Genomic DNA, 57671 nt, shown 5'->3' on the forward strand with positions numbered 1-57671 from the left:
TGCACAGATTCATCAACAATTAAATTCAGTAAATAACCAGCTCTCATGAACATCATCATGCCTTCACCGCTGCCAATCCTTGAGGTCCAAGGTAGAAAAATCGGAACTCACTACCCCGCTTATTTTATCGCCGATATTGCTGCCAATCATGATGGAGACCTTGAACGTGCAAAAGACTTAATTTATTTAGCGGCAGAAGCTGGTGCAGATGCGGCTAAGTTCCAGCACTTTCAAGCAGAAACCATCGTTAGCGATCATGGCTTCAAGAGCCTAAAAGAGCAAAACAGTCATCAAGCAAAGTGGAAAGAATCGGTTTTCAATGTATACAAAGCAGCCAGTGTCAATCTGGATTGGACATCAACGCTGAAGGAGACATGTGATGATGCTGGGATTCCTTTCTTCACTACACCGTATGCGTTGGACGTAGTCGACTACATGGATGCCTATGTACCTGCTTATAAGATCGGCTCGGGTGATATCACTTGGATGCAAATGATTGAGTCCGTTGCCAGTAAGCAAAAACCATACTTCTTGGCGACGGGAGCATCAACGACAGATGAAGTGCATCGAGCAGTATGCGCCGCATTGGCCATCAATCCTCAACTCGCTCTGATGCAATGCAATACTAACTACACAGCTAGATTAGAAAACTTTCAGTACATTCAACTCAATGTACTGAAGACCTACCGTGCCATGTATCCAGATATGGTTTTGGGCCTCTCTGATCATACGCCGGGCCATGCCACCGTGCTGGGAGCAGTGGCCCTAGGTGCTCGAATGATCGAAAAACACTTCACCGATGACGTCAACAGGGTAGGCCCTGACCATGCATTCTCGATGGATCCATGCACCTGGCGTGAGATGGTCGATCGCACTCGCGAACTCGAAAATGCGCTTGGCGATGGCGTTAAAAAAGTAGAGGACAATGAAAAGGAAACAGTTGTGGTGCAGCGGCGTTCGCTGCGCGCAAGTGCAGACCTACCAAAATCTTATGCGATTAAGGAAGGTGATTTTATCGCCTTGCGTCCTTGCCCAACTGATGCCTTGTCTCCTGTCAAAATTCAAGCAATTGTTGGTCGAACTCTAAGACGCGATATTGCTGCAGGCGACTATCTACGAGCCTCGGACCTGGAGTAGAGTAGAATGGATGTTTCAATTGTCATTACGGCATATAACTATGATCGGTTTATTGATGAGTGTTTAGATTCATGCCTTGGGCAGCAAAGCACGTCACTCAATCATGAGGTAATCGTGGTCGATGACGGTAGCACTGACAATACATCAGCTCTGTTGGCTCAGCGCAGTGACCCTCGCTTACGTGTGATAAGGATTAAGAATAGCGGCATTGAGTTTGCGTCTAATTTGGGATTTGCTGCTGCAAGTGGTCGCTTTATTGTTCGAGTTGATGCCGACGATTCTTTGGCACCCAATTATTTGGCTCGAATGGAGCCGATGCTTGGGAAGGATTTTGGGTTTTACTATACTAATTATAGTATTATTAATGCCAGCAGTGAAACATTGGCTGAAGTTCGCTTGCCGGAGTTTGACGTGGCTGAGATTATGACGCGTGGCGATTTTCTCGCCACAGGCACCTTGTATCGAGCTGCGCTTCTGCACTCTCTCGGTGGCTATGCCACCCAAACCCGAAATAGTGGCTTGGAAAACTACGAGTTGATTCTTAGGCTAATTGATTTGGGTGTCAAAGGTGTTCATTTGGCAGAGTCTCTCTTTCAATACCGCCGCCACAGTACCAACATATCAGCCAGTCGTAAGAAAAGAATTATAGAGTATGGTCGTGCACTTTTTGAACGTAATGGATTAGGCGTCTTCTGCACCAATCAGTACCATCCTTATAAGCTAGACTTGTCTAAAGATCTATCATGAAGCGTGTGTTGATCATTGCAGCTCATCCTGATGACGAAGTGCTCGGTTGTGGCGCAACAATTGCTAAGTATTCACGCATTGGCGCTGAGTTCATGGTGCTATTTATTGCTGAAGGTTCATCCTGCCGCTTCGTCAATCCGTCCTGTTCAGCAAGCATCGATGCGATCGCGGATCGCACTCGAATGGCCACAGATGCACTATCGAGGCTGGGTGTAAAACACTATTGCTTTAATGACCTGCCATGCGGACGTCTTGACCAAGAGCCGATTATCAATATTAACAAGATGATTGAAAGAGCTATCCATAAGTTCGAGCCGGATACGGTTCTTACACATTCGGCTCTCGATGCTAATAATGACCACAGGATTGTGTTTCGTGCCACCATAATGGCGACTCGACCTAATTCTTTTTATGGGGTAGAGCGTCTACTTTCCTACGAAGTATTGTCATCGAGCGAGTGGTCTTTTGGCGAGGCTTTTTCACCGACCGTCTTCGAACAGATTGATGAGCTGGACTTGGTCCTCAAATGGAGAGCTCTGGCTGCTTATGAGACGGAAGTAAAAACTTTCCCCTTTCCTCGTTCCGAAGAGGGGATTCGTGCAACTGCGATGAGCCGCGGAATGCAAGCCGGTGTTCCATTGGCAGAGGCTTTTTGCCTAATTAGGGAATTTAGACCATGAGAATTGCTTGCGTTGGCTACCGTAATTGGGCCCTAAATATTTATGACAGACTGGCTGCAAGCACAGACCATACTTTCTTGATATTTCGCTCTAAAGCGCAGTTTAATAAAGAGGCATTATCAGATTTTAAACCAGACTTGGTTTTATTCTATGGTTGGAGCTGGCTTGTGCCAACTGATCTATTGGAGCGCCATACTTGCTTGATGCTTCATCCATCACCATTGCCGCGCTATCGAGGCGGTAGCCCCATTCAAAATCAAATTATTGCAGGCGAAACTTATTCAAAAGTTACACTCTTTATCATGACAGATGCGCTCGACGCGGGTGACATAGTGGGTCAGAGCGATCTTAGTTTGATTGGCACGATAGATGAAATATTTAAACGCATAGAAGATGAAGGCGTTAAGCTGACTCGACACATCCTTGAGGATGGATTGCAGCGCGAACAGCAAGATCATTCAGCAGCAACTTTCTGCAAGCGGCGCAAGCCCAGCGAAAGCGAAATAACGGCTGAGGAGCTCGCGACAAAGCCAGCCGAGTATTTGTACAATAAAATCCGAATGTTGGCGGATCCTTATCCAAATGCATATATTATTGCCGCTGATGGCAAAAAACTCATAATCACAGCAGCGCATATCGAGAGAGTCATTTAAAATTTGGCTTTTATGATCAAAGTTTTAGTCACCGGTGCAACTGGCTTGCTAGGTTGTTCATTGGTGCCGTTTCTGCAAGAATGTGGTCATCAAGTTATACGCATGGGTAATACACGTGCTAGTGACCTGAATATCGACCTTGTAAGTTATGAGCAGACTGCGCGAGCGCTCGACAATACCAAGCCAGACGTCATCATTAACTTGGCTGCCTTAACTAATGTCGACCGCTGTGAAACTCACCCGCAGGAAGCTTATTTGCTTAATGTAAAGGCTGTTGAAAATCTTTGTGCATGGATTAAGACAGCGGGTCAAGTTTGCCACCTGATCCAGATTTCTACGGACCAAGTGTATGACGGGCCTGGACCCCATTCAGAAGGCGAGCTCACTATCTGCAATTTCTATGCAATGTCTAAGCTGGCTGGCGAAATTATTGCGGGAACAGTATCCAGCACTATCCTAAGAACCAATTTTGTAGGCCGCAGCCTATGCGGCGGGCGTGCCAGTCTGACAGACTGGCTACATTGTGCATTGATTGATCAAACTGCGGTTAATGTGTTTGAGGATGTGATGTTCAGCCCTCTGGCAATCAGCACGCTTTGTGATTGCATAGAGCATTGCATCGTTGAAAGGCCACCTGGTGTTTTTAACCTTGGCTCTCGTGAGGGCATGAGTAAAGCGGATTTTGCTTTCGCCTTTGCCGCTGCCCGAGGTCTCGAAACCACCAACCTTAAGCGTGTTAATTCCAAATCTATCACTACACTAGTTGCACGCCGTCCAACCGATATGTGTATGAATAGTGGCCGCTTTGAGGAATGCATGGATATAAAGTTACCATTATTAGTTGACGAGGTTTATCGAATAGCAGATCAGTATCATCGATAGAATTGCCTTTATTGGTATTTGTTCTTCGCTGTATTGTCGTCGTCTTTGATTGATCATTTCCTGTGCTTTACGGGGGTGCTGCCCAGGGTTGATTCAAAGTGTGTCCCAGGCTCTCTGGCCGGGGCTGCGAGCATGGGTTGAGGTCGATGGGATTGCCCCCTCTCAGTGCCCCAAAGCGTTTCTGCCGCAACCGATCTCGATCTGATCAGCCACCTCAAGGCGATCCCTGATGCCCGGATGCGTCGAGGGGTTCGTATCCCGGCCTGGTACCTGTTGCTGGTGGCGGTGCTCGGCATCCTGAGCAAGTGCGAGAGCCTGCGGGATCTGGAGCGTTTTGCCCGGCGTCATCACTCTGTGCTCACGGAGTCGCTCGGGATCGAACTCAAACGCCCGCCGTCGGATTCCGCCTTCCGCTACTTTTTCCTGCAGGTGGATGTGGCTGCTATCTGCGGCGCCATCCGTGATTGGACATTGGCTCAGATCCCAGGCGGTGCAGGCGATCTCGATCAGTTGATCTGTGACGGCAAGACCCTGCGCGGTTCGATTGAGCCCACCAGCGGAGGCGGTGCAGCCTTCATCGCCCAGGTGACGCTTTACTCCGCTGCTTTGGGTGTGGCGATCGCTCAGGCCTGCTACGCCACAGGCGAGGATCACGAACGTGCTGTGCTCCAAAAGCTGCTTGGCGAGCTGGATCTCGAGGGTGTGCTCATCCAGGCGGATGCACTCCACACGCAGCAAGCGTTTTTCGGCAGCTCACAGAGCAGGGGGCCGACTTCCTCCTGACGGTTAAGGCCAACCCGGTGACTTTCAGGAAAGGTGTCACTGCTGGGCTGCCGTTCAGGCGGCCTGCATCAATGGTAGCTGCCCTGGTTCATTGAGTTCATCCGTCGGCTGATTGATCCAGACCACCTCCGGTTGACGCCAGCACCTGGTTGACCTTGTCCATCGCCTTGGATGGCGCTGGCGGGCTCGTTCGTAGACGACACCGCGGTGACGGCTGATCTCCACGGCCTGGCCATCGTGACGTTGCTGGGGCGTCACGAATTTGATACCGCTGTGGCGGTGCCGGTGGTTGTACCAGTCGACGAACTCGGCGACCCACTGACAAGCCCGCTCTTTCGAGGCAAAGGGCTTGCGGGGGTAATCAGGCCGGTACTTCACTGTCCGGAACAGGGATTCGGAGTACGGGTTGTCGTTGGAGACCCGTGGCCGAGAGAAGGATCTGAGGACGCCCAGTTCTTCCAAGCGGCTTTCCAGCGTGGCTGCCCGCATGGCGTTGCCGTTATCGGCATGGAGGATCAGCGGCTGCTGCCGGCCCTTGCTGATCCGCTCGCGGAGGCAGGCCCGGCTGACCAGATCGGCTGCAATGGCTGGATCTTCTCGCTCAGCAACATCCCAGGCCACCACCTTGCGGCTCCAGATGTCGATCACCAGGTAGAGATAGAGCCAGATCCCACGCACGGTGGTGGGCAAATAGGAGATGTCCCAGCTCCACACCTGGTTCGGGCCTGTGGCCCGCAGCCGTGGAACCCGTCTGGGCTCCTGTGGTGGCCTTGCACGACCGCGACGGTGCACCTGGTCATGGTCGTGGAGCACCCGGTAGAAGCTACTCTCTGAACCGATAAAAATCCCCTGGTCAGCCAGATCAGGCACGATCTGACTCGGTGGCAGAGCGGCGTACTGCGGTTGATTGCAGGTGAGCAGGATCCTCTGGCGCTCCTCGGCCGTGAGGCGATGGGGAATATGGCGGGGGCTGCCTTGCCGGCGATCCTCACCGTCCCCATCACCAAGAAGGCGTTGGCGCCATCGCTTGAGGGTGCGCAGGCAGATGCCGATCTCGCCGCAGGCGCTGACCAGGCCTGCACCAGCGGTATGGGCCTCGCTGATCAGCTCGATGGCCTTCTTCCTGTGAGCGGCGCTGGTCAGCCTTCCGCGTCCTCCGAGCAGAAGGCCTCCCACTTTTTTCGCAGCACCAGCAAGGCCGCCATCTCCGCCATGGCCTTCTCCTTGCGTTGCAGCTCCTTCTTGAGGGCCTTGATCTCCTTCTGGTCCTGGGCACGGAGCTTCTCCAGCTCCTTCTGCTCTTTCAAGGTGAGCACTGGCTTCTCGTTGGCATCCTGGGCGGCCTGCCGCCAACGATCCACCTGCTCCGGGTACAGCCCGCGCTCACGACAGTAGGCACTGAGTTCAGTGGCGTTCAAGCCAGCGGTCTCGAGCACCACCGTGAACTTGTCGGCAGCACTCCAACCGTCAGGGTCCTTATCGGATGCCGGCACCACCTCTCCTTGCAACCGCCAGGTCTTCCTCCAGTTGTAGAGGGTGACGATGTGAATGCCCAGCTCAGCAGAAATCTGCGCCACGCTCTGTCTGTGAGGCGGGCTCATCCGCCTCCTCACATCAGCTTTAACGGCCTCGCTGTAACGACGCATTGGTCATGTCCTCAAGCCCCCGGGTGTACTGAAAACAGGGGTGACAACTTTCCTGAAACCGGGGGACCAGAAGACGCTCTACCGGCAGATCGCCGATCAGCTGCTTGGAAAACGCCACATCCCCTTGATGGCAACCGATCACGAGATCGGCCATGGCCGTGACATCCTCTGGACTTTGAGGGCGAAAGAAGCGCCGCAGCACATCAAGGCCAATTGGCATGGCACCAGCTGGATCGCGGAAGTGATCGCGACAGGCACCCGTGATCGCAAGCCGTTCAAGGCTACGCACCGCTTTATCACCAGCCTGCGCACCACCCCAGATGCGTTGCTGCGCCTCGTGAGAGAGCGCTGGAGCGTTGAGAGCTGGCACTGGATTCGTGACACCCAGCTCCACGAGGACGACCACCGCTACCGCGGCAACGGTGCCGGCGTGATGGCAGCCCTACGCACCGCAGCGATGAATCTCTTGCGCCTGACTGGATTTGGCTCAATCCGGGAGGGCCTGCAAGCGGTGATGCATGACATCACGGCACTGCTGGCGATGGCGCGACGACAGCCAGAGCCCGAGCCATGACCAGACTTTGAATCAGCCCTGGGGTGCTGCCCTGCAGCATCCGCCGGATCGCGTTGTTGAGGCCCTTGTGGGCATCGCTGATCACGAGCTTGACCCCGCTGAGGCCGCGCTCCTTGAGCGAACCGATGAACTCGCTCCAGAAGCCCTCGCTTTCGCTGTCGCCGATCTTGAGGCCGAGCAGCTCGTGCCGGCCATCGGCGTTACGCCCATGGCGACGACGACGGCACTGGAGCAGACCTGCATCGCCCGGCCCAGGCGGCCATGCAGGTAGGTGGCGTCGAGATAGAGGTAGGCGTAACCCTGGCCCTCCAGCGGCCGGTTCAGGAACGCCTGCACCTGGAGATCGATCTCAGCGCAGATGCGGCTCACCTGTGATTTGGAGATCCCGCTCTGGCTGCCCAGAGCCGCCACCAGGGCATCAACCTTGCGTGTGGAGACGCCGGCGACATAGGCCTCCATCACCACGGCGTAGAGGGCTTGATCCACCCGCCGGCGCGGTTCGAGGATCGAGGGCAGAAAGCTGCCTGAGCGCAGCTTGGGGATCTGGAGATCGATGTCGCCCACCTGGGTGGTGAGCACGCGAGGCCGGTAGCCGTTGCGGTGGCCAAGGCGCTCCTCGCTGCGCTCGTAGCGCTCAGCACCGAGCACGGCGGCGACCTCCAGCTCGATCAGCTGCTGCAGGCCGTGGCGCACCAGTTCAGGGATCAGCTCTCCGGCAGTGTTGCCATCGAGTAGCGGCGCCAGTTCAGAGGCGGCACTATGGGTCTTGGGCATGGTTCGTCTGGTTGAGGTGGTTCTCAAACCAGGGTCACGGGCCTGCCCACCCCTTGCAGCGACAGCCACTGAGCCGGGTGCCTGAGCTGCGCGTAACCCCGGCTACACCGGGGTTGATGTCCCAAGGGAATTACACCAATCCCTGGGACGCGGGCATCAGCTTTGTGGCGCCTCGCCATTGTTCAAGCAGTGAAGCCCTGATAGAATTCAAAAATGTGCTTCCATTTATGAATAAGCACATCAGACAAACTCCGGATTGATGCATGAGCTTCTTCCGTGAACTCCAGATGGTCTGGTTATTACTCCACTACTGGAGGCTAGATCTGAATACAGCTACCTTGTTAAAGGCTCATTGAATATCGGCAAGGGCACTTCTTTTCATGGAATCGACCGTGTCACTCTGTCGTGATCAATCCAAGAGTTCTCTCCCCTGTATAATGAATTGTCACGAGCATGATCCAATGATTTGCATCTATATTTTCCTTCCACCGAGATTTCACTGAACCTAAGTTATTGTTAATTAAATTTATTTAACCGAGCATGAGTTACCCTGATGTTGCTAGAACTGAGATACTAGATCTTTTGCCTTCTTCAAAAGTATATCAGAATTGTTTAGATATTGGCTGCGGAACAGGAGCTACCTCTTATCTCATGCTTAAAAAAGGAATTATTGATAAATCCTTTGGCGTCGATTCTGATCCCGATATTGCAAAAATTGCGAGAAAACGTTTAACTTATTTTAAAAGCTCCCATGCAGAAGATGTCATAGGCCTAGTACGTGATTACTCACCAGATTTAGTTTTGATGCTAGATGTTCTAGAACATATGAGCGATCCTAAGATCTCCTTGCAAGAGATTGCTCAAAACACTACTGATAGCTGTGTTTATGTTGTAAGTTTGCCCAACGTATCCCATTACACAGTACTAATGCCTCTTCTTCTTAAAGATCATTTTTACTATGATCCAATGGGTGGAATATTGGATTCAACCCATTTGCGTTTTTTCACTTACAGCTCTATGCTGGATTTATTTAATGAATGCAACTTATCGGTGGCAAACTATTCATTTAATTCATTAATCCCCCGGATCTTAATGCCTATTTCTCCAGTTATTTCGCGCTTGCCACAATTTATAAGACGATTTTTTGTTACACAGTACATCTTCTTGCTTCGCAAAAACTAAGCACCATGAAAACAGCTTTGGTTACAGGCGTAACAGGCCAAGATGGTAGTTATCTTGTTGAATTATTGCTCAGCAAGGGATATATAGTTCATGGCATTAAGCGACGATCGAGTCTGTCCAATACATCGCGAATTGACAGCCTATCGCTGGATTCTGGCATTTACAAGAAAAGGTTTGATTTGCATTATGCTGACCTTACCGATTCCGCCAGTATCATAAATGTAATTGCCAAAACAGAACCTGATGAAATTTATAATTTAGGCGCTCAAAGCCATGTTGCTGTAAGTTTTAACCAGCCCGAGTATACTGCTGACTCTAATGCACTTGGAACCCTGCGCATCTTGGAAGCAGTAAGAGCTTTGAATATGTCATCTAAAGTTAGAATATATCAAGCAAGTACTAGTGAATTATTTGGCAAAGTACAAGAAGTTCCACAGAGAGAAACTACCCCTTTTTACCCAAGAAGCCCATATGCCGTTGCTAAACTTTACGCATATTGGATTACAATTAACTATAGAGAATCATACGGTATTTATGCCTGCAATGGGATACTTTTCAACCATGAAAGTCCACGAAGAGGGCTAAACTTTGTTACTAGAAAAATTACTCTTACACTTAGTAGAATAAATGAATTTGGGCATGGATGCCTCATGTTAGGTAACTTGGATTCTTTGCGAGATTGGGGTCATGCCAAAGATTATGTTGAAATGCAATGGTTAATGTTGCAGCAAGACAAACCCCAAGATTATGTGATTGCCACCGGTATTCAAGCTTCTGTTCGTCAATTTGTTGATTATTCAGCAGAGGCCTTGGGTTGGGGGCCTTTACGTTGGGATGGCCACGGCCTCGATGAAGTTGGGATCCGCCGTGATACAAATGAAATTGTCGTTAGAGTTGATTCACATTATTTTAGGCCATCTGAAGTTGCCTCTCTTCTTGGTGATTCTTTTCTTGCCAATAAGAACCTAGGCTGGAAGCCAACTTATTCTTTAAAAGAACTTGTTCATGACATGATACAAAGCGATAGCCTGATTGCGAAAAATGAAAATATTACAAACTCTATTCTTGCGACATAATGCCACTCGACCAGCCCGACACTATATGCTTAGTAACATCTATCCAGGATGTTCCATTAGATTTAATTCGTGCAGAAAGTACCCTAGTTGTAACAATTGGTTTTGAAGCTTATGCTTATGTTATTCGCCAAGGTGTTGAAGCTATTGATCTAGAGTCCACTATTTTCCCTTCTAAAATTGAAGAGTCAAAGGTTTTAAGCTTTGAAGCTGCAGCCGCTTTTGCCTCGGAATTTTTACAGAATCGAAATTTACCTATCCATGATCAAGACAATTTATTTTCTCTGCCAATTATTTATGAGCTTGCATATACCTATGAATCTTCATTCAATTTAATAAAGGGATTAGGGATTCTTCTTCAAAAACATAAAACAATTACCAAAATTTATCTTTCCTCTCAACCAAAGGTGCCTTGCTTTCGTGCAGGACCCTATCCAACATCAAGTGCACTTTCAAGCTTTTCTTACCATGTATTAATTCCTTATTTGCTCGATAAGAACATTCATTTTTTATATTTCCCAATACAAGAGAAACCATTTCTTCGCTCTGCCCGACAATTCCTCTCTTTGCATATTAAGAATTACCTCAAAAATTCAATTGGAATTATCTCTGCGTTTGTTTCTTTTATTGGCCTCCTTCGTCTTGCTATTTGTCGGAAAAAATGTTCATTTATTGTCGACAAATCAACTATTAGATTTCATGACTATTGCTTGATCGAAGAGGTTAATAAATGTTGTGATTCTGATGACATTATTTCGTTAAACTCAAGCAACTATTTATTATCCTTACTTGCCGATATTTGTTATTTCTTTAGACGCTCTACGTATGAGACCGAGATCCTTCATGCTTTGCGTGAATGTAGCTCAAAGTCCAATACTAACAGTTGTTATAAATACATATTTTCTGAATTTACAAGTTATCAGTATACTCCTTATTATCGCGAGTATATTAAATCAAAATTGTTTTCATGGTTTATTCTTGTATTAGTAAGATTTTTACATGCATCAACTTTCATTACTGGTCATTGTTTGTTCACCCGCGAGGCATTTAGTGCTTTGATTCTAAGGTCAAGGCATATATTAACATATTGTTTCCGTGAGGGCGGTATTCATACTGAACTCACGCAAAAATTTGCGGTCCCGGATGTAGTTAATGTCAGTTTTGTCTGGGATGATGTCCAAAAGCCTTCTCAAAATGCTTTTGCTAATTGTGATAATCCTACGCAATATATATCAATTGGTATCCCTGACATATTCAAAACTGCCAAGACTTCAACCTCCCAAAAGCCCAAATATTTTACTAGTAAGAAAAAAGTTCTAATTCTTACATCTAACTTTTCAACTTTTCTTACGTCAGTAAACAATAAATCGATAAATCATTATTCTCAATGGTTAGATGTTTTAACTTTTGTCGAGATGCATCCAGAGGTTGATTTTGTAATAAGACCTCATCCTTCATTTGATTATTTATCTTTCTATTTAACTGGACTGCCTAGCTTTAGCAATTTACTTATTAGTAGAAATAATACCCTGCTTGAGGATTATATAGATACATGTCTGGTTATTCTCTTGTCCTATCCAACTACAGCATCTATGCCTTCTATCTTGACAGGTTTACCGTGTTTGTTATATACAAAAGATTTTAATCCATTGCATTCTTTACATAACTATTCTTTTTTCCCGACCTCGTGTGTTGTTAGTAGCAGAAAAGATTTTATTTTGGCTGCTGATCGCTTCCTAAGCACAAATGTAAAGTTCAATTATTCAGTTTACTCAAATTTCAACTTAAGGCAAGAGTGTGTTTCGCTCATTCCTTTCTTTCAGCTCTGAAATATGTTGTATTGTTTCTAGATGTTTGGCGTTACCTGAAAATATTTGAAGCATGACTCCCTTTATACGCATTTTCTAAGCCCAAACATTTAATTATTATGAATCATATGCTAGACATAGTCATTATTAATTATAATTCTGATAAATTAACTACGGCACTTTGCGATAAGATCTTTTCTTTCCAATTGCCTTTTTTGGATAAAATAATAATCATTGATAATGATAGTGATTTGTCCCGTGACTTCAGCTTTTCATTTCAGAATAAAAATATCGTTGTCAAGCACCTTTGCTCAAATATTGGCTTTGCCAGAGCCTGTAATTACGCCTTCTCAAGCATAGTAACTAGTTTTTATTGTCTTCTTCTAAATCCTGACATAGAGATTACAAAAAAATCACTTGCTTCTTGTTATCAAACACTTGAGGCTAATCCTGCATTAGCCGCTATCTCACCTCTTATCCTTAATTCTGACCATTCAATACAACATCCTCCTTATTATTCCTTTCCCTCTGTATTCACTGAGATTAAGGCGTCGCTACTAGGTCGCAGAAAAGCTTACTTCAACAACTATTCTTTTAATAAAACAAATCCAATATTAGATGTTAAGCATATCTGCGGATGTTTTATGATGTTGAATACTTCTTTCATTAAGGGTAAATTATTCAATCATAATTTGCCTTTTTCCTATGAGGATTTAGATCTATGTAAACGCTTATCATTTTCACCAGGCCATGTAGCTCTCCTTGCAAGCACCTCTGTTATTCACCATGGAGGATTAAGTTCTGGTACTAGCCCCAATAAGAAGGTTATATGGGGAATTATTCACAGTAGATTAATGTATTATTCAATGCACTCCTCAAGAGTGGAGTACTGCATCTTAATCCTGTATTACATTTTATTTTATTTTCTTAAGCTAGGTATTCTATGTATGCAATTCTGTATTCAATTAGCTGCTTTCTCTTTCATTAATTCCACTTTTCCTCCCAAAAAACATATTTCTGCAACTTTCTTGCAATTGCAGGGGCTAGTCATGTATTTATCAGGTTCATCTATTGACTTTTTTAAATGATCATAGCTGACTTTTGTTCAACAGGCATTTCCCATAGGGAGTTTAATACGGCCTTTGTTTATTATTTGCACAAAACTCATTCTATCCGTACATGCTTTTTAGAAAGTACTCACATTTCTCAAATCCTTCGTGATCCGTTATATCAATCGTCACCATTCAAGGTGATATCATTTTCCCAAAACCCTTCATTAGCTAGTCAATTTTTGAATGTTCTACGAGTTTTCTTTCATGCTCGTAATGTCGCCTCTCCTGTCTATATTCTCAACATTTCCCCATTTTTACTTCCTTTTTGCCGCCTTCTTGCTAGTTTTTTTTTATTGGAAGTATCTTTTCTGGCACATTCTCTTTACGACGACCTAGCTAAACTGTCGTCCAATAATTTCAACCTTAGAGATATTACATACAAGTCTATACTATTCTTGATACCATACAAACATTTTAAAGTTATTTTTATTGGTATTCATACAAGCCAAAATATTCCCCAATTGAAGCTACCTTCTAATTCTTGGCAAGTCTTGCCTTTCCCTTTTGCTGATTATAGTTCACGTATACCTACTCTTTTTGTTTCTAAGCATAGTTCCTTTGATCGCGTACCATTCTTAGTAGGATGTCCTGGTTTTAATTCTTCTGCTTATTTAAACAATCGCAAATTTATTGTTAATTCAATCTCTACTTCTTCTAAAGTCCTTGCTGATAATTGCATTATTATTCCATTTGGAGGCTATAACTTAAAACATCCTACGACAAAGTCCGCATCAATTAATTCTCTCCTAGAGAGCCTTCCTTCTGATTATCACGAATTATTTAATTCTTGCCAACTAATACTTTTTCCTTCTAGAATTAGTCATCAATACACTTATAGTTTTAGCGCTTCCTTTGCAGATGCAATTGCGCACGGTAAGCCTTTGATACTCAAACCTAATATTTTGACTAATTATTACGAAGAAAGATTTGGTCCCTTTTATATTAGTTTATCTGATATTTCAGGCAAGATATCATCCTTTTCGCTACCTTCAGTCTCAAAATTAGATTTAATGAAGTCTAATATTCTTGATTTAAAATCATACCTTATTTCTCAATCATCTCCCAAGTGATTCCACCTAAATCAGCCCTGATTACTGGCTTTAGAGGTCAAGATTCGACAATCATAATATCCACTTTACTTCAATCTGGTTATAACATAACCGCTCTATCTCGTTCCCCATCCACTGATCCCATCCACTCCAATATTTCCCTGAAGGTCATTAACCCCTTAGCTGAAAATTTTCGATCAGATCTTGAGAGTCTTTTTCAATCTCATTCTTATGATCTAATATTGCATCTTGCATCTGCCAACCACTCTTCAGAGCAACCTTCAGATGCGATTTCTGTTTTATATCACTCTAATATCTTATACACAGAATATATTCTTGAGTTTGCGTTCAAATATAGCCCAAATTCTAAAGTATTTATTGCTGGTTCCCTCCACCAGTTTACTAATAATACCGAAGAAGTTATTTATATAACAACAACATCAAAAGATTCACCCAGAAACCCCTACGGTTTGACTAAATGTTTTAATAGAGTTCAAGCCCATCATTATCGTCACTTAGGTCTTGATGTCTTTTTTGGTATACTATTTAATCATGAAAGTATTTTTCATTCTTCGTCTTTTTTACTTCCCAAGCTTTGCAAGCATGCTGCTTCAATAAATTTCTATAATGAAAACCCAGAGAGTGTTCAATGCCCGCCGAATTTGACAATTCGTGATATCCATGCGTGTGTCGATTGGTCTGATGCTCAAGATATTTGTAGCGATATCTTAAGTGTATTGCTAGAAGAAATGCCCGGAGAGTATATTTTTGCCAGTAGTTATTTACATTCTGTATCTAATATTGTCAATTTACTAACAGAACGATACTGCTTCAACTTTTCTGACTATATTATGTTAGCCGAGCCTGGTGCTTTCCCTTCTGGAGGCCCAATTACATGCACTTCCAGTCAATTGTTCATTACTAGGCCTGATCCTATTCCAGGTCTTATTGATACTCTTTACCGTCACTATCGTTCGTCTTTCATCCTCTAACTATGGCTTCATTCTCTACACCTCTAACTTCTTGCCGTATTCCAGGTGACACTAATCTTCATAAAATTCTTGACCCTTGGTAATCAGCATATGTCGGGATATTTTCCTCATAATGTAGATGATTATGTACACTCTGGGCCACTTCAACTTGTTTGGTCAGAGACTAGTGGACTTTGTCAACTAGGTCATTCTTTTTCAAGCGATTATATGTATGGAGATAATTATGGTTATCGCTCTGGGCTAAATGCTTCTATGGTCCAACATTTACAAGATATAGCTCGTTCCCTTGAAGCTCTTTCTGATTTGCAGAATGGTGACTATGTTTTAGATATCGGCAGAAATGATGCGACATTTCTGAATTCTTTCTCTGTTCTTAATCTTAACAAGTTTGGAATTGATCCCAGCGCTAGGAAGTTCCAATCCTTTTATAAAGCTGATCCAATCCTTTGTGATTGCTTCTTTTCCGCTGATCAATATTTCGCCGTTGCGTCAAAGCCTTCTAAACTTATTACATCGATTGCGATGTTTTACGACTTAAATGATCCAATTGAATTTGCCAAAGATATCAAAAAAATGCTTGCACATAAACGGCATTTGGCATTTCGAGCAATCTTACTTGCCTGCCATGCTCAAAATGAACTCATATGATACTATTTGTCATGAGCACTATGAATATTACACTCTCCACGATATCATTTATATTTTAGAGTCAGCAGGTCTTCAAGTTATTGATGTTTCATTTAATAATATCAATGGTGGTAGCTTTGCCGTTTCAGCTACTCACGAGGATAATGCACATTTCAAAACTTCTAAGTCTGTCTCTGATACTCTGTGTTTGAGAAAAAGAATCTCTTTACATCTATAGATCCACTTTTAGCTTTTGCTGAGCGCACAAGCAATCTGAAGGAATCATTAATCTCTACCTTGCAGTGTTTGAAGTCTGAGGGGGCATTTATTCTTGGTTATGGAGCCTCTACCAAAGTCAATGTTACTCTTCAATATTGTGACATTAATATTTCTGTTTTAGATGCTATTGTAGGAGTAAATCCTTTCAAGTTCGGCAAACTTACTCCAGGATCTTTTATTCCCATTGTATCGTCTGATTCTATCGGTGAGTATAATCCTGACTATTTTTTGCTGCTTCCCTGGCACTTTAAGGATTTCATCTTGGCACGTGAGAAAATGTATCTTGATGGCAAGGTGAAGTTTATCATCCCTTTCCCCGAAGTTCATATACTATGATCAATTCTCCTCTCTCAGTTGTCTGTAGAACCTCAAATTTGCGCTCTGATTCTCGTGCTCAAAGAATTGTTCTTTCTCAGCTGAGTTCTCATCGTGTTACGTATTTTGGTCTTACAAGAGGCCAAGGTGAACATTTTCTGTGGTCACCAGAGAGGCATTTCTCTCACAAACTCACCTATAGACTGCTCAGTTCTCCCGGACATGGTGGTGGCTACACCATTATATGGCGGCTTCTTTTTCTTCAACTGAATATCTGCTTTTACCTCCTTAAGAATAGGTCACGGTTGGTAAATGTTATTTGCTGTGATCTTGACTCAGCATTTCTACCTTCGCTGATTTGCTGTTTTCTTCGAATTAATTTTATATACGATGTTTTCGATTTCACATTTGCCTCCCGTGTGCCATCTTCACCTCATTTTTTCTCAAAGTTTCTCAAAGGAGTTTTTTCTCTTCTTGAATTATTAGTCTGTTTAGTCTCAAAAAAAATTATATTGCCTACATCTTCAAGACTCGAGCAGTTGCCTGGTTTGCACAAATTCAGCCATAAGGTTTCTGTTGTTCCTAATTCACCTTGTGTTGACCAACTCACAATTAAAGAACCTGAGGCCTCTAAAATCAATACCTTTTACTTTAGCTTACGACACAAATATAAAATAATCATTACTTATGTTGGCACTTTACAACATCATCGTAATCTAGATTGGTTGTTAAACGCTGTTGCTTCTTTAGATAACGTTTGTGTCGTGGTAGCGGGAACAGGCCCGCTTTATTCTTTTTTCAGGGATTCTAAACAAAAAAATATGTTTTTCCGAGGTCAAGTAATTTATAATCACGCTTTACATATGTATCATCTCTCTGATTTTATGTTTGCTGGATATACTCTAAATGATTCAAATAATTTTTACGCGGCTCCGAATAAGTTATGGGAGTCTGTTTGTCTGCGTAAAAGGCTACTTCTAAATTCATCTTACATTAAATCAAATATTCCTTACGCTGACCATTCCTTGCTCTCTCTCTATTCATCTCAGGATCATCTGAGATGTATCATCTCTAATAGTTCAACCTCGAGTTATTCAAATGTTAATTATGATCCTCGCTTTGTTTCGGATTCCTATTTTCACAATTACTCTTGATTGATTTTGCAAAATTACATTTTTTTAATGTAATGTTTCTCCCTGGCTTTTCTTCTTTCATTCACTTTTTCTTCTTCCTATTGTTCTTAATCCTTTTTTCAATCGTTCCTTGCTGTGCTGCTGTACATATTAAACAGTGAAAATTAAACCCCTCAATCCATCATCTCTATTCATATCTCTTCTTTTTGCCCTTTCTTCTGTATTGTCTGCATATATTGTACTCTCATCAAACTCATTTTTTGCTGTAGCAGCTTCAGAATCTGGCAACGATGCTAATTACTACCATCAGCTTGCTACCGGTGCCTCTATTGTTTCCGTCAATTTGTGGGGCGATTTTCTTGTATGGTTAGGTTCTATTGAGTTTTATAATCGTGGTGTAATTAGTTTCTTTCTACTTCTTCTCTATCTTACGATATCCTTCATCGCGCCACAATTAGCCTTCGTTGGCCTTCTACGTTCTATCAAGTCTGCCAGAAAAGTCAGACTGTGGAGTGGGATGCTGTCTTTAATTATACTCTTTTACCCTTCCCTCTTCATTTTCTCGTTGGATATATATCGCGACGTTTTGATGGTTTTCTTGTGCTTGATTATATTTGCTATTGTTTCTTATTTGCTTCAGTCTCCTTTTTCGCTTATTAAGATTTTCTTTCTTTTTAATTTCTTGTTGCTATCTTTTATCTTGTTTAAGCTCAGGCCTTATCTGGGCTTAGCTTCTATTATCCCATTATTCATTAAATACAGGTTGTTCGGTCATAGACTTTTTTACTTTTTCGGTTTTCTTGTAATATTTTTGCTTGCTTTTTTCATATCTGGATTTCTCGACCCCATACTTAATTATAGAGGTTCTGAAGGCTTCATTGTCGGTGGGTCTTCTTTTGGTATAACCCTCTTAAATCTTAACCCATTTTCTTTTTTTGGTTCATTTATTTTGTCATACATCTACCAAGTTTTCGGTCTGTACTTTTCGAGCATCTCTTCTGTTTTTGTTTTTGCTGTTGAGACGCTCCCCTTTCTTTTTGCTTTTTCATTTGTTGTAAGGAAGCGCCATCTTTTGGACTCCTATTCTCTGTATCTTGTTTATTTCTTTGTTATATATACCGTTATTTTTGTATTGGGCAATGACAACTTGGGCACCGCTATCCGTTTGCGGATCCCTTCTTATCTTGCAGTTTATATAGTTTCATTGCGGCTTTACGCTTTAGACACTTATTTTAATCAATTGCGTTTACAATCTCACTCATAGTTTGACTCCATGGCTTTAATTGCGGTAATCACTTCCTTCTCTCCCTCTCTGGTTAATTTTCGTCTTGAGTTTCTTTCGCTTCTTGTTTCGAGAGGTCATCAAGTTATTGCAATCGCACCTCAAATTGATTCTGATACTCGCTCCAAGCTTGAATTAATTTCAGTTGATTTGGCTCAATTTCCTTTATCAAGAGCTGGTTTTAATCCTTTTGACGATATTCGCTCACTTATATCATTGATCTCGCTTCTACAACGTTTCAAGCCTGATGTCTGCTTGTCATATTTTGTTAAACCTGTCATATATGGTTCAATTGCTGCAAAGTTTGTTGCCGTTCCCAAAATATTTGCGCTCATTGAAGGCCTAGGAGATGTTTATACTGATTCACCTTTTGCTCATCCGTGGGCTAAGCTTACTAGAGTTCTGGTGAATTTTCTCTATAAGTTTGCCCTTTTGGATCTCAACCGCGTCATTTTCTTGAACAAGGACGACTCAGAGCAGTTTATTGCTGGCGGCATTATTTCACGCCCACAATCTTTTGTCCTTGGCGCTATTGGTGTTGATCTAGATTATTTTAGTCCTCCAGATCTGCCTGTTTCTGCTCCTGTTTTTACGATGATTGCTCGTCTTGTTAGAGAGAAAGGAGTTGAAGACTTTTTAAATGCCGCAAGAATTGTTAAGGCTCAATATCCTGATGCTTTCTTTTATCTTTTGGGTGGGCTTGATGATCAGAAAAAATCTTTTACTAACTATGATTTATGTCGTTGGAAGAGTGAAGGTATAGTATCTTTTCCTGGCCATGTAAATGTTAAGCACTTTCTTTATCAAACAGGTGTTTTTGTTTTGCCTTCTTATTATCGTGAAGGTGTACCTCGCAGTATTCAGGAGGCTATGGCTGTCGGATTGCCGGTCATTACAACAGATGTCCCCGGTTGCCGAGATACCGTTGTTGACGGATTGAATGGATTTTTGGTACCAGCTCACAATCCCGTTTCCTTGGCCCAGGCGATGATCAAATTTATCATCTCTCCTGAGATGATTGTTAAAATGGGCAGAGAGAGTAGGCGAATTGCAAGTCTTCGCTATAATGTTCATGAGGTCAATCAGCGACTCTGCAGTTTAATTGATTTGTGATCTTGAAATGTATCTCTTGATAAAGACTCTATTCGATTTCTTTTTCGCGTTTCTTGTGCTCTTGTTCCTATCCCCGTTTTTGCTCATCATTTCTGTTTTATCGCGATTACTTCTTGGCTCCCCTGTCTTGTTCCGCCAGCAGCGCCCCGGCCTCGGCGAGCAGCCTTTTAATCTGCTTAAGTTCCGCACGATGACCAACCGGCGCGATACCTCGGGAGTCTTGCTTCCCGATCCCCAGCGTCTTACACCGTTTGGTCGTTGGTTGCGCGCCACCTCTATAGATGAGCTGCCCGAACTTATCAATATCCTGCGCGGCGAGATGAGTTTTATCGGGCCCCGGCCACTCTTGATGCAATATCTCCCCCTTTATTCTCCTGAACAAGCTCGCCGTCATGTCGTGAAGCCGGGCCTCAGTGGCTGGGCCCAGATTAATGGCCGTAATGCACTCTCCTGGGAGGAAAAATTTCGTCTTGATGTTTGGTACGTGGATCACCAAAGCTTCTGGTTGGATTTGCGCATTTTCTTCATCACCATATGGAAAGTTGTCCGTCGCGAAGGCATCAGTGCTGTTGGTGAAGCCACCATGGCGCCATTCACAGGATCGGCGCCTGCTTCTGAGACGCGCTGATGGCGTCTTTGCTGCTACTAGGTGCAGGTGGTCACTCTCGGGTCGTGGCTGAAACCGCCCTAGCCACAGGCCGTTTTAGCAACATCGCCTTCCTCGACGATCGCTGCAGCGGCCCTGCTCAGGTGCCCGATCAACTGGGCTGGCCCGTGATCGGTCCCTTTGCCGCGGCGCTCGATCCCCAGATCCGTCGTCAATATCCTGCAGCATTGGTAGCCATCGGTAATGCCGCCGTGCGTCTGCAGTGGTTGTCGCGTCTTGCCGCTGCTTGCTACGAGCTCCCCGTTGTGATTCATCCCACTTCCTGGATTTCGCCTTCCGCCAAGCTTGGTGCCGGTTCGACGGTGTTCGCTCAGGCATCCATCCAGGCTCAGGCCGTGATCGGTAGCGGAGCCATCCTCAACACCGGTTGCTCCGTGGATCACGACGCCCAGCTTGGCAATGCTGTGCACATCTGCCCTGGTGCTCGTCTCGCGGGCGAAGTGCAGGTGGGTGATCGCAGCTGGATCGGCATCGGCGCCTCAGTGATTCAGCAGATCTGTATCGGCGCCGATGTCACCGTGGGGGCCGGCGCTGCGGTGGTGCGTGATCTGCCCGATGGCGTCACCGCCGTCGGCGTGCCTGCGCGCGTATTGCCCACCGCCTAACCCCTCAGCTTTCATCTCTTCACCGCGTGAACCTCGCCCCCTGGCCCCATTTCGACGCCGAGCAGATCAACGCAGCCACACGCGTGCTCGCCTCCGGCAAGGTGAATACCTGGTCTGGCCTGGACACCACCGCCTTTGAGCAGGAGTTCGCCCAGTGGTGCGGCACCGCCCACGCCATCGCCATGGCCAATGGCTCCCTAGCCCTCTCGGCGGCCTACCTGGCCATTGGTCTTGGGGAAGGAGATGAGCTGATCACCACCCCGCGCACGTTCATCGCCACCGCCTCCAGCGCCGTGCTGCTTGGCGCCAAGCCGGTGTTCGCCGATGTGGATGCCGAGTCAGGTGCGATTACCGCCGCCACGATTGCGCCGCTGATCACCTCCCGCACCAAGGCTTTATCCGTCGTGCATATCGGCGGTTGGCCTGCCGACATGCCTGAGATCCTCGAGCTGGCCCGCTCCTACGGCATCGCTGTGATCGAAGACTGCGCCCAGGCCCATGGCGCCAGCATCCACGGCCAGTCCGTCGGCAGCTTTGGCGATGTAAACGCTTGGAGTTTCTGTCAGGAGAAAATTATTTCCACTGGTGGTGAAGGTGGCATGGTTACCACCAACCGCGCCGATCTCTGGGATGCGATGTGGGCCTTCAAAGACCATGGCAAAACCCATGAGGCGGTCTTTGGCCGCGACCATCCCCCCGGCTTCCGCTGGCTGCACGAGCGCTTCGGCTCCAACTTCCGTCTCACCGAACTGCAGAGCGCCATCGGCCGCATTCAGCTCCAGCGCTTGCCCGAGTGGACCGCCGCCCGCACCCGCAACGCCCTGCTCCTCGCCGAAGCCCTGGCCGATTGCTCTGCCGTGCGTGTGCCCCTGCCGCCGGAGGGCATCACTCACGCCTGGTACAAGTTCTATGCCTTCGTGAAGCCCGAGGCCCTGGCCGATGGCTGGAGCCGTGATCGGATCCTCAGCGAGATCGCATCCCTTGGCTATCCCGCCCTCTCTGGGAGCTGCAGTGAGATCTATCTGGAGAAGGGCTTTCAGGAGGCTGGCCTTGCTCCTGCCGAGCGCTTGCCTGTGGCCCGTGAGCTGGGGGAGACCAGCCTGATGTTCCTGGTGCATCCCACCATTACCCCTGAGCAGATGGCTGGCTACGCCAAGGCTGTGCGGTCGGTCGTGTTGCGGGCCTGCCGATGAAGCGTTCTCCAGTGCGTCATTTCACCGCTCTGCCTCCTCTCACGCGCCGCTTGTTGTTAATCGGCATCGACGCTCTGCTGCTGCCATTGGCGGTGTGGCTCAGCTTCTGGTTGCGGCTGGCCCATCCGTTCCATCCCACTTTTCAGGCTGCCGGGCTGTGGTTGCTGCCAGCGGTGTTGCTGGTTGGCCTGCCGCTGTACGCCTTCACCGCGCAATACAAAGGATTGACGCGCTACGTCGGTAGCCGCGCTCTCTACCGTCTCGCTGGCCGTAACGGTCTCTTGGTTCTGCTGTTGGCGGGCCTTGGCGTGATGCTGCGTCTGCCGATGCCGCCCCGCAGCAGTTGGATCCTGCTCTGGTTGTTGCTCACCGGTTTCACCGGAGCGGTGCGCTTTGCCCTGCGTGATCTGCTCCTCTCACTGCGTTCGGTGAGCCATAAGCAGATGGTGCGTGTGGCCATCTATGGCGCCGGTGAGGCCGGCGCCCAGCTCGCCGCCGCTCTGCGCTTAGCCGGCAACCATCAGATCATCACCTTTCTCGATGACGCGCCGAGTCTGTGGCGGCGCACGATCAATGGCATTCCGATCCAGCCGCCCCAGGCGCTGAGCCAGATCCAGGCTCAGCTCGATCAGGTGTTGCTGGCGATCCCCTCGCTGCCCCGCGTTGAACGCCGCCGCATCGTGTCTGAGTTGCAACGCCAGGCGATTCCGGTGTTGCAGATCCCCTCGGTGGATGACCTCACCTCCGGCCGGGCCCGCATCGATGCACTCCGCCCCGTCGCCATTGAAGACCTGCTTGGCCGCGATCCCGTGCCGCCTGTACCGGAGCTGCTCGGCCCTGGCCTCCGCGATGCGGTGGTGTGTGTCACCGGCGCCGGTGGCTCGATCGGATCGGAGCTCTGCCGCCAGATCCTGCAGCTGGCCCCCACGGCGTTGATCCTGCTCGAGAGCAGTGAACCGTCGCTCTATGCCCTGGAGCAGGAGCTGCGTCAGCAGCTGCCCGCTTCGGTGGAGCTGGTGCCGGTGCTCGGCAGCGCCGCCGATCCGGCTCTGATGCAGCGGCTGTTCGCCTGCCATGACGTGCAGACCGTGTTCCATGCCGCCGCTTACAAACACGTGCCGCTGGTGGAGGCCAACCCGCTGGCGGGCCTTGCGAACAATGTGGGCTCCACTCGGGTGGTTTGTCAGGCCGCCGTGGCGACTGGCGTCAGCGAAGTGGTGTTGATCTCCACCGATAAGGCGGTGCGACCTACCAATGTGATGGGCGCCAGTAAGCGGCTGGCTGAGCTGGTGCTGCAGGCCTCAGCTGTGGAGTTGTCCAAGAACGCCAAGCCTGCGGGCCAGCCCCGCACCCGGTTGGCGATGGTGCGTTTTGGCAATGTGTTGGGCTCATCGGGCTCGGTGGTGCCCTTGTTTCGCAAACAGATTGCTGCCGGTGGACCAATCACCCTCACCCACCCGGAGATCATCCGCTATTTCATGACCATCCCGGAGGCGGCCCAATTGGTTCTCCAGGCCGCCACCCTCGCCCAGGGCGGTGATCTGTTTCTGCTTGATATGGGTGAACCGGTGCGCATCAAAGACCTGGCTGAGCAGATGGTGCGCCTCAGCGGCCTATCGCTTCGTGATGCCCAGAACCCCAACGGTGAGATCGCCATCACCTGCACCGGCCTGCGCCCCGGCGAGAAGCTCTACGAAGAACTGCTGATCGATGCCGAATCCGAACCCACCCAACACCCCCTGGTCTTCCGCGCCCAGGAACGAGCGCTACCGCCAGAGTTGCTCTGGCCTCGATTGGATGCGCTTGATGACGTGATCGCCGCTCAGGATGTGGAAGCTGCGCTGGAGTTGCTGGCGGAACTGGTGCCGGAGTGGCAGCGGGGGACCCCATAGTCACACTATTTTGTGCCGCAACAATGCGTTGATGCTCATCAACAGTTAAACGCCTTGTGGCACCTGTCCTGGTGCGTCAGAAACCAGTCCACGGTGTCTGCTAGCCCCACCTCCAGGCTGTGGCGTGGTTGCCAACCCAGTTCGCTTTGAATGCGGCTGGGATCGATCGCGTAGCGGCGATCGTGACCTGGGCGATCGCTGACGCTTCGGATCAGTTGGCTGTGAGGGGATCCCTTGGGTTGGGCTTGATCGAGGACGTTGCAGATCAACTCCACGATCTGTCGGTTCGTGCGTTCGCCAAAGCCGCCCACGCAGTAGCTGCTCCCCAGCTCTCCTCGGCAGGCTGCCAGCAGCAATGCATCCACGTGGTCTTCCACGTGCAGCCAGTCGCGCACATTCAGTCCATCGCCGTAGAGCGGGATTGCTGCGCCGGCGGCGGCCTTGAGGATCACCACCGGGATCAGCTTCTCGGGGAACTGCCAGGGTCCGTAATTGTTGCTGCAGTTGGTGAGCACCACCGGCAGGCCGTAGGTGTGATGCCAGGCATTCACCAGGTGATCGCTCGCCGCCTTGCTGGCTGAGTAGGGGCTGCGTGGGTCATAAGGAGTTGTTTCCGAGAAACGGCCCTCCGGGCCGAGGGAGCCGAACACTTCATCGGTGCTGATGTGATGCATCCGAAAGTTCGCCTGGCGTTCCCCAGCCAGCTGCTCCCAGTGGGCCCGTACCGCCTGCAGCAGATGCAGGGTGCCGGTTACGTTGCTGCTGATAAACGCCTCGGGCCCGGCGATGGAACGATCCACGTGGCTTTCCGCCGCCAGATGCAACACCAGATCCGGGTCGGCCAGGCGCACCGCCTCCGCCGTTGCTTGAGCATCGGCCAGATCCACCCGAAGGAGCTGGTGGCGGCACTCTCCCTCTGAAGTGCTGGCCCGCTCGCCTAGTTGCGCCAGCACCTCCTCAATGCTGGTGCAATCGCTGGCATAGCCCATCTTGTCGAGGTTGAACACCAGCGCGTCGCTCTCATTCAGCAGCCGCCGCACCACAGCGCCACCGATAAACCCGGCGCCACCGGTCACCAGGATGCGGTGGCGGCCGGCGAGCAGGGCGGGAACGTCCGGTGGGGTGATGTCAGGCACGGGGCTGCTGGTCATGGCATCAAGGGCTTGGTATCGCTTGTAGAAGTTGATGGAGAGCCTGCCGCCAGTGCAGCGCAGGCAGGTCCAGCACCTGGCGCGTCGCTGAACAGTCCAGCAGCGAATAGCTGGGCCGTTGTGCCGGGGTGGGGTACTCGGCCGTGGTGATCGGATTCACGTGGGCGGCGCGCTCCAGCAGCCCCAGCTCCACACCAAGCTCACCCACCGCCACGGCCACGTCGTACCAACTCGCTGCTCCCGCATCACTCCAGTGCAGCACGGGCGGTAGCCCGTTCGGTGACTCCGCCACTGCTATCGCCCGCCAACAGGCCGCCGCCAGGGTGGCGGTGCTGGTGGGACAGCCCACCTGATCAGCCACAACAGCGATCTCGGGCCGCTCGCGGTGCAGCCGCAGCATGGTGAGGGCGAAATTGCGGCCCACCGGCCCCATCACCCAGCTGGTGCGCAGGATCAGGCCCCGGCCGCTGCCGCCCAACAGCTGCTCCACGGCTTCTTCACCGGCGGCCTTGGTGCGGCCATACATGCCCAGGGGATTGCGGGGCTGTTCAGGCCGGTAGGGGCTGCCCTGCTGGCCGTTGAACACAAAATCGGTGCTCACCTGCAAGAGGTGGCCGCCCATGTCTGCCAGGGCCTCGGCAAAGGCGCAGGGCGCCTGGGCATTCACCGCCTGCGCCAGCTCTGGCTCCATTTCGGCTCGATCCACGGCGGTGTAGGCACCGGCATTGAGTACCCAGTCGGGTTGATGGGCTTCCACGGCCTGGCGGCAGGCCTCGGCATCGGCCAGATCAAGGCCAAGCATTCCCTGGCCTACGCTGCGCCCCGTGGCGATCAGCTCGATGCCCTCGGGCACAGAGGCCATCAGCGCCTGCCCTAACTGGCCAGCGGCGCCGGTGAGTAGCACGCGGATGGTCTGGCCCATCAGGGAAACACCTCGCCGGCGGCCTGGGCTGCTACCAGGGTGGGAGCCTGGGCGTCCTTCTCCGACAGGCTCACGGCCGTGCCTTCCAGATTCTCCAGGGGCCAGCTGATCGCCAGTGCCGGGTCGTCCCAGCGGATCGCCCGTTCCTGCTCTCGGCTCCAGTAGCCACGGGTTTTGTACTGCACTTCCGCCACAGCGCTGAGGGTGAGAAAACCGTGGGCAAATCCCTCCGGCACCCACAGCTGCTGCTGGTTGTCGGCGCTCAGCTCCACGCCGGCCCATTGCCCGTTGCTTGGCGAGGAGGTGCGCAGATCTACCACCACATCGAAAATCCTGCCGACGCTGGCCCGCACCAGTTTCGCTTGGGGGGCCGCAGGTAGCTGGTAGTGGAGCCCCCTGAGGACGCCTTGGGAGGAGCGGGAGTGGTTGTCTTGCACGAAGGCCACGTGTTCGCCCACCGCTGCATCGAAGCGGCGCTGGTTCCAGCTTTCGAAAAACCAGCCGCGATCATCGCCGAAACGCTGCGGTGTGAGCAGGAGCGGGCCGCTCAGCCGTTGCCCCTGGGGGCTGGTGAGCGGTTCAGCCTGCATGGGTCGGCCTGCGCAGGCTGCTCTGCAGGGCGGCGTTGTCACTCAGACTGTCGTCCAGCAGTTGGAGCAGGTAGGTGCCGTAGCCGCTTTTTTTGAGTGGCTGGGCCAGAGCCGTGAGTTGCTCGGCGTTGATCCAGCCCTGGCGCCAGGCCACCTCCTCCGGGCAGCCCACCTTCAGGCCCTGGCGATGTTCCAGGGTGCGGATGTAGCCGCTGGCGTCGTTGAGCGAATCGCAGGTGCCCGTATCCAGCCAGGCCATGCCGCGGCCCATCAGTTCCACCTGCAGGAGCCCGTCGTTGAGATACAGCTGATTCAGATCAGTGATCTCCAGCTCTCCCCGGGCGGAGGGCTGCACCTGCTGGGCCCTCTCCACCACGGAGGCGTCATAGAAGTAGAGACCGGTCACGGCATAGCGGCTCTTGGGCTGTTTGGGTTTCTCCTCGATGCTCAGCACCCGGCCCTGGTGATCAAATTCCGCCACGCCGTAGCGCTCCGGATCGCTCACGGGATAGGCAAACACGGTGGCGCCTTGCGCCTGGGCGTTGCTGCTGCGCAGCTGGGGCACCAGGTCGTGACCGTGGAACAGGTTGTCGCCCAGCACCAGGGCGGCGGGCCGTCCGGCGAGAAAGTCGGCGCCGATCAGAAAGGCCTGGGCCAGGCCATCGGGGGAGGGCTGAATCGCGTAGTCGATCGCCATCCCCCAGCGGCTCCCATCCCCCAGTAGCCGTTGAAAGGCCGCCTGATCGTGGGGTGTGGTGATGATCAGCACCTCGCGGATCCCCGCCAGCATCAAGGTGCTGAGCGGGTAATAGATCATCGGTTTGTCATACACCGGCAGCAGCTGCTTGCTCACCGCCTGGGTGATCGGATGCAGCCGGGAGCCGCTACCGCCCGCGAGGATGATGCCTTTGCGAGCGCTGGAAGAGCTCAAGGGTTCTGCGTTGCGCAGGCCTATTTCAGCATGGGTGCTGCGCTGGAGCGCCAACTGGAGGTCAAGCCAGTCGCGAAGAGCCAGATCGAATGCGGCCATGGCCGAGGGAGGGGTCCAGCCGTCCAATTGATTTTTTTGTGGGCGTGTTATGCGTTGATGCCGTTAAAAGGGTTTCTACCGCCAGCGCGGCTTTCAGGCCACGGCTACTACAGGTGGATGATTTACTGAGCGGCGAGGGTCCGGTGTGGCTAGGGATTTGTTGTTCGACCTCCAGGGTTGGTTCACTCTCCTCTTGGGCGGCCTGGTAACGCTGGTGTGGCTGAGGCTAGCGTGATGTGAGATGAGTGATGTTTGATGCGTACCACGCTTCAGTTGGACGACGATGTGCTCGATGCTGCACGCGTTCTCGCCCGCCAGCAGCACCTCAGTGTTGGTGAGGTGATCAGTGAATTGGCGCGCCAGGCGTTGCGCCGCCCTGCTGGGCTGGAGGAGCCGCCATCGGAGCGGTCCGGGTTGCCCCTCTTGCCGATCAAGTCCTCCGGTGGCGTGGTTGACCTCAATCTGGTGAATCAGCTGCGTGATGAGGAGCGCTGATGGACGCGCCGATTGCGTTGCTGGATGTGAACGTGTTGATCGCCTTGCTGGATCCCCAGCATGTGCATCACGAGCCTGCCCATCGCTGGTTCCAGGCCAACGCCAGCTATGGCTGGGCGACGTGTCCACTAACGCAGAACGCCCTGCTGCGCATCCTCAGCAATCCTCGCTATCCCAACAGCCCCGGTGGTCCGGCTTCGGTGATGCCGTTGCTGCAGGGGATGCTTTCCCACCCAGGCCACCTGTTCTGGCCTGACCTCCTCTCGTGGTCCACTGATGGCGAGCTGCAGGCTGAGCTGCTTCTTCATCACGGCCAGATCACCGACACCTACCTGCTGGCCCTGGCCGTGCACCAAGGGGGTTGCCTGATGAGCTTTGATGCACGATTGAGTACATGTGCGGTGCCTGGGGGTGGCGACGCGCTTTGCCTGATTGATTCCCAGGTGTGAATCAGTGGCATCCGCGTCATGCCGTCCAATCAGCTTGATCGGCGTTTCACTTGAATCCGGAAGCGTTGATGCTTGGATCCTTGCGGCACCAGTCGCGCTGCGTCAGGAGCTTCGGCTCGTGCAAAGCCGTGCGGAGCCCGGTGCGGCCTGTGGAATCACGGACTGCTCAACAGCGCGCCAACCAGCTGCAGAACGCGTTCCACCACAGGAATCGGAGCCTTGGCGATCAGCTCGGCTTCTTGGCTGCGCCAGTCCAGGCTGCGTAGTTGATCCGCCAAGATCACACCCTGCACCGTTCCTTGTTCCGGCAGTGCCACTTCAAACGGGTATCCCTTCACCTTGCTGGTGATTGGACACACCAAAGCCAGGCCAACCTTGCTGTTGTAGGCCGATGGCGACACCACCACTGCCGGTCGGCGTCCAGCCTGCTCACGTCCACTCTGTGGCGTGAAGCTGAGCCAGATCAGATCGCCGCGCTCCGGCGCTCTCACCACGCCTCCGCACCGCTGGCATCGCCCCAATCAGTTGAGCTGTGTTGGTTCTCGGCCGTGATCTCAGCCAGTAGAGCCTCCAAGTGGATCGCCGCTGCGGGTCTTGCGAGCAATGCACCGTCCTCCACCTTCACCTCCATCTCGCTGCCGGAGCCAACGCCCAGCGCATTGGCGAACACCTTTGGGATCCTCAGCCCCAGGCTGTTGCCCCAGGCCTGCACCTTCACTTTCACTGCAGCCGCACTCGAATAGACAAAGTATATCCATCGGAGGCTTTGAAATCGGGGGAACCCCAAGCCCGATTGAATTCGGCCATGACCGAGGTCTCCAATCGTCCAACCATGCCCCCTATCGCTGCTGCAGGCACGGTGAATAACTGGTCGGGCAACGGTCACGATCAGCCCCCTCGGCAGAACAAGCGCCGTCATGCCGCAATCAAGCTGTGCCGGCCTCACTGGCCGATGCGGCCCTGATTCGCAGTCATCAACGCCTGCACCCAGGCCCATGGCGCTGATGTCTTGGCAGGCTGTGCGGTCGGTGGCGATCAGCGAGGGCCAGGATTCTTGACCGCTTGGTGCCACTCGGTCACACTAGAATTTGCTTGTGAGGGCGCTTCAGTGGTCGTCAAGAGTTCCGTGTCTATTCGTGAGGATCAGCATGCCTTTGCCAAAGCGTTGGTGAGTGCTGGTCGCTTTCCGTCCTTGAGTGCTGTGCTGCAGCAGGGTCTTGAGCTTTTGCAGCAGCAGGAGGCTGATGCCCAGGCCGATCGAGCCGCTTTGCGAGTCTTGCTCCAGCAGCGATCCGAAGGGGATTTCATCTCTGCCGATCAACTGCGGGCCAGGTTGGCGGCGCAGTCTCGATGAGTGAAGCTCCGTGGTCGGTGGTCTTCGCTGCAGAGGCGATCAACGATCTGCTGCTGATCACCGAGTACCTCACGCAGTCCTACTGCGGTTTTGGAGAGCCACCGGCTGAAGCCAATCGGCACGCCCAGGTGCGCATCGAGGCGATCATCGCTGCTGCCGAACGGCTGGCCACCGCTCCCTTCCGCAGAGAATGTCACGACGATCTGCTGCCTGGCCTTCGCCATCTGGCATTGGATCGCGCGGACTATTGGTTTCGTCCACGTTCTGAGCAGCGAGACATCCAGGTGTTGGCCGTGTTCTTTGGGGGCCAGGATCATCAGCGTCGGATGTTGGTGCGCCTGCTGCAAAACAGTTCCGAGGTCTGAGCCTTGTTTGTTCACCGGCTACGCCGAAGCTGTGGCGGTTGGGGCCAGCGTGGGTAGGGTTTGGTTTTCGATATCCAGGGCTGGATCACCCTGCTCCAGCGCTGCGTCAGGCCAGAAGGAGTCGTTCGAGGCCAGCGAAGCGATCGAAGTCGCGATCAAAGCTCACAAGCCGCCAGCCATTGCTGATGGCCAGCGCTGCCAGGTAGGTGTCGGTGCAGAGGCGGGCCGGGTGGTTGCCCCCTGCCATCAGCTGATGGAAGACATCCCAGCCATTGCTCGTCGGTGTCGCCATCCCCACTCCCTCGAGTTGGCAGAACGCTCGCAGAAGCTCAGAGGCATCCCGGGCGCTTTTCACCGCGGCGCCCATCACCTTCGCTTGGCTCACCAGGCGCACGAGGCCCAGGGCTGTCACCGTGCAGAACAGCACCTGTTCAGCGGCTTCGCCCTCCCAGTAGGCCACCGCATGATCGTGGTGCTTGTGATCGGCTGTCGCCAGTGCCAGCCACACGTTGAGGTCTGGCAGGTCTGCGCGGCCGCTCATGGCTCAAGCAGTTCAAACAGGGCGGCATTGCTCACGCGGCTGGAGTCAATCGCAAGTTGACCCTCAAGCCTCGGCAGCTGACGTGCTGAGCGTTGCGCAGTGGTCGATGGCGTCGGGGCCTCAAGACCTTGTTCTACGTAGTGCTGCAAAAGCTGCTTCAAGGTCAGCTGTTCCCTGGCGGCCCTCGCCTTGAGTCGCGCGAACAGAGGATCTGGCAGTTCGAGCGTGGTTCGCATGGGGCAGCTTGCCTGAAATGCGCATATTAATGCGCATCAACGCGATGGATCCATGGCGCGATGCCGAGGGTTGATCGATCCTGAGGGTTGAGCTGACGCTCCACCCACCCCATGGCTCCCACTCTTTATCTGCATTGGACCGCCACCGGTTACGACTGGATTCGGCCCGGCCGCTACCACGCGATCATCGGCGGGGATGGCCGGGTGCATCGGCTCCATGCCTACAGCGTCGATCTGCCGGCCCACACCTACGCCCGCAACAGCAACAGCGTCGCCCTTTCCTGCGCCTGCATGGGCGGCATCCCCGATCCCTGGACCCAGCCGCCGACGCCATCGCAGCTGCAAGCGCTCTGCGAGGAAGCGGCCGCCATTGCCCGCAGCTGGGGCTGGAGCGCTGAAGACATCACGATCCGCACGGTGATGACCCACGCGGAAGCCGCCTCCAACCGCGACGGCCGCGTCATGCACGACAACTACGGCCCCGTGATCTGGGGCGGCACCGGCGAGCGTTGGGATCTGCTGCAGCTCGAGAAGAACGGCCCCAGCGATGGCGGTGATCAGCTGCGCGCCCGCATCCGCGCCATCCTCGCTGGCAGCGATGGTGTGCCTCCGGCAGCGCCGGCGGGGCAGCCTGCCGGGTCGCCGCTGCAGTTCCGTGGCAGCACCACGATTCAGGCCCGCGGTGAGGCGCTCACGGTGCAGAGCGATGCCCATGGCACCTCCTGGGCCCTGGTGTCTGATTTGCTCGCGCTTTACGGCATCGCCTACGCCTGGGATGCCAATGGCCGCCGCGTCTTGATCGGTGCCCTCGATGTCGCCCCTACCTACCGCGACGATTCCGTGCAGGCGTCGGTGGGCTGGCCCCTGTTCACCATGACCCTGGAAACCGCCAGCGCCCCGGTGATCCTCACCGGCATCGTCCGCCCCTCCGACGCGGGCGATCGCGCCTGGTGCCGCGTGGTGGAATTCGCCGAGGAGTTCGGCATCACCGTGCGCTTCGAGCCTCTGGAGCTGGGCGAACGGCGCGGCGGCTGAGCCCGATCCCACGAGTTGGTGGTGGTTGACCAGCAGTGCTGGATCAGTGATCAGAACTTCCAGCGGAAGCCGCCGCCGTAGTTGATCGATTCGGTGCTGCCCGGTGCGAGCTGGCCCAGACCGTTCACGTACAGGCTGAGCTTGTCGTTCACCACCACATCGAGGCCCAGGCCCAGATTCCACCAAGAGGAGGGTGCGGCCACACCGGCCACGGTGAAGGAGGAGCCTGGTGCCGCAGTGAACTGGGCGGTGAGGTCGCGGTTGGTGTTGCCCAGATCCCAGGCGTAACCGATGCTCACCCGAGGGATCACCGTCATGCCGTTGGTCTGGAACGGCTGCTTGAACTCGACGCCGAGCTCGAGCGGAACCGAGCTGTACGACACGTTGTCGTAGCGGAGGGAGTAGCTGGCCTTGCCCGGATCGGGGGAGGCGATCAGGGGGTTGCCGGGCTGTTGGTAGGCGCGGTTGTTCGACGACGTCGATTCGGAGTAGCTGTTCTGGTTCAGCTGCAGCCAGCTGATGCCCAGCGACGGGATCAGGCTGCCCTGGTTGCCGGTGTTGATCACCTGGCTCAGTTGGAGGGTGCCGCCGAGGGCGGTGCTGGAGCTGGTGCCCTTCTCTGTGGCGGGGTAGCCGGGGATGTTCACCTGACGGGTGATGTCGGTGTTGAAGCCGCCCACGCCGAAGGAGCCCGAGAGCCAGGTGGCTGAGCCGAGCCGTTGCTTGGCGTACACCATGCCGCTCCAGCCTTCCGTTTCACCGAAGGTGTTCGGTTCGCCGGTGGTGGTCCAGAGGTTGTCGAAGCGACCGGCCAGGCCCACCAGGGTGTTGCTGCCGATCAGGGTGTCGGCGCCCACGGTGGTGTTGAACGCCGTGGTGTTGTAACCGGCCTGGTCGGAGCTGCCGCTGCCGGGGGTGCTGGCGTCGGAACCGCCCGCATTCACCCAGCTGCGCCACTTGCCGCAATCGGACGGATCGCCGGTGTAGGTCTCGCCCGGCTTGAGTTGCTGCACTTCGGCGATGCAGCGCTGCAGCTGGTTGAGCACCGCCGCGTTGAGGGCGTTGCTCACGTCCTGCTGGAAGGCGAGGCCGGCGGTGATCGTGGCCTGGGGGAAGGCCGCCGAGGTGGCGCCGGAGAGCTGGCGATACAGCCCATTGAGGTCGCCCTTGGTTTCCTGGGCGAAGATCAGCGCTGCCGTGGATTCAAACTTGGCGGTGCTGCCCTTGGCCTGGATCTTGTTCACCGCTTTGCCCACGGCGGTGCTGTTGGGATCCAGTCCGCTCGGGGCGTAATCCACGGTGTAGCGGAAGCTCAGATCCTGGTTGTTGTCGATCAGATCGAAGCCGAAGGAAGCCACCGCCGATTTGGGTGCCACCAGCTTGAGATCGCCGATGGTGATGCCATCCAGGGCATCGACGATGCCTTCTGAGATGAAGGTGCCCGGCATCGCCTGGCCCACCTGGTTGGCGAGCAGGTTCACGGTGCCGTTGAGGTTGGCGCGATAGCGGGTGGTGAGGTTATCGGTTTCGCCGGAGCGGAGCACCAGATCCGCCTCATACACCGACGTGTCGGTGGTGTCGTAGTTGGCGTTCACCACCAGATTGCCGATGCGGTATTCCCCGTTGGGGTTCACCACACCGCGCTGAATCAGCGTCACATTGCCGTTGGCATCCACCAGCTGGGATTCGAGGCGGGCGTTGGGCGCGTTGTAGATGTTGCGGGTGATGCCGGGGATGATGATGTCGCCGGAGATCTCGCCGAAGTTGCTGATTTCGTCAGGGCCGCCCGGGCCGGTGATGGCATTGCTGCTGCCATCGCTGCCGCCGATGATCGTGCCGTAGTTGATCACGCGCTCCACCCGGTCGGTGGGCAGGTTGATCGCCGAGCCGCCGTCACCACCCTGGATCAGGGCGCCAGCGGCGTTCTCGACCCGCAGGTTGCCGCTGATGAGGCTGGTGCTCTTGGTGATGCCAACGCCACCGGTGCCTGTCGCCCGGATCACACCGCTGTTGCGCACCACCACCTCACCGGCGGGTGCGGTGCCGTCGGTGAAGCCCTCGGTGATCGCGCTCACCGAACCATCGGGGTTCTGATAGAGGTAGGCGCCGCCGGTGGCGTTCTGGAACAGCAGCGCCACGGCGTTGGTGCCGGAGGCGGTGATGCTGCCGCTGTTATCGATGTTGATATCACCGGAACCGCCGGTGGGCTTGCCAAGCAGGGAAGCGTTGTTGTCTTTGCTGACGCCGCCGAACACGAAGCCACCACCGCCGGCGATGGTCTGAGCGACCACGGCGTGGGCACCGGTGCCGCTGGTGCTGATCGCGCCGGTGTTGGTGAAGCTGATGTCGGCCGAGCTGGAGTCGGCGTTGGTGTTGTTGAGGCTCACGGCACCGGAATCGGAACCGCTGACGCCACCACCACCGCCGATGGTCTGCAGCAGCACACCGAAGCTGTTGTCGCCGCTGGTCACGATCGTGCCGCTGTTGCTCACGTTCAGGGCACCGCTGGCCGTTGTGGTGCCGCCGTGGTTGGCCGCCGCGAAGTTGGCGCTGCTGCCGCCGGTGGTGTAACCGCCACCACCACCGATGCTCTGGAGCACCACAGCGGGCGACTGGTTGCCACTGGTGCCGATCACAGCACCGTTGTTGCTCCAGGTGATCGCACCGGCACCGGCATCGGAGCCGAGGGTGCCGCTGCCGCCGGCGCCCAGTTGCACCGAGCCGCTGGTGGCGGATGCGAAACCACCGCCACCACCGATGCTCTGGAGCACGAGGGCGGGGCTGGTGTTGCCGCTGCTGCTCACCTGGGCGTTGCTGCTGAGGCTCAGGTCGATCGCAGCCCCAGAACTGTTGCCCACGTTGAGGTCGGCACCGCTGCGGCCGGCGGTGAGGTTGCCGCTCACCACACCCACACTGCCACCGCCGCCGCCGATCGTCTGGGCGAGAAGGGCGGGGGCATTGGCGCCGCCGGAGCTGAGGCTGCGCTCGAGGCTGAGGCTCAGCGCGCCGGCGCTGCGATCGCCGCGGCCGAGGCCACCGAGCGTGGCATCACCGCCCACGTTGGCCGCCGTGCCGCCACCGCCGCCGAGGCTCTGGGCGAGCACGGTGCTGCTGCCGTCGCCACTGCTGGAGAGCGGTGCATTGATCGTGAGGTTGAGAGCACCGCCGCTGCTGATCGGTGTGCCCAACGGCACGGAGCTGCCGCCGAGGTTGGCGTCACCGCCGACGCTGCCGACGCGTCCACCACCGCCACCGATCGATTGCAGCAGCAGGGCGCTGGCATCGTTGCCCGTGGTGGCCGCCGCCACCTGGTTGGCGAGAGTCAGATCGGCGCCGGAAGACGTGCCGCGATAGAGGCCACCCAGCTGGGCAGCGGCGCTGGTGCTGCCGGTGTAACCGCCACCGCCACCGATCGACTGGAAGCTGAAGCCGCTGGAGCCTTCCCCTGTGGTGACGATCCGGCTGCTGCCGCCGGCACTGAAGCTGAGGCTGCCGCCGCTGCCTTCCGTGCCGTTGCTGCCGCCGCCGAGCAGCAGATCGCCGCCGCTGATGGTGTTGTTCGGGAACACCAGACCGCCGCCGCCACCCACCGATTGGAGCACGAAGGCGGGCGACTGGCTGCCGGTGGTGACGATCGAGCCGTTGCCACCATCGCTGGCAAGGTCGAGCGAGACGCTGGCGGCGTTGCCGCTGCCGCCATCGGCGCCGAGGCTCACCGTGCCACTGGCGCTGCCGGCGCGGCCGCCACCGGCACCCACCGACTGGCCGAAGATGCCGATTGATTGATCGCCGCTGGTGCTGATCGTGCCGGTGCTGCTGATGCTCACATCGCTGGCATCACCGGAGCCGCCGCCACTGGTGCCCATGCGGAGGGCCGTGCTGGTGCCACCCACCAGGCCACCACCACCCCCGATGCTCTGCACCAGCAGGCCATCGCTGCCAAAGCCGCTGGTGCTCACATCACCACTGAGGGTCACGCTCACCACACCGGCATCGAGGCCTGCGCTGGTGCGGGCGCCGGCCGTGGCACTGCCGCTGTTGATTGGTGCGTAACCACCGCCGCCACCGATGCTCTGGGCGATCAGGGCCGGCGAGAGGGCACCGAAGCTGGCGAGGCTGTCGTTGATCGTGAGCGTCACGGCGGCACTGGTGTTGCGGGTGGCGCCATCGCCGCCGGCGGTGAGGCTGGTGGCTTCCGCACCCTCGAGGCCGAAGATCGCACCGCCGCCACCGCCGATCGACTGGGCGACGACGGCAGCGGAGTTGCTGCCGGCGGTGACGATCGGAGCGCTGCTGCTGAAGCTGATGCTGTCGGCGGAGTTGCTGCCGACCACCGAGCCGCCCAGGTTGATCGCATCGCCGCCGCTGCTGGTGGCGTAGAGGCCGCCACCACCGATCGACTGCAGGATCACGCCACTGGAGTTGTTGCCCGTGGTGGTGATCGCACCGGTGCTGGTGAAATCGATCGCCGCAGCACGGCTGTCGCCGCGGCCATCGGCGCCGATGCTGATCGCTGTGGGGGCGCTGCCGCTGAGGCCACCGCCGCCGCCGATCGACTGGATCGTCACGCCCGGTGAGCTGATGCCGCTGGTGCGCACCGGCGCTGCACTGCTGGCGCTGATCGCACCACCGCGCGCATCGCTCAGCAGGCCGGAGTTGCTGCCCACGCTCAGGGTTCCATCCACCTGGGCGAGCAGGCCACCACCACCACCGATGCTCTGGAGCACCACGCCGGGGCTGTCGTTGCCCTGGGTGGTGACGCTGCGCCGCAGCTGGGTGAAGTTGAGACTGCCGCCGCTGCCGTCGACGCCGGCGAGAAGGGTGCCGCCGAGGCTGGCATCGCCGCCCACATCGGCAGCCACACCGCCACCACCACCGATCGATTGCAACACCGCGCCAGGGCTGTTGGCGCCAACGGTGAGCACCTCAAAGGGAAGGATCAACTCAAGATCGGCGCCGGTCACCGTGCCGGTGCTGAGGCCACCGAGCTGCACGCTGCCGTTGGGCACGCTGCCGATCCAGCCGCCACCGCCACCGATCGACTGATGGATCACGCCGGGGGAGAAGGCGCCGGTGGCCTGCAGGGTGCCGCCGGCATTGACCAGGGTGAGTGTGCCGCCGGAGCCGGCGGTGCCGTTGCTGCCACCACCGAGCACAACGGTGCCGCTGCCGGCGCTGTCGCCCAGGCCCACCTGGCCGCCGCCACCACCGACGGACTGCATCAGATAGGAGGGGGAATAGGCGCCGCTGGTGGCAATCACGCCACCGGCGTTGTTGAGGATGACGTTGCCACCATCGCCGCTGCCGCCGTCGGCGCCGAGGGTCATGGAGCCGCCGGCGGAGCCGACGCGACCGCCGCCGCCGCCCACCGACTGGGCCACCACACCGATGCTGTAGAGGCCGGCGGTGCTGATCGTGCCGCCCTGGTTGTTCACCACCACATCCCCGGCGTTGCCGCTGGCATTCACCGCACCGAGCTGGAGTGAGGAGCTGCTGGCGCCAGCGGTGCCGCCACCGGCACCGATCGACTGGGCGAGCACACCTTCCGAGTTGTTGCCGAGGGTGGTGATGCGGCCGCGATTGTCGATGGCGACGTTGCTGGCATTGGCGATGCCGCCATCCATCCCGAGGCGCATGCTGGCGCCGTTCTGGGAGGTGAAGCCACCGCCACCGCCCACGCTCTGGGCGATCACACCCTGCGATTGCACGCCGGCGGTGACCAGGTTGCTGCCGCTGCTGAAGAAGAGATCGATGGGGCCGCTGCTGCCGACCTGCTGGCCGGCACCGCCGAGTTCCACCAGGGCGGCGCTGCCGCTGCCGTCACCGCCCACGTAACCGCCGCCGCCACCGATCGACTGGGCGATCACGGCAGGAGAGGAGGTGCCGGTGGTCTGGATGCGGGAGTCGAATTTGGAGGTGAGGCTGACGCTGCCGGCCGTGGTGGTGCCGATCACATCCCCCCCCAGGCTCACCGAGCCACTGGAGGTGAAGGCCACACCGCCACCACCACCGATCGACTGCAGGGTGAGGCCGGGGCTGTTGCGGCCTTCCGTGCTGATCTGCCAGTCGCGACTGATCGCCTGAACGTCGCCGGCAGAGGTGTCGGCAATGCTCACGGTGCCGAGGTTGAGCTGAGCGCCGGCCACATCGGCGGCATAGCCACCGCCACCGCCGATCGACTGGAGCACCACGCCAGGACTTTCAGCACCCTGGGTGATCGCGGTGAAGGGTCCGTTGAGGGAGATTGCGCCGGCCCGCAGCGAGCCGATGCCGTTGCCACCGAGGGTGAGATCACCTGCCACGGAGTTGACACTGCCGCCACCGCCGCCGATTGATTGCACCACCAGAGCGGCGGAGTCGTCGCCCGTGGAGGTCATCGAGGCGCCAGCGTTGCTGATCACGCGGATGGCGCCGCCGTCGGCGTTGCCGCTGCCGTTGGTCATGCCGAGGTTGGCATTGCCGCCCACCTTGCCGAGGCGACCACCACCACCACCGATGGCCTGCACCAGCATCACCGGGGAGGTGGAGCCGGTGGTGATCAGATCGCCCTGGATGTCGATCAGGATGGCTTGCTCAACCGGTTGCTCGGGGCAGCCACCGAAGCGGCAGGCCACGGGATAGAGCAGGCCGCTGCTGCCGGCGATGCCCAGATTTCCGCTGCTGCCGGAGCTGCCGAGGGTGGCGTCGGTGGCGAGATCACCGGCGAAACCACCACCGGCGCCGATCGATTGCACCACCAGGCCGGGGCTGATGTTGCCGGTGGTCTGCAGTTGGCCCTGCAGGATCACGCTCACGGCGCCGCCGGTGCCGGAGTTGAGATCGCTGGCACCGAGGGTCGCCGAGCTGAGGCTGTTCACCAGCGACCAACCACCACCACCACCGATGGATTGCAGAACGGCGGCGGCGGACCGGAGCCCGCTGGTGGCGATCGTGTTGCCGCCATTGGAGGTGAAATTGATGGCGGCGGCGTTGGCATTGCTGCTGTTGCTGCTGCCCAGCTGGATCAGGCCGCTGTTGGCCGACTGCAGCCCCTGCACGGCGCCGCCACCACCGGCGAGGCTCTGCATCAGCACGGCCGGGGAGGCCACGCCGCTTGTGATGATGTCGCCGTTGTTGGTGACAGTGACAGCGCCGCTGTTGGCGCCGCTGGCCGAGCGGCTGCCGAGGCTGAGGTTCTGACCGGCCACACCGTCGCTGAGCAGGGCGGCCAGACCACCACCACCACCCACCGACTGGGCCACCAGACCGGCAGCATTGTTGCCGGCGGTGCGGATGGCACCGCCGCTGGTGAGACTGACGGCGCCGCCGCTGCTCAGCAGGGGGGTCTCGGCACCCAGCCAGCTGGAATACAGCGAGGTGTTGATGCCGGCAATGCCGCCACCACCGCCGACGCTCTGAGCCACCAGGCCACTGCTGTTTTCACCCAGGGTGGCGATGCTGGAGCTGCTGGTGATGGTCACAGCGCCACCGCTCTGGCTCACGCTGCTGGCGTCGCTGCCCAACTGCAGCTCGCCATCGACGTTGCCGATGCGGCCGCCGCCACCACCGATGCTCTGGGCCAGCAGGCCCGGAGCGTTGTTGCCCCGGGTGCTGATCGATCCGCTGCTGCGCCCGGTGATGGCGCCACCATCGAGGAAGCTGCCGCTGCTGGTGATGTCGGTCGCACCGAGGAGGGCGGCGCCGCCGACGTTGTCGGCCATGCCGCCGCCGCCGCCCACGCTCTGCAGCACCAGGCCGATGCCGTAGTTGCCGCTGCTGCTGATCGCGCCGTTGTAGTCGGCGTCGATCGCACCGCCGGTCATGCTGCCGCTGCTTTGTGCAGCACCCAGGCGGGTGATGTAGCGGGAGGAGCCGGCATAGCCGCCGCCCCCGCCGATGCTCTGGCTCACCAGCACCGGCGAGTTGTCGCCCTGGCTGATGAGGTCGGCATCGATGGTCAACGTGATGGAGCCACCATCCCCGCCATCAGACAGCAAGGAGCCGAGCAGGGAATAGGTGGATCCCTGGTCGATCAGCAGCCAACCGCCGCCGCCGCCGATGCTTTGGGCCAGCACCACAGAGGAATTGGCGGCCTGGGTGCTGAACTGACTGCCTCGGGCATCGAGGTTGATGGCACCACCGTCTCCACCACCACCGGGACCTGTGATCAAGGCGGTCAAGCCGAGATCGATGTCGTCGAGGAAGGAGAGCTCAGAATTTTCGTTGGCGCTGATGCTGGGCAGCAGATTGAGCCAGGCCTGTTGCCAGGCGAGGGCGATATCCACGAGATCATCACTCACGCTGCCCTGGCGGCCCATCAGGATCGCGCCGGCATCGGTGGAATCGAGATCCACATCACCAACGAAGCCGCCACCGCCACCGATGCTTTGCAGGATCAGGGCCTGGGAGCCAATCCCTTCGGTCTGGAGGATGCCGCTGGTGCTGATGGTCAGATCACCCGCTTGCGCAGAGCCGGACCCATTGCTGCCGAGCTTGATGAAGTCTGGGGTGTTGCTCAGGGGGATGTAGGCACCAGCACCAGCGATGCTCTGGCCGAGCAGGGCGGGGGATGCGATGCCAACCGTGGTGATGTCGGCCGTGCTGTTCAGGCTGATCGCACCGCTATCGCTGATGGCCTGGCCGCGGCTGCCCACATTCACCAGTTGGTCCGTGCGCCCCACAGAGCCGGTGATGGCGCCACCGCCACCGGCGCTTTGCAGGATCAGGCCGGGGGAGTAATCGCCGGCGGTGCTGATGCGGGAGTTGTTGACGGCACTGATCGCCCCACCCCGGGCACTGCCGCTGCTGATCTTGGAGCCAACGTTGAGATCGCCGCGCACATCAGCGATGAAGCCACCACCGCCACCGGTGCTCATCATCGCCAGACCGCTGGCACCATCGCCCTCGGTGCGGATCAAGGCACCGGTCTGACGGACATCGATCGAACCGCCATCGGCCACCACGGCCGACTCGGTGACCGTGCCCATTTGCACTGTTTCGGCCGCACCACCAAAGACGGTGCCGCCGCCGCCGCCCAGCGACAGCACATTCACGCCCACCGAGGTGTTGCCGCTGGTGCCCACCGAACCGCTGTTGCGCAGGCTGATCGAGCCACCGGAGAGGTTGCCGGCTGCATCGAGGCTGCCCATGCGCATCCCGTTGGTGTAAGCGCTGATCGCACCGCCGCCACCACCGACACTCTGCAGACGGATGGCGTGGGAGTCAATTCCCACGGTCACGACATCGGCACTGTTGGTGACGCTGAGGTTGCCGGCCTGGGCATTGGTTCCGCCGCGACTCCCGAGCCTGGCGTTCGCAGTGGTTTTGCCGGTGAGTGCCGACCAGCCACCGCCACCAGCCACGCTCTGAATCAGCATGCCGGGGGAACTGTTGGCGTTGGTGCGGATCAGGGCCGAGGTGTTGGTGATGGTGAGATCACCGGCATTCCCCTCGTTGCTGAAATAGGAGGAGAGGAACAGGCGGTCGCTGCTGCTGAGGCTGGTGTCGGGGGACACGTAGGCATTGGCACCGCCGCCACCGCCGATGCTCTGGGCGAGCAGGCCGATCGAGCCCTCACCGCTGGTCTGGAGGTTGCCGCTGTTGGTCACCACCACATCGCCCGCTTCCGCCAGTTGGGCATACAGGGCTCCGAGGAACAGCTCATCGTTGCTGTCAGCGCTGGAGAAACCACCGCCACCACCGATGCTCTGGGCCAGCAGGGCGCTGGAGCCGATGCCATTGGTGATCACCTGGCCGCTGTTGTCGACGCTCACGTCGCCGGCACTGGCCCGGGCCGGTCCGTTCATGCCGTTGGTGAGGATGCCGTCGAGGATCAGGCCGGTGACGCCACCACCGCCGGCAACGCTCTGGGCGATCACGCCCGGCGAGGTGCTGCCGATGGTGAGGATCTCAGCCCGGTTGGTGAGCTCCACCGCACCGGAATTGAGCGTGTAATCGGTGCCGAGCTGGGGAATGGGCACTTCGGTGAGTTGATTCCGGTTGTACGCACCGCTGCCCAGACGCCCGCCGCGGTTCCTGGTCTGCTGGGAGCCGAGGTAGCCGCCACCACCACCGATGCTCTGGCTCACCAGGGCAGGGGATCCTTCGCCGCGGGTCACAATCGCGGCACCGCGGTTGGCCACGCTCACATCGCCGCCATTGGCTCTGACGCTGCCGCCTGCACCGTCAAGGCCCAGCTCCAGATCCCCGTAGACCTGGTTGGCGAGGCCGCCACCACCACCGATGCTCTGGGCGACCAGACCGGCGGCGCCGTTGCCGGAGGTGCTGATCGAGCCCGTGTTGGTGAGGTCAAGCGAGCCCCCACTAGCGAGGCCTGTGCTGTCCAGCATGCCCATGCTGATCGAGCCGGCGCGGTTGCCGATCACGCCACCACCACCGCCGATCGACTGGGCCGTGATGCCAGCGGCACTCAGGCCTGTGGTGATGATGTCGGCGCTGTTGGTGATGGTGAGATCGCCGGCCGAGAGCGTTCCCGACGACTCCTTGGCGCCCAGCTGGCTGATGGTGTCGCTGCTTACGTTGCCGGCAACCCAGCCGCCGCCGCCGCCGATGCTCTGCACGAGCATGGCGCGGGCGTAATCCCCCTCGGTCTGGATCAGGGCTCCGGTGTTGCGCAGGCTGATGGCACCACCGGAGCCGTTCACCAGACCCCCGGCGCCAAGCACGAGGTTGTTGGCGAGTTGTTGTTGTCCGAGCCGGCGGATGTTGCCGCCACCACCGCCGATGCTCTGGGCGATCAGGCCGGTGGAGGACGTGCCTGTGCTGATCAGGTTGCCGCTGTTGGTGATCGTCAGATCGCCGGCATTGGTGTTGCGGGAGTTGAAATCACCGAGGGTGATCGGCGCCTGCATCAGCGCGTTGGCGTAGGTGGTGGTGAAACCACCACCACCGCCGATGCTCTGCACCGTAAGCAGCGGTGCCGTGATGCCGGTGGAGCTGAGATCACCGCTGTTGTTGACGCTCACATCACCAGCACTGGCATTGTCCAGGCGTTCACCCCCCAGGGTGAGCGTGGTGCCATTGGTGAGACTCACCACACCACCGCCGCCGCCGATGCTCTGGGCCAGCAGCACCGTGGCCGCATTGCCGCTGGTGCGGATCGTGCTGCTGTTGATCACCGACACGTTGCCGGCCTGGGTGTTGCTGAGGTCTTCGCCACCGAGTTGGGTGGTGCTGGCGGAGCTGCCCAGATAGCCACCACCGCCGCCGATGGTCTGGGCGATCAGGGCGAAGGCACCTTCACCGCGGGTCTCAATCGCCGCCCCCCGGTTGTTCACGCTGACGTCGCCAGCGCTGAGCGATCCTTCACCATTGCCGATGGCGCCGCCGAGGCGCACATTGCCGCTGTCGCTGCCGGCGACGCTGCCGCCGCCGCCGCCGATGCTCTGCACCAGCATGGCGCTCGACACATTGCCGAGTGTGAGCACCGAACCGCTGGTGCTGACTGACACGGAACCACCACTGGCATCGCCGGTGAGGTTGAGACCCCCCAGCAGCAGACCGCCGGAAGCGGAGCTGATCACCCCACCGCCACCACCGATGCTCTGCACGGTGAGTGCGGCCGAAGAATCACCCGACGACACGAGATCGGCCGTGTTGGTGACCTCAACGGCGCCGCCATTGGCGGAGTCGCTGTTGTTGCGAGCACCGATGCGGGTGTTGGCCAGGCTCTGGGCACTCACCAGGGCATAGCCGCCACCGCCGCCGATCGATTGCACCGTGAACACGGGGGAGAAATCCTGCAGGGTCTCCAGGCGTGACGCGATGTTGTTGATCGTGACGTCGCCGGCATTGGCATTGACCGAGCCGCGGCTGCCGACGCGCACGGTGTACTCATCGGTGCCGGCGGTTTCGGAGATGTAGCCACCACCACCGCCGATGCTCTGGGCGATCAGGCCGGCGGAACCGTTGGCGGCGGTGAGCAGATCACCGCTGTTGGTGAGTGTGATGGCGCCACCCTGGGCGCGGGCGTTGCTGGCCTCGGAGGCATCGGCGCCGAGAATTACCTGGTTGCCGCTGTCGGTGGCGGAGGCACCACCGCCGCCGCCGATGCTCTGCACCACCAGGGCCGCCGCATTCAGGCCCTGGGTGGCGATGGAGGATCGACTGGTCACGGCCACGTCGCTGGCCGAACTGACGCTGTTGGCGCGCAGTGTGCCGCCGAGAGTGAGGTCGTCTCCAGCCGTGATCCCGGTGAAGCCACCACCGCCGGCGATGCTCTGCACCAGAAGCCCCGTGCTGTTCTCGCCCTGGGTGACGATTGTGGGCACGGTGTTGGTAAGAGTGATCGCCCCGGAACTGGTGGCCCCACCCATAGCGGCACCGAGTCGGGCATTACCGCCCACGTTGCCGACCCAGCCGCCGCCGCCGCCGATGCTCTGGATCACCATCGCCGGGGAGCTGTCGCCTCGGGTGACGAGCAGGTCGGCCTCGGTGACCACGCTCAGATCACCGGCCGTGGCCACACCGGAGCTGGTGCTGCTCATGCCGAGCACCGCATTGCCCAGCACCTGACCACCGAGGCCGCCGCCGCCACCGATGGTCTGCACCACGAGGGCAGCGGAGTTGAGACCACTGGTGCCGATATCGCCGTTCTGGCGCAGGCTCACCGCGCCGGCGGAGAGGGCTCCGCTCATGCTGCTGGCCCCCAGGGTGACGTTGCCCAGGGCGTTGCCGGTGACGCCACCGCCACCGCCAATGCTCTGGATCACGGCGCCGGTGGAGTAATCCGCCGTGGTGATGATCGTGCTGTTGTTAATCACCGACACGTTGCCGGCGCCCAGACTCGTTCCACCCTCGCTGCCGAGCTGGGCATCGGGGCTGCTGCGCAGCAGCGACCAGCCGCCGCCACCGCCGATGCTCTGGGCGATCAGGCCAGGGCTGTAAGCACCGGCGGTGATGATGGCGTTACCCGTGTTGTTGAGGGTCACATCGCCGGCGATCGCCTGGCCCAGGTCGCTGCCCGCCAGCGTCACGTCGTAGCTGGCGAGGGCATTGGTTTCAGCAATCAAGCCGCCGCCACCGGCGATCGACTGCAGCAGCAGGGCCGGTGAACCGTTGCCGCTGGTCTGGAGCACCGCGCTGTTGCGCACCGTCACCGCGCCGGCGTTGGCAAGCGTGCTGCCACTGGCACCAAGACGGCTCAGGGTGCCCGTGACCTTGGCGGCGGCACCACCGCCGCCGCCGATGCTCTGGGCTACGAGGCCGGCTGCATTGACGCCTTGCGTGGTGATGCCGGCGTTGTTGGTGACCGTCACAGAGCCGCCCTGGCTGGAGCCACTCATCGAGCCGCCCAGGATCAGGGCGTCGCCGTAGGTTTGGCCTGCGAGTCCGCCGCCACCCCCGATCGACTGGGCCAGCAGGCCCATGGAATCAGCCCCTTCGGTGCTGATCTGGCTGCGGTTGGTCACCACCACATTGCCGGCGTTGGCGCTGCCGCTGCCGCTGGCGCCCATCGTCACGTTGCCCGTCACCTGGGCGGTGCTGCCGCCGCCGCCGCCGATCGACTGGGCCAGCAGCGCCGGGGAGGCGGCTCCGGTGCTGGTGAGTGCTTCCCCGCTGAGGGTCATCGACACATCACCGGCATTGGCAGTGCCAACGAGATTGATCGCGCCCAGGTTGAGAGTGCCGTTGATCGATCCGGCCCGGCCGCCGCCACCGCCGATGCTCTGCACATTGACCAGGGGACTGAAGTTGCCGGTGCTCAGGATCGAAGCCGTGTTCGTGAGGGTGACGGCATCAGCGTTCTGCGCTCCACCGCTGGCCACGCTGCCCATCTGGGCGTCGCCATTCACGGCGCCCGTGTAACCACCGCCGCCACCCAGCGACTGCAGGGTGATGCCGGCCGAGGTGTTGCCCGTGGTGATGATCTCGGCGTTGTTGGTGAGCGAGATCGCACCACCGTTCATGGTGCTGGTGCTGTTGATCGCACCGAGCTGAAGATCACCTTCAACAGGGCCCACCCAGCCACCGCCGCCACCGATGCTCTGGGCCGAGATCGCCGGGCTGAACTCACCGCGGGTGATCAGTTGGTCCCCGTTCGACTGGATGCTGATGGCCGCACCGGAGAGGTCGGCGCTGCTGCTGCCCGACACACTGCCGAGGCTGACGGCACCGCCCTGGGTCTGGGCGACGCGGCCACCACCGCCACCAATGCTTTGGGTGAACATCGTGGGGGAGTAATTGGCCAGGGTCACGAGGGTGCCCCGGTTCACCAGGCTCATGGCCTGGCCGCTCTGCACACCTTCGGCGTTGCGGGAGCCGAGGGCCACCGTGCCGTTGGCACTGTCGAGGCTGCCGCCGCCACCACCGATCGCTTGATAGAGGATCGCTGGTGAGAACTGGTCATTCGACACCAAGGTGCCGGTGTTGATCAGGCGCGTTGTTCCGGATTGGCCATCCGCACCGTTGCTGCCGAGCACGGCGTCGCCGAAGCCACTCTGAGCGTCGCCACCACCACCGCCGATGCTGTGGAGATACACCGGAATCGACGATGGACCGAAGGTGGCGATGTTGCCGGTGTTGGTGAGCACCACATCGCCGGAATCACCGCCGGCTCCACCGCTGCCACCGAGGGTGATCGTGCCCTGGTTGATATTGGCGGTGGCTCGGCCGCCACCACCGCCAATGCTCTTGGCCACCACGCCGTAGGAGCCTTCGCCGTAGGTCTCGATCGAACCATTGTTGGTGATGCTGATATCGCCGGCGTTGCCACCGTTACCGCCACTGGCCCCGAGTTTGAGGGCATCGCGGGTGCTGCCCACATCACCGCCGCCGCCGCCGATGGCCAGCGCCATGATGCCGATACCGGTTCTGCCGGTGGTGATGATCGTGCCGTTGTTGGTGATGGTGATGTCACCGCTGTTGCCACCGGAGCCGCCACTGCCGCCGAGGGACACACTCAGGGGAGCTGTGCTGGAGAGGGAGCCACCACCGCCACCCACCGACTGGGCATAGAGCCCGTAGGCCGCCTCTCCTGTCACGGTGATGGAGCCGCTGTTGCTGACGTTCACATCACCGGCATTGCCTCCACCTCCGCCACTGCCGCCAAAGCTGAGTGAGGCCGTGGTGCCATCGCTGGCGATCGCCGAGTTGATACTCACCCGACCGCCGCCGCCACCGATGCTCTGGCTGAGCAGACCGTGGGACTGGCTGCCGGTGGTGACGATCACCCCGGAATTGGTGACGTTGACGTTGCCGCCGTTGCCACCGCTGCCACCGCTGCCGCCCACCTGGAGGGAGCCACTGAAGCTGTTCTCCGTATCGGCACCTGGTGCGGCCAGGCTGGTGGCACCACCACCACCACCGATCGACTGCACATAGAGGCCAATGGAGTTGGCACCGGTGGTCTGCAGCCTGGCGGCGTTGGACACGGTGACCGTTCCGCCGGAGCCACCGGAGCCACCGGAGCCACCGATGGTGCCGTTGAGGTTAAGGGTGGAGCTGGCGGTGCCATCCACGAAGCTGGTGGCATCGCCGCCGCCGCCACCCACCGACTGGATGAACATGGCCGAGGCCGAGCTGCCACCGGTGCTGATCAGGCCGTCGCGGGTGGTGATGTTGACGCTGTTGCCATCTCCACCGGAGCCGCCGCTGCCGCCGATGGCGACGCTGAGGCCCACATCGCCGCCCTGCACGTTGTTGGTGCTGCTGCCGGCGCTACCGCCACCGCCGCCCACGGATTGGGCAAACAGGCCACGGGCGTTGTCTCCGGACGTGCCGATGCGCAGAGTTCCCACATTGAGGGTCACCACTCCGGCCGCACCACCGCCGCCGCCGGCACCGGAAACCGAGGAAGCCAGACCGCCGAGCTGGGCCGATGTGGTGCTGTTGGCTGCTGCTTCCGTGACGGAACCACCCTGACCACCACCGCCACCGACCGACTGGAGGAAAACGCCGTGGCTGCCGCTGCCGCTGGTCACCACCGTGAGCGTGTCGGCGATGCCGTTCTGCAGGCTCACCCGGTTGCCGCTGGCGCCGTTGCCACCGGAACCACCCATGGAGAAACCGGCACCGGCGGAATAGCTGGCATTGCCTGACCCGGAGGCCGCACTGGTCACGGCCCCTCCGGAACCACCACCACCACCGATGGATTGCAGCAGGACGCCCATCGCCTGGTCGCCGCTGGTGCTCACCTCGCCACTGAGCTGGGCCAGCACCTGGCCGGCCTGGCCGCCGCTGCCACCGGAACCACCCACACCGCTTGCGGCGCCAAAGGAGAAGGTGGAGTTGGCGGAATCGGCGGAAGCCGATGCGTTGGAGGTGATCGAACCACCCTGACCACCACCGCCGCCGATCGATTGGAGCAGGAGGCCATGGGAGACGTTGCCGCCCGTCACCACGGTGCCGTCGGCGTAAAGGCTCACATTGCTCGCCTGGCCGCCGCTGCCACCGGCGCCGCCCATGGCGAAGGAGGCGGAAAGGTTGCCTCCGGCCGTTGCCGCCGCGTTGACGGAGCCACCAGCGCCACCGCCACCGCCGATCGATTGCAGGAAAATGCCGATGGCGTTGTCGCCGGCTGTCTGCACGGCCAGATCGGCACTCCGACCGCTGCTGCCGAGTTGCACCGTGCTCGCCATGCCGCCGTTGCCACCGCCGGTGGTGAGGGCGCCACTGGCGCCGAAGGAGAAGTTGCTGTTGGAGGCGGAGGTGCTGACGTTGCTGCCGATCACCGAGCCGGCCGTGCCACCACCGCCACCGATCGACTGCAGCAGGATGCCGTGGGCGCCATCGCCGCTGCCGAGACTACTGTTGCCGGTCACCACCGTGAGTCGGCGCGGCGTGAACAAGCTGACGCGGCCGCCGGAGCCACCGCTGCCGCCGGCGCCACCCATGGCGAAGGAGGCGGAGGCCGTGATGTTGGCGTTGCCCGCTCCGGTGGCGTCGTCGGTGACGGAACCACCAGCACCGCCACCGCCACCGATCGATTGGGCGAACAGACCGATGGAGCTGTCTCCTTCGGTGACGATCAGGCCCGACAGGGAGGCATTGACGGTCTGACCCCAGCCACCGCCACCACCATTCGCACCAACGGCACCGCTGGCGCCGAAGGAGAAGGTGGAGTTGGCGGAATCGGCGGAAGCGGATGCGTTGGAGGTGACGGATCCACCCTGGCCACCACCGCCACCGACGGACTGGAGCAACACGCCTGTGGATGAGGCACCGGCGGTAAGGAAGGTGCCGTCGGCGTAGAGATTCACCGTGTCGGCACTGCCGCCGCTACCACCGGCACCGCCCATGGCGAAGGAGGCGGAAAGGTTGCCACCGGCACTGCCGGCGTTCACGGAACCGCCGGCACCACCACCACCACCCACCGACTGGAGGAACAGCGCATTGGCGTTGTCACCGCCGGTCTGCACGGCGAGGTTGGCGATCTGACCGCTGCTGCCAAGCTGCACAGCGCCGCCGACTCCACCACTGGCTCCGGTGCCGGCGAGGCCGCCGGAGCCACCGAAGGAGAAGTTGGTGTTGGAGGCGTTGGTGGTGGCATTGCTGCCGGTGATGGATCCGCCCTGACCGCCACCGCCACCGATGGACTGGAGCAGGATGCCTGTGGCGCCATCGCCAGTGCCAGTGCCAAGGGTGCTGTTGCCGGTGGAGACAACGAACCTGGAAGGAACGGCGAGGTTGATGGAACCGGCACTGCCACCATTGCCCCCGGAGCCACCCATGGAGAAGGAGGCGGAGGCGGCGATGTTGGCGCCACCGGCACTGGCGGCATCCACGACGGAGCCACCGGCACCACCACCGCCACCGACGGACTGGGCGAAGAGACCAATGGCGCCATCGCCGAGGGTCTGAATGGCGCCGGCGACGGAACCACCGATGGCGCCACCGGAGCCACCACCACCACCGCTGCCGGAGACACCCGCGGAGGCGCCGAAGGAGAAGGTGGAATTCGCAGAGGTGGCTTCTGAGGAGGCGTTGGAGGTAACGGACCCCCCCTGACCACCACCGCCACCAACGGACTGGAGGAGAATGCCGTGGGAGCTCTTGCCGGCGGTGAGGAAGGTACCGTCGGCGTAAAGATTCACATTGCTGGCACTGCCGCCACTACCACCGGAGCCGCCCATGGCAAAGGAGGCGGAGAGATTGCCACCGGCTGCGGAAGCGGAGTTAACGGAGCCACCGACGCCACCACCGCCGCCGACGGATTGGAGGAAGATACCAATGGCGTTGTCGCCGACGGTCTGAACACCGAGGTCAGCGAGGAGTGAGGAGCTGCCGAGCTGAACGGATCCACCGCTGCCGCCGGCACCGCCCTCACCGGCGAGGGAGACCTGGCCACCGAAGGAGAAGTTGGTGTTGGAGGCGTTGGTGGTGGCATTGCTGCCGGTGATGGATCCGCCCTGACCGCCACCGCCACCGATGGACTGGAGCAGGATGCCTGTGGCGCCATCGCCAGTGCCAAGGGTGCTGTTGCCGGTGACCACCGTGAGACTGCGGCTGCTGGGGACCAGCAGGCGGACACTGCCGCCAGCACCACCGACGCCCCCGGAGCCACCCATGGAGAAGGAGGCGGAGGCGGCGATGTTGGCGCCACCGGCACTGGCGGCATCCACGACGGAGCCACCGGCACCACCACCGCCACCGACGGACTGGGCGAAGAGACCAATGGCGCCATCGCCGAGGGTCTGAATGGTGCCGGCGACGGAACCACCGATGGCGCCACCGGAGCCACCACCACCACCGCTGCCGGAGACACCCGCGGAGGCGCCGAAGGAGAAGGTGGAATTCGCAGAGGTGGCTTCTGAGGAGGCGTTGGAGGTAACGGACCCCCCCTGACCACCACCGCCACCAACGGACTGGAGGAGGATGCCGTGGGAGCTCTTGCCGGCAGTGAGGAAGGTGCCGTCGGCAAAGAGATTCACTGCGCTGGCACTGCCGCCATTGCCACCGGCACCGCCCATGGCGAAGGAGGCGGAGAGGTTGCCCCCGGCTGCGGAAGCGGAGTTGACGGAGCCACCGACACCACCACCTCCACCGACGGATTGGAGGAAGAGCCCGAGGGCGTTGTCGCCGACGGTCTGAACACCGAGGTCAGCGAGGAGGGAGGAGCTACCGAGCTGAACGGACCCACCGCTGCCGCCGGCACCGCCCTCACCGGCGAGGGAGACCTGGCCACCGAAGGAGAAGTTGGTGTTGGAGGCGTTGGTGGTGGCATTGCTGCCGGTGATGGATCCACCCTGACCGCCACCGCCACCGATGGACTGGAGGAGGATGCCTGTGGCGCCATCGCCAGTGCCAAGGGTGCTGTTGCCGGTGGAGACCACCAGGCGACCGGGCACGGACAGATTGATGTTGCCGCCCGCGCCACCGTTGCCGCCACTCCCGCCCATCGCGAAGGAGGCCGACGCCGAGATATTGGCGCCCCCGGCGGACGATTCCGCTTGGGTGACCGAGCCGCCGGCACCACCACCACCACCGATGGACTGGCCGAAGAGGCCGAACGACTGATCGCCCTGGGTGACGATCTGACCGATCAGGCTGCCGTTGATCGCGCCACCGGACCCGCCACCACCACCCTCACCGGCTACGCCAGCTGAGGCGCCGAAGGAGAAGCTCGAATTGGCCGTTTTTGCTTCGGAAGAGGCATTGGAGGACACGGACCCACCGGCACCGCCGCCGCCACCGATCGATTGCAACAGCACACCGGTGGCGTATTGGCCCGACGTCAGGAAGGTGCCGTCTGCGAACACGCTGACGTTGCCAGCGCTGCCTCCGTTGCCGCCGGCACCGCCCATGCCGAATGACACCGAGAGATTGCCGGCCGCCGAGCCATTGGTGGTGGAGGAGCCGATGCCGCCACCACCGCCGACCGATTGCAGCAGCATCGCGGTGGCGTTGTCTCCGAGGGTGGTGACGTTGACATCAACCAGGTTGGAGCTGGAGCCGAAGCTCACGGCCCCAGCCGAACCACCCGACCCGCCGGTGCCACCTACTCCAGCTGAGGCTCCAAAGGTGAAGCTGGCATTGGAGTCGGTGGTGGTGGTGGATTTGACATCACCGGCCCGACCACCGCCGCCACCCAAGCTTTGCAGGGTGATGCCCACCGAGGAGTCGCCACGGGTGAGCACATTGATCGGCTTCAGCCCGATCAGGCTGACGGCTCCACCAGAGCCACCGGAGCCGCCGGAGCCGCCCATCGCGAAGGATGCCGATCCAGACACACTGCTGCCGCCGGATGCCGACGCGTCACTGAGAGCGGAGCCACCGGCACCACCGCCGCCACCGACGGATTGGAGGAACAGGCCATCGGAGGAGGCGCCGCTGGTGACGACGTTGCCGCCGTAACCGACGGACACGGCACCGGCATTGCCACCACCACCGCCGTTGCCGGAGACGCTGACGCTCGCACCAAAGCTGAACGTCGAATTTCCGGAGCTGGAACTGGAGCTGCTGCTCGAACTGGAACTGGACGATGAGCTGCTGTTGCCGGAAGGTGCGCTGGCGCTGGAGCGGGTGGTCGTGCTGCCGCCTGCACCGCCGCCGCCGCCGATCGACTGGGCGATCAGACCTGCGGCGTTATCGCCGGCGGTGAGGATCTCGGCCAGGGTGTTGACGGTGACGTTGCTGGCATTACCGCCACCACCGCCCTTGGCACCCATGCTGAAGTTGACATTCAGGGCGCCACCCTGATTGTTGGTGCTCGCGCCGCCACCAGTACCGCCACCACCACCGACAGATTGGGCCAGGAAGCCCGTGGCACTGTCGCCAGCTGTGGTGACAGCCAACACCAGTGGATTGCTGCTGCCATTGCCGACGGTCACCGAACCGGCATTACCACCCGTTCCGCCTGTGCCGCCGACATTGGCGCTGGCACCGAAGGAATATTCGGATTTGGATTTGTTGTAGCTGGCGTTGCTCACGCTGCCGCCGGCACCACCGCCGCCACCGATCGACTGGGCCACCAGGCCCGATGCGAGCGCGCCGGAGGTGGTGATCGTGAGTCCGTTGCCGGTGCTGTCAGGCTGCACGGTCACCGAAGCACCGGAACCGCCCTGGGTGCCGGCGCCGCCCAGGTTGACGTTCACGCTGCCCTGAATCGTGTCGCTGCCCGATTTGGAGGCCGTGAGGTTGAACGATTCACTGCTGCCACCGGCGCCACCGCCACCACCCACCGATTGGGCGAGCAGGCCAGTCGCCGAGGCGCCGAGCGTGGTGATCGCACCCGACACATTGACCAGCACGCTGCCGGCATTGCCACCGGGGCCGCCGTCGCCACCCACATTGGCGCCGAGGCTGATCGGCTTTCCTTCCTTCGAGATTGTGGCCTGATAGCTGGCGGAAGAACCACCGGTGCCACCACCGCCACCCACCGACTGGGCCAGGATGCCGTAGGAGAAATCGCCGGCGATCACATCGCCGTCGTTGTTGGCGAGGCCGGTGGAGATGATGCTGCTCGACGTCACTGTGACGGAGCCGGAATTGCTGCCACTACCGCCGGAACCACCCAGATTGACGCCACCGGTGATGGCCATCTGATTGGAGTTGCTTGCGGTCGCCTGCAGGTTCAGGGTGCTGCCACCGCTGCCACCGCCGCCGCCGATCGACTGGGCCACAATGCCACCGCCGAAATCACCCCGGGTGGTGATCCTGGGAGCGGTGTTGGTGACCGTGACCGAGGCGGCCGAGCCACCGGCACCGCCGGTGCCGCCGATGTTGACGCCGATGTTGACGGCAGCATCTGAGTTGGATGCGCTCAGCTGGGCATTGGTGGCCGTACCACCGGCCCCACCGCCGCCCCCCACCGATTGGGCGAAGAGGCCGTAGGCGAAATCGCCGTACACAACATCGCCGTAGGTGCTGTTGCTGAGCAGCGTTCCGGTGCTGATCGTGCCGCTGTTGCTGATGGTGACGCTGCCGGCATTGCCGCCGGAACCTCCATTCCCACCAACGCTGGCGCCGGCATTGATCGTTTTTCCTTTGGAGGAGAGGCCCAGCTGCACATTCACGGCCTGTCCGCCACTGCCGCCCTGGCCGCCGAGAGACTGGCCGTAGACGCCAGCGCTGAGGTTGCCGAGGGTGAGAATGTCACCGCTGTTGGTGATGCTCACGGCGCCGCCGGTGCCGCCGCTCCCCCCACTGCCGCCGAGATTCACCCCGAAATTGGCGGCGTTCGATTGCGACAGGCTCAACTGACCGCTGTAGGTGTTGCCGCCGGCGCCACCGCCACCACCCACCGACTGGGCGTAGATGCCGTAGGCGTTGTTGCCGTACAGCACCTCATCAAGAATGGTGCCGGTGGTGATCGCCGCTGTGTTGCTGACGGTCACGGCACCGGCATTGGAAGCTGGGCCGCCGTCACCACCAATGTTGACCCCGGCATTGAAGGCCTGGCCGTCACTGCCACCGGCGATGCTCGCCTGAATGTTCAGGACGCTGCCAGCGACGCCGCCGCCGCCGCCGATCGACTGGGCCAGGATGCCGGTGGCGAAATCGCCGAGGGTGCGGATGCTGGAGCCCGTGTTGGTCACGCTGACGGAGCTCGCATTACCGCCTGCGCCGCCGGTGCCACCGAGGTTCACGCCGGCATTGACGGTGGGTTGGCCACTGAAGCCAGCAGAAAGCTGGGCTGAGATGGCGCTGCCACCGGCACCACCGCCGCCGCCCACCGACTGGGCGAAGATGCCGTAGCCATAGCCGCCGAAGAGTTGGCTCTCGCCGTTGACGTTGTTGGTGAGAACGGTGCCTGTGCGCAGGTTGCCGCTGTTGGTAACCGTGACGGAGCCAGCATTGCCGGCAGCAGCTCCCGTGCCCCCCACGGCGGCACCGGCGTTGATGGCGGTTCCACTGCTCGACCCCGACAACTGGGCGTTGATCACACGGCCACCGGATCCGCCCCCACCGCCAAGCGATTGGGCATAGATCGCGGCCGCCTGATCACCAAGGGTGGTGACCGTGCCGCTGTTGCTGATCGAGACGTTGCCGCTGTTGGATCCCGTGCCTCCGTCGCCCCCGAGGCTGACGCCAACGTTGACTGAGGCATCCTCGGATAGCGACAGGGTGCCACTGATGGCCTGGCCGCCGGCACCACCACCGCCGCCCACCGACTGGGCGTAGATGCCGTAGGCATTGTTGCCGTACAGCGTGTTGTAGGTGCCGTTGTTGAAGATCGTGCCGGTGCTGATGTCGGCGAGGTTGCTCACACTCACGTTCGAGGCGGTGCCGCCGCTGCCGCCCTTGCCGCCCAGGGTGACGCCAGCCGACACGGCGGTTTGCCCACCGGAAGCCTGAAGGTTGAGGGAACTGCCACCGGCTCCACCGCCACCACCGATCGACTGAGCCAGGATGCCCGTGGCGAAATCGCCCAGGGTGGTGATCGAGGCACCGTTGTTCGTCACGGAAACGGAGCCGGCGGTGTTGCCGCTGCCGCCACCACCACCGATGGCGACGCCTGTGCTGACCGAAACCTCGGTTCCAACCGCCACGTTGGCCTGCAGCACACTGCCGCCGGTGCCGCCGCCGCCGCCCACCGACTGGGCGTAGATGCCGTAGGAGTAGATGCCGGCGAGGTAGGCATCCAGACCATCAGCGGCGGGGATGACGCTGCCGGTGCTGATCGTGGCGTTGTTGGTGACCGACACAGTGCCGGCGTAACCACCGCTGCCACCTTGGCCGCCGACGGTGGCCTGGGCGCTCACCGGGACGCCACCGGAGCCGGAGAGAGAGGCGGTGAGGGCGGAACCACCATTGCCGCCGCTGCCGCCCACCGACTGGGCAAAGAGACCGGCGGATTGGTCGTTGAGGGTGGTGACGGAAGTGCCGGTGTTGTTGACGGTCACGTTGCCGGCGAAGGCACCGCTGCCCGCCTTGCCGCCCACGGTGGCGCCGACGCCCACGCTGGCGCTGCCGCCCACCTGCAATTGGCCTGTGATGGCATTGCCGCCACTGCCGCCGCTGCCGCCCACGCTCTGGGCGAACAGGCCAGGAGCATTGGTGCCTTCGGTGCGCAGCAGGGAACTGTTGCTCACGCTCACCGTGCTACCGGAACCACCACGGCCGCCGGTACCGCCGAGGGTCACGCCCACGTTCACGGCGCCATCGCCACCAGCGAGCTGGAGAGTCATCGCGCTGCCGCCGGCGCCACCACCGCCGCCCACCGATTGGGCATAGATCGCCGCAGCGTTGGCTCCCACGGTTTCGATGGAGCTGCCCGTGGAATTCACAGTGACGCTGCCGCCGCTGCCGCCACCGGATCCGCCACCGCCGATGGTGGCCCCCGCGTTCACGCCCGCACTGCCAATGGCGATGGAACCACTGATGGCATTGCCGCCGGATCCGCCACCGCCACCCACCGACTGGGCGAAAATGCCATACGACTGGCTGCCCTGGGTGCGGATGCTGCTGCCACTGGTGACGCTCACCGCGCTGGCATTACCACCGCCGGAGCCGGAGCCGCCCACGGCCGCACCTGCATTCACGCCCGCAGCACCACCCGAGGCCTGCACACTGAGCACAGAGCCACCGGCGCCACCGCCACCGCCCACCGATTGGGCGTAGATCCCGGCGGATTGATTGCCAAGGGTCGAAATTGACCCTGCACTGGTGGTCACCGTGACGCTGCCGGCATTGGCACCGCTGCCACCGGTGCCGCCCACCGTGCCGCCCACGTTGACGCCGGCACTGCCACCGCCGGAGAGCTGGATGTTGAGGGAGGAACCGCCCTGGCCGCCACCACCGCCGATCGACTGGGCCAGGATCCCCTGGGAGAAGTCACCGAGGGTGCTGATCAGATCATCATCAGCAAAATTCGCCGAGACGGTGACATTGCCGGAGTTGACGCCGCTGCCACCGGCACCACCGATGCCGAAGTTGGCGCTGACACCGGCGGTGCCGCCGATGGCCACGCTGCCGGTGATCGCCGAACCACCCTGGCCGCCACCACCACCCACCGACTGGGCCAGGATGCCGGGAGAGTAACTCTCACCTGCAATCAGGCCAGTGCGGATTGATCCGTCGCTGTAGGTGAGATTGACGTTGCCGCCGGCACCACCACCACCACCGGAACCGCCAACGCCGACGGCAACGGAACCACTGGCCACCGGGTTGGCACTGAAGGATCCGGTGATGGCTGAGCCACCGCTGCCGCCACCGCCACCGATGGACTGAATCAGGATGCCCGGCGAATAGCTGCGGGAGGTGCTGAGGTCACCGCTGATGGTGCCACTGGCGCTGCCGGCAGAACCGCCCGAGGATCCGGAACCACCGACACCGACGCCGATGCTGGCGGTGATCGAGCCTGAAGCGGAAATGGCGCTACCGCCACTGCCGCCACCACCGCCGATGCTGCTGATGCTCACGCCT

The 57671-nt window shown here is 58.5% G+C and carries 35 protein-coding genes and 1 pseudogene (2 of these 36 running past the window's edge); 26 read left to right on the forward strand and 10 right to left on the reverse strand.

The genetic code is table 11. The features are described from left to right. From pseF to SynRS9909_RS01145, 7 genes are all read left to right on the forward strand, one after another. Window positions 1-23, forward strand: partial view of a pseudaminic acid cytidylyltransferase gene (pseF, locus tag SynRS9909_RS01115; protein WP_007100919.1) — the end only. The gene continues 661 nt to the left of window position 1, outside the view; 23 of the gene's 684 nt are visible here — the last part of the coding sequence; its start codon lies off the left edge, out of view; its stop codon occupies window positions 21-23. A 22-nt stretch (window positions 24-45) separates the two neighbouring features. Further along, on the forward strand, window positions 46-1137 hold the full coding sequence (locus tag SynRS9909_RS01120; RefSeq protein ID WP_071933947.1) for an N-acetylneuraminate synthase family protein: 1092 nt from the start codon (window positions 46-48) through the stop codon (window positions 1135-1137). 6 nt (window positions 1138-1143) lie between these two features. After that, window positions 1144-1884: a glycosyltransferase family 2 protein gene (locus tag SynRS9909_RS01125; RefSeq protein ID WP_007100917.1), complete on the forward strand. Its 741-nt coding sequence runs from the start codon at window positions 1144-1146 to the stop codon at window positions 1882-1884. Continuing rightward, complete coding sequence (locus tag SynRS9909_RS01130) at window positions 1881-2564, forward strand: PIG-L deacetylase family protein (RefSeq protein ID WP_186593776.1); 684 nt, start codon at window positions 1881-1883, stop codon at window positions 2562-2564. The genes SynRS9909_RS01125 and SynRS9909_RS01130 overlap by 4 nt, the downstream gene beginning before the upstream one ends. Before the next feature lie 77 nt (window positions 2565-2641). Further along, entirely contained in the window at window positions 2642-3217 is a 576-nt protein-coding gene (locus tag SynRS9909_RS01135) for a formyltransferase family protein (protein WP_071933946.1), read from the forward strand. A gap of 12 nt (window positions 3218-3229) precedes the next feature. Then, entirely contained in the window at window positions 3230-4099 is an 870-nt protein-coding gene (locus SynRS9909_RS01140; protein WP_007100914.1) for an SDR family oxidoreductase, read from the forward strand. A 165-nt stretch (window positions 4100-4264) separates the two neighbouring features. Next, window positions 4265-4882 carry an ISAs1 family transposase gene (locus SynRS9909_RS01145; protein WP_007100913.1) on the forward strand — a complete coding sequence of 206 codons (618 nt, stop codon included), beginning with the start codon at window positions 4265-4267 and terminating at the stop codon, window positions 4880-4882. Between the two features lie 54 nt (window positions 4883-4936). On the opposite strand, the gene SynRS9909_RS01150 is transcribed toward SynRS9909_RS01145, so the two are convergent. Then, window positions 4937-6528, reverse strand: a protein-coding gene (locus tag SynRS9909_RS01150) for an IS3 family transposase (RefSeq protein WP_370587890.1) whose coding sequence is annotated in 2 segments (ribosomal slippage) — window positions 4937-6055 and window positions 6058-6528 — 1590 coding nt in all. Because the reading frame shifts where the segments join, the coding sequence is not laid out codon by codon here. A gap of 40 nt (window positions 6529-6568) precedes the next feature. Here SynRS9909_RS01150 and SynRS9909_RS01155 point away from each other — a divergent pair. Then, window positions 6569-7102, forward strand: coding sequence for a hypothetical protein (locus SynRS9909_RS01155; protein WP_007100910.1), 534 nt, complete (start codon window positions 6569-6571; stop codon window positions 7100-7102). On the opposite strand, the pseudogene SynRS9909_RS01160 reads toward SynRS9909_RS01155, so the two are convergent. Further along, window positions 7053-7876 (reverse strand): annotated as a pseudogene (locus SynRS9909_RS01160) (IS256 family transposase). The gene SynRS9909_RS01155 and the pseudogene SynRS9909_RS01160 overlap by 50 nt on opposite strands. Before the next feature lie 540 nt (window positions 7877-8416). Here SynRS9909_RS01160 and SynRS9909_RS01165 point away from each other — a divergent pair. The 13 genes from SynRS9909_RS01165 to SynRS9909_RS01220 all read left to right on the forward strand — a co-directional run bounded on the left by SynRS9909_RS01165 (window position 8417) and on the right by SynRS9909_RS01220 (window position 24198). After that, complete coding sequence (locus SynRS9909_RS01165; protein ID WP_071933945.1) at window positions 8417-9058, forward strand: bifunctional 2-polyprenyl-6-hydroxyphenol methylase/3-demethylubiquinol 3-O-methyltransferase UbiG; 642 nt, start codon at window positions 8417-8419, stop codon at window positions 9056-9058. 5 nt (window positions 9059-9063) lie between these two features. Further along, a complete protein-coding gene (gmd, locus tag SynRS9909_RS01170; protein ID WP_007100907.1) occupies window positions 9064-10134 on the forward strand; it encodes a GDP-mannose 4,6-dehydratase in 1071 nt (356 codons plus the stop codon). Then, complete coding sequence (locus SynRS9909_RS01175) at window positions 10134-11960, forward strand: hypothetical protein (protein WP_162858300.1); 1827 nt, start codon at window positions 10134-10136, stop codon at window positions 11958-11960. The genes gmd and SynRS9909_RS01175 overlap by 1 nt, the downstream gene beginning before the upstream one ends. A 98-nt stretch (window positions 11961-12058) precedes the next feature. Beyond that, on the forward strand, window positions 12059-13027 hold the full coding sequence (locus SynRS9909_RS01180; RefSeq protein ID WP_083774448.1) for a glycosyltransferase: 969 nt from the start codon (window positions 12059-12061) through the stop codon (window positions 13025-13027). Continuing rightward, window positions 13024-14121, forward strand: a complete 1098-nt coding sequence (locus SynRS9909_RS01185) for a hypothetical protein (RefSeq protein ID WP_162858299.1) — start codon at window positions 13024-13026, stop codon at window positions 14119-14121. Before SynRS9909_RS01180 ends, SynRS9909_RS01185 begins: the two co-directional genes overlap by 4 nt. Further along, window positions 14118-15092: a GDP-mannose 4,6-dehydratase gene (locus SynRS9909_RS01190; protein ID WP_071933943.1), complete on the forward strand. Its 975-nt coding sequence runs from the start codon at window positions 14118-14120 to the stop codon at window positions 15090-15092. The genes SynRS9909_RS01185 and SynRS9909_RS01190 overlap by 4 nt, the downstream gene beginning before the upstream one ends. 45 nt (window positions 15093-15137) lie before the next feature. Beyond that, window positions 15138-15740: a methyltransferase domain-containing protein gene (locus SynRS9909_RS13795; RefSeq protein ID WP_205407513.1), complete on the forward strand. Its 603-nt coding sequence runs from the start codon at window positions 15138-15140 to the stop codon at window positions 15738-15740. A 183-nt stretch (window positions 15741-15923) separates the two neighbouring features. Further along, on the forward strand, window positions 15924-16334 hold the full coding sequence (locus tag SynRS9909_RS13800) for a methyltransferase C-terminal domain-containing protein (protein ID WP_205407512.1): 411 nt from the start codon (window positions 15924-15926) through the stop codon (window positions 16332-16334). Window positions 16335-18719: 2385 nt separating this feature from the next. Continuing rightward, a complete protein-coding gene (locus SynRS9909_RS01200; protein ID WP_007100903.1) occupies window positions 18720-19841 on the forward strand; it encodes a glycosyltransferase family 4 protein in 1122 nt (373 codons plus the stop codon). Window positions 19842-19848: 7 nt separating this feature from the next. After that, on the forward strand, window positions 19849-20469 hold the full coding sequence (locus SynRS9909_RS01205; RefSeq protein ID WP_116431291.1) for a sugar transferase: 621 nt from the start codon (window positions 19849-19851) through the stop codon (window positions 20467-20469). Next, window positions 20469-21113 (forward strand): acetyltransferase, encoded by a 645-nt coding sequence (locus SynRS9909_RS01210; RefSeq protein ID WP_038000938.1) that lies wholly within the window; start codon window positions 20469-20471, stop codon window positions 21111-21113. The genes SynRS9909_RS01205 and SynRS9909_RS01210 overlap by 1 nt, the downstream gene beginning before the upstream one ends. Before the next feature lie 26 nt (window positions 21114-21139). Further along, window positions 21140-22306 carry a DegT/DnrJ/EryC1/StrS aminotransferase family protein gene (locus SynRS9909_RS01215; protein ID WP_007100900.1) on the forward strand — a complete coding sequence of 389 codons (1167 nt, stop codon included), beginning with the start codon at window positions 21140-21142 and terminating at the stop codon, window positions 22304-22306. After that, complete coding sequence (locus SynRS9909_RS01220; protein ID WP_007100899.1) at window positions 22303-24198, forward strand: nucleoside-diphosphate sugar epimerase/dehydratase; 1896 nt, start codon at window positions 22303-22305, stop codon at window positions 24196-24198. Before SynRS9909_RS01215 ends, SynRS9909_RS01220 begins: the two co-directional genes overlap by 4 nt. A 38-nt stretch (window positions 24199-24236) precedes the next feature. On the opposite strand, the gene rfbB is transcribed toward SynRS9909_RS01220, so the two are convergent. The 4 genes from rfbB to rfbA are packed head-to-tail and all read right to left on the reverse strand — an operon-like array spanning window position 24237 to window position 27891. Beyond that, window positions 24237-25349 carry a dTDP-glucose 4,6-dehydratase gene (gene rfbB / locus SynRS9909_RS01225; RefSeq protein WP_007100898.1) on the reverse strand — a complete coding sequence of 371 codons (1113 nt, stop codon included), beginning with the start codon at window positions 25347-25349 and terminating at the stop codon, window positions 24237-24239. A gap of 4 nt (window positions 25350-25353) precedes the next feature. Continuing rightward, window positions 25354-26271, reverse strand: a complete 918-nt coding sequence (rfbD, locus tag SynRS9909_RS01230) for a dTDP-4-dehydrorhamnose reductase (protein ID WP_007100897.1) — start codon at window positions 26269-26271, stop codon at window positions 25354-25356. Beyond that, window positions 26271-26861, reverse strand: coding sequence for a dTDP-4-dehydrorhamnose 3,5-epimerase (rfbC, locus tag SynRS9909_RS01235; protein ID WP_007100896.1), 591 nt, complete (start codon window positions 26859-26861; stop codon window positions 26271-26273). Before rfbC ends, rfbD begins: the two co-directional genes overlap by 1 nt. Further along, window positions 26851-27891: a glucose-1-phosphate thymidylyltransferase RfbA gene (rfbA, locus tag SynRS9909_RS01240; protein WP_007100895.1), complete on the reverse strand. Its 1041-nt coding sequence runs from the start codon at window positions 27889-27891 to the stop codon at window positions 26851-26853. The genes rfbC and rfbA overlap by 11 nt, the downstream gene beginning before the upstream one ends. A gap of 255 nt (window positions 27892-28146) precedes the next feature. On the opposite strand from rfbA, the gene SynRS9909_RS01245 reads away from it, so the two are divergent. Then, window positions 28147-28386, forward strand: a complete 240-nt coding sequence (locus SynRS9909_RS01245) for a CopG family transcriptional regulator (RefSeq protein ID WP_007100894.1) — start codon at window positions 28147-28149, stop codon at window positions 28384-28386. Next, a complete protein-coding gene (locus SynRS9909_RS01250) occupies window positions 28386-28835 on the forward strand; it encodes a TA system VapC family ribonuclease toxin (RefSeq protein WP_007100893.1) in 450 nt (149 codons plus the stop codon). The genes SynRS9909_RS01245 and SynRS9909_RS01250 overlap by 1 nt, the downstream gene beginning before the upstream one ends. Window positions 28836-28990: 155 nt before the next feature. Here SynRS9909_RS01250 and SynRS9909_RS01255 read toward each other — a convergent pair whose 3' ends face one another. Together SynRS9909_RS01255 and SynRS9909_RS13805 are read right to left on the reverse strand one after the other, a co-directional pair. After that, window positions 28991-29326: a type II toxin-antitoxin system PemK/MazF family toxin gene (locus SynRS9909_RS01255; protein ID WP_255479188.1), complete on the reverse strand. Its 336-nt coding sequence runs from the start codon at window positions 29324-29326 to the stop codon at window positions 28991-28993. Beyond that, window positions 29323-29559: an AbrB/MazE/SpoVT family DNA-binding domain-containing protein gene (locus SynRS9909_RS13805; RefSeq protein ID WP_007100891.1), complete on the reverse strand. Its 237-nt coding sequence runs from the start codon at window positions 29557-29559 to the stop codon at window positions 29323-29325. The genes SynRS9909_RS01255 and SynRS9909_RS13805 overlap by 4 nt, the downstream gene beginning before the upstream one ends. A gap of 402 nt (window positions 29560-29961) precedes the next feature. On the opposite strand from SynRS9909_RS13805, the gene SynRS9909_RS01265 reads away from it, so the two are divergent. Further along, a complete protein-coding gene (locus SynRS9909_RS01265; protein ID WP_240307729.1) occupies window positions 29962-30189 on the forward strand; it encodes a type II toxin-antitoxin system ParD family antitoxin in 228 nt (75 codons plus the stop codon). Continuing rightward, window positions 30186-30554, forward strand: coding sequence for a type II toxin-antitoxin system RelE/ParE family toxin (locus tag SynRS9909_RS01270; RefSeq protein ID WP_007100888.1), 369 nt, complete (start codon window positions 30186-30188; stop codon window positions 30552-30554). The genes SynRS9909_RS01265 and SynRS9909_RS01270 overlap by 4 nt, the downstream gene beginning before the upstream one ends. Window positions 30555-30660: 106 nt before the next feature. Here the strand turns inward: SynRS9909_RS01270 and SynRS9909_RS01275 are convergent, their stop codons facing one another. Further along, complete coding sequence (locus tag SynRS9909_RS01275) at window positions 30661-31095, reverse strand: TA system VapC family ribonuclease toxin (RefSeq protein WP_007100887.1); 435 nt, start codon at window positions 31093-31095, stop codon at window positions 30661-30663. A 347-nt stretch (window positions 31096-31442) separates the two neighbouring features. On the opposite strand from SynRS9909_RS01275, the gene SynRS9909_RS01280 reads away from it, so the two are divergent. Then, window positions 31443-32366, forward strand: coding sequence for an N-acetylmuramoyl-L-alanine amidase (locus tag SynRS9909_RS01280; RefSeq protein WP_007100885.1), 924 nt, complete (start codon window positions 31443-31445; stop codon window positions 32364-32366). 50 nt (window positions 32367-32416) lie between these two features. Here the strand turns inward: SynRS9909_RS01280 and SynRS9909_RS01285 are convergent, their stop codons facing one another. Beyond that, window positions 32417-57671: the 3' portion of an autotransporter outer membrane beta-barrel domain-containing protein gene (locus SynRS9909_RS01285; protein WP_186593777.1), read on the reverse strand. 2135 nt of this gene lie beyond the right edge of the window; the window shows 25255 of its 27390 coding nt (coding positions 2136-27390); its start codon lies off the right edge, out of view; it ends in the stop codon at window positions 32417-32419.

Source organism: Synechococcus sp. RS9909, from assembly GCF_014279595.1.
Taxonomy (GTDB): domain Bacteria; phylum Cyanobacteriota; class Cyanobacteriia; order PCC-6307; family Cyanobiaceae; genus Synechococcus_C.

Bases quoted from the DNA above. Each gene is read 5' to 3' on its own strand.
- SynRS9909_RS01120 (WP_071933947.1), top strand. From the start codon at position 46: ATGAACATCATCATGCCTTCACCGCTGCCAATCCTTGAGGTCCAAGGT.
- SynRS9909_RS01125 (WP_007100917.1), top strand. From the start codon at position 1,144: ATGGATGTTTCAATTGTCATTACGGCATATAACTATGATCGGTTTATT.
- SynRS9909_RS01130 (WP_186593776.1), top strand. From the start codon at position 1,881: ATGAAGCGTGTGTTGATCATTGCAGCTCATCCTGATGACGAAGTGCTC.
- SynRS9909_RS01140 (WP_007100914.1), top strand. From the start codon at position 3,230: ATGATCAAAGTTTTAGTCACCGGTGCAACTGGCTTGCTAGGTTGTTCA.
- SynRS9909_RS01165 (WP_071933945.1), top strand. From the start codon at position 8,417: ATGAGTTACCCTGATGTTGCTAGAACTGAGATACTAGATCTTTTGCCT.
- gmd (WP_007100907.1), top strand. From the start codon at position 9,064: ATGAAAACAGCTTTGGTTACAGGCGTAACAGGCCAAGATGGTAGTTAT.
- SynRS9909_RS01175 (WP_162858300.1), top strand. From the start codon at position 10,134: ATGCCACTCGACCAGCCCGACACTATATGCTTAGTAACATCTATCCAG.
- SynRS9909_RS01180 (WP_083774448.1), top strand. From the start codon at position 12,059: ATGAATCATATGCTAGACATAGTCATTATTAATTATAATTCTGATAAA.
- SynRS9909_RS01185 (WP_162858299.1), top strand. From the start codon at position 13,024: ATGATCATAGCTGACTTTTGTTCAACAGGCATTTCCCATAGGGAGTTT.
- SynRS9909_RS01200 (WP_007100903.1), top strand. From the start codon at position 18,720: ATGGCTTTAATTGCGGTAATCACTTCCTTCTCTCCCTCTCTGGTTAAT.
- SynRS9909_RS01205 (WP_116431291.1), top strand. From the start codon at position 19,849: ATGTATCTCTTGATAAAGACTCTATTCGATTTCTTTTTCGCGTTTCTT.
- SynRS9909_RS01210 (WP_038000938.1), top strand. From the start codon at position 20,469: ATGGCGTCTTTGCTGCTACTAGGTGCAGGTGGTCACTCTCGGGTCGTG.
- SynRS9909_RS01220 (WP_007100899.1), top strand. From the start codon at position 22,303: ATGAAGCGTTCTCCAGTGCGTCATTTCACCGCTCTGCCTCCTCTCACG.
- rfbB (WP_007100898.1), bottom strand. From the start codon at position 25,349: ATGACCAGCAGCCCCGTGCCTGACATCACCCCACCGGACGTTCCCGCC.
- rfbD (WP_007100897.1), bottom strand. From the start codon at position 26,271: ATGGGCCAGACCATCCGCGTGCTACTCACCGGCGCCGCTGGCCAGTTA.
- rfbC (WP_007100896.1), bottom strand. From the start codon at position 26,861: ATGCAGGCTGAACCGCTCACCAGCCCCCAGGGGCAACGGCTGAGCGGC.
- rfbA (WP_007100895.1), bottom strand. From the start codon at position 27,891: ATGGCCGCATTCGATCTGGCTCTTCGCGACTGGCTTGACCTCCAGTTG.
- SynRS9909_RS01245 (WP_007100894.1), top strand. From the start codon at position 28,147: ATGCGTACCACGCTTCAGTTGGACGACGATGTGCTCGATGCTGCACGC.
- SynRS9909_RS01250 (WP_007100893.1), top strand. From the start codon at position 28,386: ATGGACGCGCCGATTGCGTTGCTGGATGTGAACGTGTTGATCGCCTTG.
- SynRS9909_RS01270 (WP_007100888.1), top strand. From the start codon at position 30,186: ATGAGTGAAGCTCCGTGGTCGGTGGTCTTCGCTGCAGAGGCGATCAAC.
- SynRS9909_RS01275 (WP_007100887.1), bottom strand. From the start codon at position 31,095: ATGAGCGGCCGCGCAGACCTGCCAGACCTCAACGTGTGGCTGGCACTG.
- SynRS9909_RS01280 (WP_007100885.1), top strand. From the start codon at position 31,443: ATGGCTCCCACTCTTTATCTGCATTGGACCGCCACCGGTTACGACTGG.